This is a genomic window from Asanoa siamensis (genome assembly GCF_016862555.1).
GTDB lineage: Bacteria > Actinomycetota > Actinomycetes > Mycobacteriales > Micromonosporaceae > Asanoa > Asanoa siamensis.
Genome location: NZ_BONE01000021.1, coordinates 1 through 56005, shown reverse-complemented (window position 1 = coordinate 56005; position 56005 = coordinate 1). Strand labels below are relative to the sequence as shown.

Genomic DNA, 56005 nt, shown 5'->3' with positions numbered 1-56005 from the left:
GTCTCGGCGCGGTTGCACGTCGACACCCTGGTGCTGGAGGTACGCGACGACGGCGTCGGCGGGGCCGACCTCGCCGGCGGCACGGGGCTGGCGGGGCTGGCCGACCGGGTCGCGGTGGCCGGCGGCCGGCTGCTGCTGTCGAGCCCACCCGGTGGGCCGACCCTGATCCGGGCGGAGCTGCCGTGCTCCGCATAGTCGTCGCCGAGGACGCGGTGCTGCTCCGCGAGGGCATCGTCGGGATCGTCGAGCGGTTCGGCCACCGGGTGATCGCCTCGGTCGGCGACGCCGCGGCGCTGACCACGGCCGTCGACCACGAGCGGCCGGACGTCGTGGTGACCGACGTGCGGATGCCCCCTGGCTTCACCGACGAGGGCCTGCGCGCGGCGGTGGCGCTGCGGGCCGCCCACCCGGGCCTGCCGGTGCTGGTGCTGAGCCAGTACGTGCAGCCGACGTACGCCGCGGAACTGCTCGACAGCGGCGGCGGGCGCGGGGTCGGCTACCTGCTCAAGCACCGGGTGGGGCGGGTCGAGGAGTTCATGGACGCGCTGGTCCGGGTCGCGGCCGGCGGCGCCGCGGTGGACCCGGAGGTGGTCGCCCAGCTCCTCGGCCGGCGCCGCGACCCGTTGACCCGGCTCACGCCCCGGGAGCGCGAGGTGCTCGCCCTGATCGCCGAGGGCCGCTCGAACGCGGCGATCGCCCGCGCCCTGGTGGTCTCGGAAGCCGCGGTGGCCAAGCACATCGCGAGCATCCTGGTGAAGCTCGACCTGCCGCCCGCACCCGACGACCACCGCCGGGTGCTGGCGGTGCTCGCCTTCCTACGCGGCTGACACCTCGAGCACGATCGCCTGCTCGGGGCGCAGCCAGGGCAGCTCGAGGCCGACCGTGCCCAGGGCGCGGCCGGTGAGCGTGACGCCGTCCGGGGGCAGCGCCGCGTCGGCGCCCCAGCAGCGGGTCACCCGGTAGCGGCGGTCAGGTGCGAGGCCCGGCAGCCGGACCCGGCGCGGGCGCAGCTCGGGGGCGTTGTCGAGCTGGGTGTGCACGAACACCGCGGCGTCGTCGGTGACGACGCCGTAGACGTCGCCGTCCACCGTCCGGCCACTGTGGAGGATCGGGCGGAGTCGTTTGTAGAGGGTCGCCCACTCGCGCAGCGTGTCGAGCTCCTCGGGCGTGCAGGTGCTGATGTCCCACTCGATGCCGGCGTGCCCGACCAGCGCGGTGGCGGTGCGGAAGGGCAACCCCGCGCTGCGCCAGGTGGTGTGGGCCGGGCTCGGCCCGACGTGGCTGCCCATCAGCTCGGGCGGCAGCAGCAGGCCCGTCCAGCGCTGGATCTGCTGGCGGTCGAGCGCGTCGTTGGAGTCCGAGGTCCAGACCCGGTCGGTACGGGCGAGGATGCCGAGGTCGACCCGGCCGCCGCCGGACGCGCACGACTCGATCTCCAGGCCGGGGTGCCGGGCCCTGATCCGGTCGAGCAACCCGTAGACCGCGGCGGTCTGCCGGTGCACCCCGGCGACGCCGTCGGGGGCGGCCTCGAGCAGGTCGCGGTTGTGGTCCCACTTGAGGTAGTCGAGCGCGTACTCGGTGACCAGTGCGTCGATCGCCGTGAACAGGTAGTCGGCGACCTCGGGCCGGGCGACGTCGAGCACGTGCTGGTGCCGGTGCTCCCGGGGAAGCCGGCCCGGGCTCGCCAGGATCCACTCCGGATGCTCGCGGGCGAGGCGCGAGTCGGGGTTGACCATCTCGGGCTCGAACCAGAGGCCGAACCGCATGCCGAGGCCCCGGACGTGGTCGACCAGCGGGTGCAGCCCGTCGGGCCAGACCGTCGGGTCGACGACCCAGTCACCGAGCCCGGCGGTGTCGTCGCGACGGCCGGGGAACCAGCCGTCGTCGAGCACGAACCGCTCGACGCCGACGGTGGCCGCCAGGTCGGCCAGCCTGGTCAGCCGGTCGAGGTCGTGGTCGAAGTAGACGGCCTCCCAGACGTTGAGGGTCAACGGCCGCGGCGTGCGCGGGTGGCCGGCCCGGTCGCGGATCATGCGGTGGAACCGGTCGCGCACACCGTCGAGACCGTCGCCGGACCAGGCGAAGAAGCCCACCGGGGTCGTGTAGCTCGCGCCCGGCTCCAGCCGCACCTCGCCGGGCTCGAGCAACTCGCCGCCGCCGAGCACGGCGGTGGAGCCGGAGATGCGCTCCGCGTACTCCTCGTGGCCCCCGCTCCATCCGATGTGGACGGCCCAGACCTCGCCCCGGGCGAACTCGAACCCGGGGGTCCCGGCGATCAGCAACGGCGTCGCGTCGTGGCCTGTGCGGCCGCGGCGGCTCTCGCGGGCGTGGGTGCCGTTGCCCAGCGGCCGGCGCTGGGGCACCCGCTCCAGCCCCCAGCGGCCGGTGAAGTCGAGGATCTCGGTGGCCTGCTCGGGGATCGGCAGCAGGGTGCGCAGCGCGGCGACGGTCCACGCGTCGGTGCAGCCGACGTTGGTGAGCGTGTGCTGGACGTGCAGGACCCCGTGGGCGTCGAGCCGCAGCTCGCAGCGCACCCGCACGCCGGCGGTCTCGTCGACCGCTTCCGCGACGACCGTGTTGTCCGCGACCGTCACCGCACCGGCGCGGGCGAGGCGCAGGAACGGCCAGCGGCCCGCGCGGTCGCCGGTGACGCCCGGGCGGCCGGCGTAGCCGTCCCACTGCGTCGGGAGCAACGGCATGCTGCCGACGGGCTGGATCGGGCCGCCGGTCGTGGACGGGACCGCACCGCCGGCGGCGGTCACCAGCGCGCGGAGGTCGACCTCGTCGAGTGGGCCGGGGTCGGCGCCCCAGTGCACCACCCGGGGGAGCCCGGGGCCGGCGACATCGAGGACCACGGCCGCACCCGCGGCGGCCAGCACGACGGGCTCGATCATCGGGTCAGCGTACGGCGCGCACCCGTCATCGACCACGGCCGCAGCGCGGGGAAGCCGTCAGGCGAAGCCGAGCTGGCGCGCCATGTCGTGGTGCACCGATACGAGTTCGGCGAGCGGGATCGGCTTGCGCGACACCGTGGCGAGGTCCTTGCCCTCCCTGGTGAACGGCGGTGGCAACAGGCTGATGCCCTGGTCGAGCGGGACGGCGGCGACCTCGGCTTGCCAACCCGGCCAGCGCAGGCTCTCGTAGAAGTCCGTCAGCCCGCCGGTGAGGACGGCCTCCAGCCAGTCGCCGTAGCCCGTTTCGAGGTCGTCCCAGGCCAGCCTGTCGGGACCGAAGTAGGCAATGGACGGCCGGGCGCCCGCCGTCCAGGCGAACTGGCCGCCCAGCACGTCGAGGGCGACGACCAGGCGGCCGTCGGCGGGCGGGCCCACCTCCGGCAGCCGGGCGTGGCCGCCGCCGCGCACGCGCAGCCAGCCGTGGTCGACCACCAGGCCGCCGGTCTCGGCGACCACCGCGCCGAGCCACGACCGGGTCGTGATCTCCAGCCCGGCCAGCGCGGCCGCCGCCCGCCCCGGGTCGGCCGGCAGCACCTCCACCGGATAGGGGGCGCCGGCCACCAGCTCCGCGATCTCGGGCCAGGCCGTCACCGGGCGACCGTTTCGGCGGCGACGTCGTCCGCCGCGGACGGCTGCGCCGGGATCGCCGGGTCGGCGGTGGTCACGGCCGTGTCGGCCGGGGCGCGTTGGGCCCGCGCCAGAGCCAGGAACGGCAGGGCGAAGGCGGAGATGACGCCGCTGACGACGTAGGACGCCGGGTAGCTCCAGACGTCGGCCACCCGGCCCAGGATCGGCTGGGCGACCACACCGCCGGTCGAGCTCATCAGGGAGTCGAACGACAGGATGGTGGCCCGCTGCTGCGACGGGATCAGGGCGTTGAGGAACGCCTGCCGGACCGGCATGGTGGCCGCCGAGAGCAGGCCCCACAGCATGATCAGCACCAGTACGACCCAGAAGTTGGCGACCAGGCCGATCACCAGGATCGCCGCCACGCTGAGCAGTTGACCCGCGATCAGCACCGAGGTGCGGCTGCGGAAGCGGGCGCGGATCCGGGCGGTGAGGAAGCCGCCGGCGATCTGCGCTCCGGCGAGCAGCGCCGCCACCAGGCCGGCCACGCCGTAGGCCTGGGGGTCGCCGTAGAGCTCCAGCAGGTAGGGCTGCAGCGCGTAGAAGATGTAGACGCCGACGCCGCCGACGAACGGTGCCGCGAGCATCAGGTAGCGGACCGTGGGCACGCGCAGGCCGTAGTCGATCGAGTTGGTCATGATGCGGCGGATCTCGGCCACCGGGCGGCCCTGCCGGTTGGGGGTGAAGCCCAGGTCGCGCATCACCACGGCCGCCACCACGAACATCACCACGAGCACCGCGGCCCGCACCACGAACGGGACGCCGAGGTTGGTGAGCTGGGCGATGTAGCCACCGCCGACGGAGCCGGCCAGCATCGCCGCGCCCGAGGCGATCTGGGCGCGGGCGAAGACCGTGTCGAGCTGGCCGTCGTAGCCGGTCGCGTGCAGCGCGTCGACCAGCCAGGCCTCGGTGGCGCCGGAGAAGAACGTGAAGCCGAGGCCGAGCAGCGCCGAGACCACCGCCCACTGCCAGAACGGCGCATGGAGGTGCCAGAGCAGCACGTAGAGCGCCGTGGTGACGGCCAAGGTGATGGTGCCGAGCAGGAACGAGGCCACCCGACCGCGCAGGTCGGCGACGATGCCGGTGGGCACCTCGAAGAGCACCATGCCGGCGGTGAAGAACGCGTTGGCGGCGAACGCCTCGAGGTTGTTGAGCCCGGCGTCGAGCAGGAAGATCGTGTTGATGCCCCAGATCAGCGACGCGGCGAGCGTGTTGCCGACGGTGAGGACGTAGTAGATCCGCTTGATGGAAGCCGGCGTGGCGGTCATGCGGCCGGCCTTTCAGCTCGCACGACGGTGTCGATCGCGTCGCGTTGGCCCGCGACCGGGCGGCGGGCCCGCTCGGCGCGCCGCACGACCAGGTCGTCGAGCGTGGCCAGCACGCCGTCGAGCGACCAGAGGCGCTCCAGGTCCTGTGGGCCGCCGGTGCCCTCGGTGAGGTTGGTCTCGTCGTGCCCGACCAGCAGCAGTGTGCCGCCCGGAGCGACCGCGGCCACGGCCCGGCGCAGCACCGGCTGCCACAGCGCCGGCGGCACGTGCAGGTAGGCGATCAGCACCAGGTCGGCTGTCGGCGGCTGGTAGTCGGCGAGGTCGGCGTGCACCCACTCGATGGCGAGGTCACGCGCCCGCGCGATGCGGCGGCCCTTGTCGAGCGCCACGGCGGAGAAGTCGACGGCGGTGACCCGCCAGCCCAGGTCGGCGAGCCAGAGCGCGTTGCGGCCCTCACCCGCGGCCAGGTCGACCGCGCTGCCCGGCGGCAGGGCGGCCAACTCCTGCGCGACGAAGCGGTTGGGGTCGGCGCTCCAGACCAGGTCGGTCTCGGCGTATCTGCGGTCCCACGAGTCGGCGTCCATCGCCGCCAAAGCTATCCCCTGCCACCGACAATGAGGACATGATCAGACGTCGGGTGGTCGTGACGGGTCGGGTACAGGGCGTGTTCTTCCGCGACAGTTGCCGCCGCCAGGCGGTCGCGGCCGGCGTCACGGGGTGGGTCCGCAACCTGCCCGACGGCACCGTCGAAGCCGCGTTCGAGGGGACGTCCGACGCGGTCGATCGCATGGTGAAATGGACTCGCGAAGGGCCGCCCGACGCGGTGGTCTACGGCACCACGGTGTCCGACGAGCCGCCGGAGGGCGACGACACGTTCGCCGTGCTGCCGACGCCACGCTGACGAAAGGGCAGACATGGGAGTGCTCGACCAGTTCCGGCTCGACGGCAAGGTGGCCATCGTCACCGGCGCCTCCTCCGGCCTCGGCGTCGCCACGGCCGTCGGGCTCGCGGAGGCGGGTGCCGACGTGGTGCTCGCCGGCCGCCGGGCCGACCGGCTCGCGCAGACGGTCGCGCTGGTCGAGCAGGCCGGCGGCAAGGCGCACGCGGTGCCCACCGACGTGTCCGACCCCGACGCCTGCCGTGCGCTGGCCGCGGCGGCGGTCGAGCGGTTCGGCCGGCTCGACGTCCTGGTCAACAACGCCGGCGTCGGCACCGCCGTGCCCGCCTCCCGGGAGCAGCCCGACGAGTTCCGGCAGGTGCTCGACATCAACCTGATGGGCTCCTACTGGATGGCCCAGGCGGCGGCCCGGCACATGGCCGACGGCGGCTCGATCATCAACATCTCCAGCGTGCTCGGCCTCGTCTCGGCCGGTCTGCCGCAGGCCGCCTACTCCAGCGCCAAGGCGGGCCTGCTCGGCCTGACCCGCGACCTGGCCGCGCAGTGGACGGGCCGCAAGGGCATCCGGGTCAACGCGATCTGCCCGGGCTTCTTCCCGTCGGAGATGACCGACCAATACCCCGACGGCTACTACGAGCGCCGGATCGCCCAGGTGCCGGCGGGCCGCGCCGGCGACCCGATCGAGCTCGCCGCGACGGTCGTGTTCCTGGCGTCGCCGGGCGCCGGCTACATCACCGGCGCCACGATCGTCGTCGACGGCGGCGGCACTATCGTGTGAGGCTGAGCCGCTTGCGGAAGACCCAGTAGGTCCAGCCCTGGTAGAGCAGCACCAGCGGCAGGAAGACGCCGGCCACGACGGTCATGATCTTCAAGGAGTACGCGCTGGCGGCGGCGTTGGCCACCGTCAGCGTGCCGGCGGGGTCGCCGGTCGACGGCAGCAGGGCCGGGTGCAGCGCGGCGAACAGCGCGACCACGGTCAGCCCGATCGCCGCCGCCGTGCCCGCGAACGCCCAGCCCTCGCGGCGCACCCGGTTGGCACCCAGCGCGGCGACGGCGGCCACAGCCGCGGCGCTGCCCACCCCGATCGCGGCCGGGTCGCGGCGCACGCCGACCAGCATCCAGGCGAGGAAGCCGAGCAGCAGCGCGACCGCGACCGGGCCGAACCGGGCCGCCAGCCTGTTGGCCCGGTCGCGCACCTCGCCGGTCGTCTTGAGCGCCACGAAGACCGCGCCGTGCAGCACGAAGACCGCGGCGAAAGTGGCCGCGCCCAGCAGGGCGAACGGGTTGAGCAGGTCGGCCAGGCCGCCCGCGTACTCGTGGTCGGCGGCGAGCGGCACACCGCGTACGACGTTGGCGAAGATCAGGCCCCAGAGCAGGGCGGGCAGCAACGATCCACACAGGATCGCCCAGTCCCAGCGGGCCCGCCAGGCGGCGTCGTCGCGCTTGCCCCGGAACTCGAACGCCACCCCGCGCACGATCAGCGCCAGCAGGATCAGCAGCATCGGCAGGTAGAAACCGGAGAAGACGCTGGCGTACCAGTGCGGGAAGGCGGCGAACATCGAGCCGGCCGCGGTGATCAGCCAGACCTCGTTGCCGTCCCAGACGGGGCCGATGGTGTTGAGCAGCAGCCGGCGCTCGGCCTGGTCGCGGCCGAACGTGCGCATCAGCACGCCCACGCCGAAGTCGAAGCCCTCCAGCACGAAGTAGCCGACGAACAGGAAGGCGATCGCGAGGAACCAGAAGGTGGGCAGGTCCACTGTGGTCTCCCGTTCAGTAGGCGCCGGCGAGCGCGGGCACGTCGTCGTCTTCCTCGCCGGACTCCTCGTCCGGATCCGGCTTCGGCGGTGGCAGCCCGGCCTTCGCATACCGGAGCAGGAGTCTGCCCTCGATCAGCGCGAGGATCGCGTAGATCAGCGTGAAGGCGAGGAACGAGGTGAGCATCTCGGTCAGCGAGACGCTGCGGGAGACACCGTTGCGGGTGAGCAACTCGCCGAAGACGATCCACGGCTGCCGGCCCATCTCGGTGAAGATCCAGCCCGCCGTGCTCGCGCCGAGCGGCAGCAGCGGCAGGATCAGGCCGGCCCGCAGCAACCAGCGGTTGGTCGGGGTCCGGCCGCGCCGCTGCGACCAGAGCACCAGCAGCGCGATGGCGGCCGCGGCCAGGCCCAGCGTGATCATCACCCGGAAGCTCCAGTAGGTCACCGGGACGATCGGCGAGTAGCTGCCCGGACCGTACTCGGCCGCGTACCGGGCCTGCAGGTCGTTGATGCCCTCGACCGCGCCCTTCGGGTTGCCGGTGGCCAGGAACGAGAGCAGGTACGGCAGCTTGAGCGCGAACACCTCGCGGCTGCCGTCGAGGGTGCCGATGGTCAGCACGGAGAACGACGCCGGCTGTTCGGACTGGTAGAGCGCCTCGGCCGCCGCCATCTTCATCGGCTGCACCTCGGTCATGATCTTGCCCTGGATGTCGCCGGTGAAGACGAGGGCGGCGCTGGACACCAGCGTGACCCAGGCGCCGAGCTTGAGGGCGAACCGGTGCTCGCTCTCGTCCTTCGCCGGCCGCCGGACGACGTGCCAGAGCGAGACCGCGACCAGCAGCGCGCCCGCGACGAGGAACGCGGCGGCCAGCGTGTGCGGGAAGGTGATCAGCGCGACCTTGTTGGTCAGCACGGCCCAGATGTCGGTGAGTTGGGGACGGCCGGTCTCGGGGTTCATCTCGAAGCCGACCGGGTTCTGCATCCAGGAGTTCGCGGCCAGGATGAAGAACATCGACAGCACGCTGCCGAGCGCGGCGGTCCAGATCGTCGCGAGGTGGATCCGTTTCGGCAGCTTCTCCCAGCCGAAGATCCACAGGCCGAGGAACGTCGACTCGAGGAAGAACGCGAGCAGCGCCTCCATCGCCAGCGGCGCGCCGAACACGTCGCCGACGAAGCGCGAGTAGTCGCTCCAGTTCATGCCGAACTGGAACTCCTGGACGATGCCGGTGACCACGCCCATCGCGAAGTTGATCAGGAAGAGCTTCCCGTAGAAGTGGGTCAGGCGCAGGTAGCGCGGGTTGCCGGTGCGGTACCAGAGCGTCTGCAAGGTGGCCACCAGCGGGCCGAGCCCGATGGTCAGCGGCACGAAGAGGAAGTGGTAGACGGTGGTGACACCGAACTGCCAGCGGGCGACGTCGAGCGCGTCCATGCGAACCCCCATTTACTACGGCCAGTAGTAATACTACGGGACGTCGTAGACGCGGAAGTTGTCGGATGTATCACGCCCGCCTCGCCGGACAATGCCGCGCCGGCCCGAGCTGTCCGCCGTTGACATCGGATGTATCGATAACTATGGTCGCGTTCGTGCCGGAGGGCGTGCCATCGATCGATCGTGTCGCGGGGCAGTGGGACGGTCCGCGGGACCGTTGGCCGGCCGCGTTCACGCCCGGCAACGACACGTTCTCGGGGCACCTGCCGGCGCTGGTCGGCGCGCCCGACGCGCTCGCCCGCACCTACTACCGCGCGGCCTGGGCGGTGGTCAGCGGCGAAGCGGCCGGCCCCCGCGCGGCCGCCCTGCTCGACCCGGCCGCCACCCGGGCGCGGCTGCTCGCCGAGTTGGCCGGTGACGCCGACGAGTTCCGGGCCGTCCACGCCTACCTGGCGCTCACCGGCGATCTGGACCTGCTGGCCGAGAAGGCCGGTGGCGCCACCGTGCTCGACCGGATCCGCGCGCTGGTCGCGGCGCCGGTGCCGGGCGGCGAGGTCGCGGCCGACGCCGTGCGGGCCGGCCGGGGCCGGGTGTTCGCGGCACTGCTGCGCCGCCTCGGTGAGGCCGACGAGGCGGCGGTGGTGGAGATCGAGGCGGCCGATCGGGCGCGGGCGGTGCTGGCCCGGTACGCGGGAGCGGGGCGCTGGCGGTCGGCGGAGACATCCGATGACGTGTGCCTCACGGTGGCGACGGAGATCCCGGAGTTCCTCGACCTCCGCCAGCGCGCCGATCTGGCCGACGTGGTTGGGAAGCGGGCCGGCGACGCGTACGCCCTGTGCCGGTTGGGTCGCCACGACCGGGCGGCGGCCGTGCTGGCCGAGGTGGCCCGCCCGGGCGCCGCGGAACTGGAGGCGATCCTGGGCGGCCTGTTCGGGCTTGTCGGCAGCCGGCCGTTCACCGCGCGCGGCTGCGGGCGGCTCGACAACCTGCCCGCAGCGCTCACATCGGATGTATCACAGCCGGACACCCTCCCATGAGGCCGACATCGGTGGTTATCCTCCCTCACACCTCCGATGTATGGGATGGCTTGATGCCTCAGTTCGTGTCGCTGGACACCTATGACGTGCGGTTCCCGACCTCGCTCGAGCTCGACGGGTCGGACGCGATGAACCCCGACCCCGACTACTCCACGGCGTACGTGGTGCTGCGCACCGACGAGCCCGACGCCGCCGAGGGCCATGGCTTCGCGTTCACCATCGGGCGCGGCAACGACGTGCAGACCGCGGCGATCACCGCGCTGCGGCCGTGGCTGGTCGGGCGGGACGTCGAGGAGGTGCTCGGCGACCTGGGCGGGTTCTGGCGCGAGCTCGTGCACGACTCGCAGCTCCGCTGGCTCGGCCCGGAGAAGGGCGTCATGCACATGGCCATCTCGGCCGTGGTCAACGCGCTCTGGGACCTCAAGGCCAAGCGGGCCGGCCTGCCGCTCTGGCGGCTGCTGGCGGAGCTGACCCCGGAGCAGCTCGTCGACCTCGTCGACTTCCGCTACCTGACCGACGCGCTCACCCGCGACGAGGCCCTGGAGATCCTGCGGGCCGCGGAGAAGGGCCGCGCCGAGCGGATCGACACGATCCTGGCCACTGGCTACCCGGCGTACACGACGACCCCCGGCTGGCTCGGGTACGACGACGCGAAGCTGCGCCGGCTCTGCCAGGAGGCGTTGGACCAGGGGTTCACCCAGATCAAGCTCAAGGTCGGCGCGGACCTGGCCGACGACGTCCGCCGGTTGCGGATCGCCCGCGAGGTGTGCGGGCCCGACTTCCGGATCGCGGTCGACGCCAACCAGCGGTGGGACGTGGCCGACGCGATCGAGTGGGTGTCGGCGCTGGCCGAGTTCGACCCGTGGTGGGTCGAGGAACCGACGAGCCCGGACGACGTGGTCGGGCACGCGGCGATCGCCCGCGGGATCGCGCCGATCCCGGTGGCTACCGGTGAGCACGTGCAGAACCGGGTGGTCTTCAAGCAGCTCCTGCAGCTCGGCGGGCTGTCCTACCTGCAGCTCGACGCCACCCGGGTGGCCGGCGTCAACGAGAACGTCGCGATCCTGTTGCTGGCGGCCAAGTTCGGCGTGCCGGTCTGCCCGCACGCCGGCGGCGTCGGCCTCTGCGAGCTGGTGCGGCACCTCTCGATGTTCGACTACGTCGCGGTGTCCGGGACGATGGAGAACCGGGTCGTCGAGTTCGCCGACCACCTGCACGAGCACTTCGTCGACCCGGCCGTGGTCCGGGACGGGCACTACGTGGCCCCGACGATGCCGGGGTTCAGCACGACCATGCGCCCCGAGACACTCTCCGACTACACGTACCCTGATGGGCCGATCTGGAGCGGGAGGCAGTGATGGGTGAGTTCGACGGCCTTTCGGCCGTGGTCACCGGCGGTGGTTCGGGCATCGGCCTGGCGACGGCCCGGTTCCTGGCCGCCCGCGGCGCCACGGTGGCCTGCTTCGACCTCAAGGTCGACGGCATCGACCCCGGCATGGTCGGTGTGGTGGCCGACGTGTCCGACGACGCGGCGGTACGAGCGGGTGTCGCGAGCGCGGCGGAGCGGCTCGGTGGCATCGACATCCTGGTCAACAACGCCGGCATCGGCGCGGCCGGCACCGTCGCCGACAACGACGACGACGAGTGGCACCGGGTGCTCGACGTCAACGTGCTCGGCATGGTCCGGGTCACCCGGGCGGCCCTGCCGCACCTGCGCGCCTCGGCGCACGCCGCGATCGTCAACACCTGCTCGATCGCCGCGACGGCCGGGCTGCCCAACCGCGCGCTCTACAGCGCCAGCAAGGGCGCGGTGCTCTCGCTGACGCTGGCGATGGCGGCCGACCACATCCGCGAGGGCATCCGGGTCAACTGCGTCACGCCGGGCACCGCGGACACCCCCTGGGTGCGCCGGTTGCTCTCGGCGGCGCAGGACCCCGACGCCGAGTTGGCCGCGCTGAAGGCCCGGCAACCCAGCGGGCGGCTGGTCTCGGCCGAGGAGGTCGCCGCCGCGATCGGTTATCTGGCCAGTCCGTCGGCCAGTGCCACCACCGGCACGGTGCTGGACGTCGACGGCGGCATGCACGGGCTCCGGCTGCGGCCGCTCTCGTGACCGCCGCGCTGGCCCTGGGCTGCGCCCAGCTCGGCAACCTCTACCGGGCGATCGACGACGCGCACGCGGCCGCCATCGTCGAGGCGGCCTGGGACGCCGGGATCCGGTACTTCGACACGGCGCCGCACTACGGTCTCGGCCTGTCCGAGCGCCGGCTCGGCGCCTGCCTGGCCGGGCGCCCACGGGCGGAGTTCACGGTCAGCACCAAGGTCGGCCGCAGGCTGGAGCCCGTGCCGGGCGGCGCCGACGGGCTCGACGACGCCGGTTTCGTGGTGCCCGCCACCCACCGGCGCGTCTGGGACTTCAGCCGCGACGGTGTGCGCCGCTCGATCGAGGAGAGCCTCGACCGGCTCGGCCTGGACCGGATCGACCTGGCGCTGCTGCACGATCCCGAGCACAAGCCCGACGAGGCGATCGCGACGGGCTATCCGGCGCTGCGCGAGTTGCGGGCCGAGGGCGTCGTCGGCGCGATCGGAATCGGCTCGATGGACCCGGCCGTCCTGGCCCGGTTCGTCGCGGAGTGTGCGCCGGACGCCGTCATCGTGGCCGGCCGCTACACGCTGCTGGAGCAGCCCGCGCTCGACGCCGTCCTGCCGGCCTGCGAAGCGGCGGGCACGGTGGTGCACAACGCGGGCATCTTCAACAGCGGCCTGCTCGCCGTGGAGCGGCCGCACGCCGGGCTGCCCTACGAGTACGGCCCGGCGCCGGCGGCGTTGGTGGCCCGGGCGGGCGCGATCGCCGACGTCTGCGCGGCGCACGGCAGCACGCTCCCGGCCGCGGCGCTCGCCTTCGCGGGCCGCCATCCGACCGTCCGCTCGGTCATCGTCGGCGCGGACTCGCCCGAGCAGGTTCGGCGCAACGCCGCGCTGTTCGACACCCCGCCGCCGGACGCGCTCTGGCCGGCCCTCGTCGAGGCCGGGTTGCTGGACCCGCGGGCCGTCGCGTGATCGTCGACGCGCACCACCACCTGTGGGCCGCCGGTGCCGGCTACACCTGGCTCGACGAGCCCGGGCTCGAGCCGATCAACCGGACGTTCACGCCGGCCATGGTGACCGCCGAACTCGCCGCCGCGGGTGTCGCGCGCTCGGTGCTGGTCGAGGGCGGCCGGTGCGACACCGCCGAGGCGGCCGTGCTGCTCGGCCACGCCGCGGCCACACCGGAGATCGCCGGCGTCGTCGCCTGGGCCGATCCCTGCGACCCGCACCTCGCCGCGACGCTCGCCGGCTATCGGGCGCTGCCGGGTGGCGAGCGGCTCGTCGGCATCCGATCCCAGGTGCAGGGGGAGTCGGCCGACTACCTTGATCGCGCGGAGGTGCGGGAAGGCCTGGCCACGATCGGGGCCGCGGGCCTCGCGTTCGACCTCGTGGTGCGGGTCGACCAGTTGCCGTCGGCGGCCCGGGTGGCGGCCGCGTTGCCCGACGTGCGGTTCGTCCTCGACCACCTGGGCAAGCCGCGGATCACGGCGGGTGCCGAGGGGCTTGCCGAGTGGCGTGCGGCGATCGCGCCGCTGGCCGACTGCCCCAACGCCACCGCCAAGGTCTCCGGCCTGGCCACCGAGGCCGACTGGACCGCGTGGACGGTCGACGACCTGCGTCCGTACGTGGCCGGCGCGGTCGAGTTGTTCGGCCCGCGGCGGCTGATGCTCGGCTCGGACTGGCCGGTCTGCCTGCTCGCCGGTGACTACGGCACCGTCCGGGCGGCGCTCCTCGACGCCCTCGGTGAGCTGCCGGCGACCGAACGGGCGGCGATCCTGGGCGACACGGCGACCCGCACATACCGCCTGTCCGCGTAGATTTCATCGCGAAGGGTGGGCGGACATGGCACTGACCGACGAGGCGATCGACAAGATCAAGGGCATGATCATGTCCGGGGAGCTGGGCCCGGGTGCCCGGCTGCCGAAGGAGGCCGATCTCGCCGAGCGGCTGGGCCTGTCCCGCAACTCGTTGCGTGAGGCCGTCCGGGCGCTCTCCATGATCCGCGTGCTCGACGTGCGCCAGGGCGACGGCACCTACGTGACGAGCCTCGAACCCACCCTGCTGCTCGACGCGCTCAGCTTCGTCGTCGACTTCCACCGCGACGACACGGTGCTGCAGTTCCTCGAGGTGCGCCGGGTGCTGGAGCCGGCGGCGGCCGCGTTCGCCGCGGAGCGGATGCTCGACGACGACATCGACAAGCTCCAGCTCATCCTCGACGACCTGGGCGACGACCCGACGATCGAGGCGCTGGTGGCCAACGACATCGAGTTCCACCGGCAGATCGCGGTCGGCACCGGCAACACGGTGCTCGCCTCGCTGGTCGAGGGGCTCTCCGGCCCGACCATGCGGGCGCGCATCTGGCGCGGCCTGACCCAGGAGGGCGCCGCCGCCCGCACGCGCGAGCAGCACCAGGCCATCGTCGACGCGATCTCCGGCCGCGAGCCCGACCTGGCCCGCTCCTGGGCGACCGTGCACATCGCCGGCGTCGAGGAGTGGCTGCGCCGCGTGCTGTAGGAAAAGGCGTTGCCCCCGCTGGTACGTTCGACGCATGGGTATGGGCACGTTGTTCATCCGGATCCGCATCGCCTAGCGGCGAGCTGATCCGACTTTCCCTGTTCAGCTCCGCCGCGACCGGTCCGCTGCCGGTGCGGCCCCTCGTGCTGCCCGGCTCCGTCACCAACCTCGCGGAGCACCCTCATGTCTCGCCATCACGGCGGCCGCCACGAGCTGGGCCAGAACTTCCTCGTCGACGCGACGGTCATCGCCGACATCGCGCGCCTCGTCGACGCCACCGACGGGCCGATCCTGGAGATCGGGCCGGGCGACGGCGCGCTCACCCGGCCGTTGAGCCGGTCGGGCCGGCCGCTCACCGCCGTCGAGATCGACCCGCGCCGGGCCAAGCGCCTCGCCGATCAGCTGCCCTCGCACGTCACCGTCCTCAACGAGGACGTGCTGTTCCACCGGCTGCGCGGCCGGCCGGGTGTCGTGGTCGGCAACGTGCCGTTCCACATCACCACCGCGACGCTGCGCTGGTTGCTCGCGGCGCCCCACTGGCGCACCGCCGTGCTGCTGGTGCAGTGGGAGGTGGCCCGGCGCCGCGCGGCGATCGGCGGCGCCAGCCTGCTCACCGCGCGGATGTGGCCCTGGTTCGACTTCAGTGTCCACTCGCGAGTGTCCAAACGCGCCTTCCGGCCGGTGCCGACGGTCGACGGCGGCCTACTGGTGATCCGCCGCAGACCGACGCCGCTGGTCGCCGAACGCGAGCCGTACCAGCGTTTCGTGCACACGGTCTTCACCGGCCGCGGCTACGGCCTGCGCGAGATCCTGACCCGCGCGGCGGGCGTGCCGGCGCCCCTGGCCCGCGACTGGCTGCGCGCGGAGAACCTGCCCACGAACACGCTGCCCCGCGACCTCACCGCGGAGCAGTGGGCAACCCTGTGGGCAACAGTTCGGCGCTCTGGACGTAGTCCATCGCGGCGCTGAACCGGGGATCCGCCAGCCGCTCCTCGGCCAGTTCCGGCGTCAGGTCCAGGAGGTGCTGGTGGATCCAGTAGAGGTTGCCGAACGGGTCCCGGAACCGGCTGACGCGGTCGCCGAAGAACAGCTCGGTCGGCTCGGTGACGACGGTGGCGCCGCGGGCGACCGCGCGGCGCAGCACCTCGGCGTCGTCGGCCACGTAGAACCGGAGGAAGCCGGGTGTCGCCGGCCAGTGTGGACGGCTGTCGAAGAGCATCACGACGGAGTCGCCGATGCGGACCTCCGCGTGCCCGATCGCGCCGTCGACCTCCATGCGGCCGATCTCGTCGCCATCGAAGACCGCGACGAGGAAATCGATGAGTTTTCCAGCCTCACGGTTGATGAGCCACGGGGTGATGGTGTGGTAACCCTCAGGAACGACGTTGGTCATGCGATTGACCGTACGGGCAAACTAGGTCAGCACCGGTCCTACTTGGTAGGGCATGATGAGTGCCGTGACGGACACGCCAGGTCGACTACTCCGCCTGTTGTCCCTGCTCCAGATGCCGCGCGAGTGGCCCGGGAGCGAGCTCGCCGAGCGGCTGCGCGTCAGCCAGCGCACCGTGCGCCGCGACATCGAGCGGCTGCGCGAGCTCGGCTATCCCGTCGAGGCGACGATGGGCGCCGGCGGCGGCTACCGGCTCGCGGCGGGTGCCGCGATGCCCCCGCTGCTGCTCGACGACGAGGAGGCCGTGGCGATCGCCGTCGGGTTGCGCACCACCGCGCGCCAACCGGTCGCCGGCATCGCCGACGCCTCGGTGCGCGCGCTGGCCAAGCTCCAGCAGGTGCTGCCCACCCGGTTGCGGCAACGCGTGGGCGTGCTCACCACAGCCACCGCGCCGGCCGAGACCGCGCTGGTCGACCCCGAGCAGCTCACCGCGCTCGCCGCCGCGGCCGCCGGCAACGAGCGGGTCAACTTCGACTACCGCGACCAGGACGGCATCCCGACGCAGCGGCTGGCCGAGCCGCACCGGCTGGTGATGACTGGGCGCCGCTGGTACCTGGTCGCCTACGACAACGAGCGGCACGACTGGCGCACGTTCCGCGCCGACCGGATCGAGAACACCAAGTCGACCGGCGTCCGGGTGCCGCCCCGCGAGTTGCCGCTCGACGACGCCGCCGCGTTCGTCACCAGCCAACTGCACGACCTGGCGCCGGTGTACGCGGCCGTCGCGACCCTGCGGCTGCCCGCGGCGCAGGCGGCCGCCCGGCTCGGCGACGCCGCCGGCACGCTGGAGCCGTTCGGCGCCGACGAGTGCCGCTGGACCAGCGCGACCGACACCGTCGACTGGCTGGCGTTCCGGCTGGTCTCGCTCGGCTGCGACTTCACCGTGCACGAGCCGCCCGAACTGGTCGACCACCTCCGCCGGGTCGGCGCCAGGGTCGCCCGGGCGACGGCGGGCTAGAATTTTGGATCATGACGGCGTGGGACGTGGCGATCGTCGGCGGCGGCCCGGCCGGGCTCTCCGCCGCCTACGAGTCGGCGCGGGCCGGCGCGCGCACCGTGGTCCTGGAGAAGGCGGTGCATCCGCGCTACAAGACCTGCGGCGGCGGCCTGATCGGCACCACGATCGGCCAGGTCGACGGCCGCATCGCGATCCCGGTCGCCGACCACACCGACACGATGGTGGTCACCCTCGACGGGCGGCGCGAGTTCGTCCGGCGTACGACTGACGGTCCGGTGCTGTCGATGGTGCGGCGCACCGAGTTCGACGACCGGCTGCGGGCGGCGGCGGCCGAGGCGGGCGCGGAGGTGCGCCAGAGCGTCGCGGTGCGCGGCGTCGAGCAGGACCCGTCGGGCGTACGCCTGCGGCTGTCCGACGGCAGCGAGGTGCGCGCGGCGACCGTGGTGGGCGCCGACGGCTCGTCCGGCGTCACCGCGCGGCACGTCGGCGTCGAATACAGCCAGGTCGACCTCGGCCTCGAGGTCGAGGTGCCGATCCCGGCGGCGCAGCGCCCGCGGTGGCGCGGCCGGGTGCTGCTCGACTGGGGCCCGATTCCCGGCTCGTACGGCTGGGTCTTCCCGAAGGACGACGTGCTGACCGTCGGCGTCATCGCCGCGCGCGGCAGCGGCGACCTGACGAAGGCCTACCTGAAGGCGTACGTCGAGCGGATGGGCCTCGCGGGCATCACGCCGGTCGAGGACTCCGGGCACCTGACCCGGGTACGCGCGCTGGACTCGCCGCTGCGCCGCGACCGTGTCCTCGTCGCGGGCGACGCCGCCGGTCTGCTCGAACCGTGGACCCGTGAGGGGATCAGTTTCGCGACACGGTCGGGCGCGATCGCCGGCCGGCACGCCGGAAACGGGGATCTAGCGGGCTATCCGGCCGCGATCGACGCGGCGCTTGGTGCCGAAATGCGGGCCGGGCGCCGGTTGATGGCGACTTTTACCAAGCGCCCCTGGGCGTTCCATGCGGTCTTGGCGAGCCCGCTCGGTTGGCGTATGTTCCGGCGGTGGTGCCGTGGCGAGACCACCTTCGATGCACTCATCGAGAAGCTACCCGTGAAGGTCGCGCTGGCCCTGCTGAGTTGACGTGCCGCCGATGCGGAGGTGACCGTGGAGCCCGACTGGTCGGCGTTGCGCGACAACATCCGGGGTGAGGTGGTGCTGCCCGCGGATCCCGGCTACGAGACGGTCCACCGGCCGGCGATCGCCCGGTTCCAGCACCTGCGCCCGATGGCCGTGGTGCAGTGCGCCGTCGACGCCGACGTGGCCGTCGCGCTGGCCTTCGCGCGGGCGACCGGGGTGCCGTTCGCGGTGCGCGGCGGCGGGCACTCCTTCGAGGGCACCTCGTCGACCGAGGGCATGGTGCTCGACCTGAGCCGGATGGGCGGAGTGTCCTTCCTGGACGCGGGCGCGGCCGCCAACGGTGCCGCGACCGACCGGCTCGTGCGGGTCGGCGCCGGTGCCCGGCTCGGCCACGTCTACGACGCGCTGGCGCCGGCCGGCGTGACGATCCCGGCCGGGTGCGGCCCGGCCGTGGGCATCGGTGGGCTGACACTGGGCGGTGGGCTCGGTGTGCTGGGTCGGGCGTACGGGCTGACGAGTGACGCGCTGCGCGCCGCCCGGGTGGTGCTCGGCGACGGCCGGATCGTCGACTGCGACGACGAGTTGGAGCCCGAGCTGTTCTGGGCCCTGCGCGGCGGTGGCAACGGCACGATCGGCGTCGTCACCTCGCTGGTGTTCGCCTCGGTGCCCGCGCCACCGATGACCTCCTTCCACTTCACCTGGGAGCCCGAGCACCTCCCGGCCGTGCTGGCCGCCTGGCAGACCTGGGCGCCGGCCGCGCCCGACACGATGGCCGCCAGCCTCGTGGTGTCGACCCCGGCCGACCCGGCGCTGATGCCGGTCACCAGCGTCTTCGGCGCGGCGCACGGCACCGAGGAGGCCGACGTCGCCCTGCTGGAGCAGTTCGTCGACCGGGTCGGCGAGCCGGCCGCGACCCAGACCCACCAGCGCGCACCGCACCGCGACACCAAGCGGCTGCTGGCCGACATCGACGTGCACGGCGTGCCGCGCCGCGCCGACGCGCACGCGCACAGCCGCTCCGAGTTCTTCGCGCAGCCGCTCGGCGCCGACATCCTCACCGGGCTGGTCGAGCTGCTGGCCACCGACCGCCGGGCGGGCGAGGAGCGCGAGCTCGATTTCACGCCGTGGGCCGGCGCCTACAACCGGATCCCGACACCGGCCACCGCGTTCCCGCACCGCACGGCGCGGTTCCTGCTCAAGCAGGCCGTGGCGGTGGAGGCCGACGCGAGCGCCGACGAGCGGGTCGCGGCGCGCGACTGGCTCGACCGGTCCTGGCAGCTCACGCACCCGGCCGGCACGGGCGGTGTCTACCCGAACTTCCCGGACCCGGTGCTCGACAACCCGGCCCGCGCCTACTACGGCGTCAACGCCGACCGGCTGCGCGACGCCGTCCGGGCCTACGACCCGGACGGCGTCTTCGGCTTCCTCGCGGGGATGGGCGCGGCTACTTAGCCCCGAGGTCGCCCAGGGCCTTGTCGGCGCCGCGGTGCAGCGGGACCGGATCGGTCTGGCGGGCGGTCTCCAGGCTGATCTCCTTGGCGGCCGCGTTCGCCTGCTCCAGCTGGGTCTTGCGGTCGAACAGGGCCTTGGTCAGCGTGCAGGCCACGTTGGCGTCCAGGTCGTCCTTCACCAGCAGCAGGTTCGGCACCACGATGGTCTTCGCGTCGGCCGGCAGGCCGTAGGTGTTGGCCGGGACCGTGCCCTCCTCGTACGCCGGACTGATCTTGTTCATCTCCGGCAGCAGCGGCGCGATGTCGATGAACGTCACCTGGTCCTTGGCCGTGGTGAACAGGTCGGTGACGCCCGGGGTGGGCAGGCCGCCCGACCAGAACATCGCGTCGATCGAGCCGTCCTTCATGCCGTCGACGGTCTTCTGGAGGTCGAGGCGCTGGGCGCTGACGTCCTTGGCCGGGTCGAGGCCCGCCGACTGGAGCAGCCGGTTGGCGATGACCTCGGTGCCGGACCGGGGTGAGCCGGTGGAGACCCGCTTGCCGCGCATGTCGGCGACCGTGGTGATGTTGGCGCCCTTGCGCGCGATCACCTGCGTGTAGTTGGTGTAGATGCGGGCCAGCGCCGCGATCGGCTGCGGCGCAGTGAAGCTGCCCTTGCCCTGCGTCGCGTCGGACGCCGTGTCGGCGAGCGAGAACGCCACCTGGTAGGTGCCGGCGACGAGTTGCTGGATGTTCTGCACGGACGCGCCGGTCTCGGCCGCGGTGCCCTTGACCTTGCCGCCGGTCGCGGCCGAGAGTTGCTCCGCGTACGCGTTGCCGAGCGCGAAGTAGACCCCCGTGGCGTTGCCGGTCGCGATGCCGATCCGGGTCTCGGTGGCCACCTCGCAGGTCACCTCGTCGCCGGTGTCGGTGCCGGCGACGTCCTGCCGCCCACCGCAGCCGGCGAGGGCGACACCGAGACCGACGACGAGGGCGGCGGACCAGACTCTGCTGACACGTCTCATGTGGACTCCTTCTCGAGGGACGACGGTGCGGAGGTCGATGGCGCCGGGTCCGCGGCGGGCGACGGGTCCGGGGCGGGCGCCCGGTCCGGGGCGGGTGTGTCCGGTCCCGACCGGCGGCGCCACCAGACGAGGGCCGCGGCGGCCAGCAGGAGCACGGTCGCCGCCCCGATGCTCACCGGGTGCAGGTAGAGCAGGAGCAGCCCGGCCAGCCCGGCGAGCGCCCGGGCGGCGGGGCCGGCCGGGCCGACGCCGAGTAGCCAGCCGCCGCTGGCCACCGCCAGTGCCGCCACCGCGGCGCAGGCCGCCATCGTCGTCCAGACGACGCCGAGCCACGGGCCGCGCGCCAGCAGGTATTCGCCCGGCTCGGTCAGCACGAAGGCGATCGGCACCAGGAACGCCGGCAGCGCGTACTTCAGCGCCTGCCACATCGTCGGCACGGTGCGCCCGCCGGTGATGGCCGACGCGCCCACCGCGGCCAGTGCCGTCGGTGGGGTCACCTCGGAGAGCACCGAGTAGTAGAAGACGAACATCGCCGCGGCTGGTGCCGGCACGTCGAGCGCCAGCAGGGCCGGGCCGATGATGACCCAGCCGATGATGAACGAGGCCGTGACCGGCACCGCGAGGCCGAGCAGGGAGAGCGCCACGGCGGCGAGCACCACGGTCAGCGCGAGCACGACCGTCCGGTTGTCGGCCATGGCCTCGGCGGCCCGCACGAGCAGCGACGCGAGTTGCGCGCCCAGGCCGGTCTTCGTGGTGATCGCGGTGATGATGCCGGCCGCCGCACAGACGGCCGCCACCGGCAGCACGCCCCGCACGCCGGCGGAGAGGGCCTCGAACAACCGCCGCGGTGTCAGCCACGCCCGGCGGTCCAAGAAGGACAGTGCGAAGGCCAGGATGGTCGCGTACACGACGGCTTTCGTCGCACTGACCCCGACGGCGAGCAGCACGACGATGGCGACCAGCGACGAGAAGTGGTAGCCGAACCGGGCCAGCAGCTTCCACACCGACGGCACCGAGAGGTCCACCGGGCGCACCTTGAACCGGCGCGCGTCGATCTCGACGGCGAGCAGGATGCCCAGGTAGTAGAGGACCGTCGGGATCATCGCCCAGCCGAGCACGACGAGGTAGGAGACCTCGAGGTATTCGGCGACGATGAACGCGGCCGCGCCCAGCGTCGGCGGCGAGAGGATCGCGCCTACGCCGGCCGCCGCCAGCATGCCGCCGGCCTGCTCGGGCGGATAGCCCGCGCGGCGCAGGATCGGCCAGGTGACCGCGCCGACACTCACCGCGGTCGCCGTGCCCGAACCCGAGACGGTGCCGAGCAGGAAGCCGGAGGCCACCGCGGTGCGCCCGGCGGCGCTGCGCGAGCGGCGGAACGCGGCCACCGACAGGTCGACGAAGAACCGGCCCGCGCCGGAGAGGTCGAGCACGGCGCCGTAGATGGTGAACAGCACGACGTACGACGCGGCGACGTCGAGCGGCGTGCCGTAGAAGCCGCTGCCGGAGTTGTAGAGCGCGTCGACGATCTGGTCGAAGTCGAGGCCCGCGTGTGCGATCGACCAACTCTGCGGCAACAGCCCGCCGTAGTAGCCGTAGCCCAGGAAGAGCAGGCAGACCAGCGGCAGGACCCAGCCCGTGGTGCGCCGGCAGGCCTCGACGACCAGCACCAGCAGCACCGCGCCCATCGCGATGTCGGCGGGCTCGAGCAGTCCCTGCCGGTCGAGGAACGCGTTGTAGCCGCCCAGCACGGGATAGAGGCAGACGCCGACGGTCAGCACGGCGAGGACCCAGTCGACCACGGTCGGCCGGTCGCGGTCGGCGGGACGCCAGCGCGCGGGCACCGGCACGCCGCTGCGGTAGGCGAGGAAGACCAGTGGCAGCGTGCCGGCCAGGAAGACGATCAGGTAGTACTGGCTGCCCTGCGGCAACGGGCGGAAGACCTGGACCAGCACGAGTACGGCGACGGCGAAGGCGACGATCGCGACGCCCCACCCGATGCGCCCGGAGAGGACCCGGGCCGGACGCTCCTCGTCGTCGAACTCCGGCAGGTCGGCCGGCGCATCCACAGTGGACGTGATAGTCGGTCGGTTGATCGGCGGTTGTGCATCCGACATGTCCGGACCCTACTACGACATCGAACCATGCTCAGCTTTCGATGCGCGTCCGTAAGGTGCTGACCAGGGCGCATGATGTGAGGATGATCCGCTTTATTCTGAACGTCCTCTGGCTGATCTTCGGTAGCGGAATCGTGCTGGCGCTGGTCTACGGATTCGCGGCGCTGATCTGTTTCGCACTGATCGTCACCATTCCATTTGGTATCGCCGCGCTCCGCCTGGCCAACTACGCACTCTGGCCGTTCGGTCGCACTCTGGTCACCCGGCCCACGTCGGGCGTCGCGAGCGACGTCGGCAACGTGGTCTGGGCGATCGTCGCCGGCTGGTGGCTCGCGCTCACGCACATCGTCCAGGGCATCGCGCTCTGCGTGACGATCATCGGCATCCCGTTCGGCATCGCCAACTTCAAGCTGGTGCCGGCCGCCTTCTGGCCACTCGGCCGGGAGATCGTCGAGATCGACGACCAGGCGCCGGCGTGGACCACGCCGCGGGTGTCGCCTGCCTGAGTGGAAGCTGAGAGCGACTACAAGTTGACATGCCCTCGAATGTAGGAGTTACTCTCACTTGAGATTAGCTACTACGTTCGGGGGTGGTCGGCTGTGCCGACGTCTCGTTCCCGTCGCTGGCTGGCGCTCGGCGCGCTGGCCGTCGCGATGCTCACCATCGGCCTCGACACCACGGTGCTCACCGTCGCGGTGCCGACCCTGGCCGTCGACCTCGACGCGTCCAACGCGCAACTCCAGTGGTTCGCGTCCGCGTACACGCTGGTCCTGGCCGCGGTCCTGCTGCCGGCCGGCTCGCTGGGCGACCGCTTCGGCCGCAAGCGGTTCCTGCTCGCGGCCCTGCTGCTGTTCGGCGCGGCCTCGGTCTTCTGCGCCTACGCGGGCAGTGCCGGCACGCTGATCGCGGCCCGCGCCGCGCTCGGCCTCGGCGCCGCGATCATGATGCCGCTCTCGATGGCGGTCGTCCCGGTGCTCTTCCCCGACAGCCGGGAGCGCGGCCGGGCACTGACCATCTGGGTCACCTCGACCGCCGTCGGCCTGCCCCTCGGCCCGATCGTCGGCGGCTGGCTCCTCGAGCACTTCTGGTGGGGTTCGATCTTCCTGATCAACGTGCCGCTCGTGGTGGTCGGCGTCGTCGCGGTGGCGCTCTTCGTGCCCGAGTCCCGCGGCAGCGGGACGCGCCCGATCGACGTGCTCGGCATCCTGCTCTCCTCGGCGGGGCTGCTCGGGCTCACCTACGGCTTCATCCGGATCGGCGCGGACGGCTGGTCCTCCGTCGCCGACTGGGCGCTGATCGCCGCCGGCGTCGCGGTGCTGGCGCTGTTCGTCGTCCGCCAGCGCCGCGCGGCGTACCCGCTGATCGATCTGGATCTGTTCCGCAGCCGTGGCTTCACGCTCGGGTCCGCGCTGGCCACGGTGATCAACTTCGCGATGTTCGGCCTGCTCTTCCTGGTGCCGCAGTTCCTGCAGGCGGTCGGCGGGGCCAGTTCGCTGTCGACCGGCGTGCGGCTGCTGCCGATGATCGGCGGTCTGCTGGTGGGCACCCGGCTCGGTGGCCGCCTCGCCCGCGCGTTCGGCCCTGGCACGCTGATCGGCGCCGGGTTCGTGCTGCTCACGATCGCGCTGGGGCTCGGCGCGACGACCACGATCGACACCGGGTACGGCTGGACGGCCACGTGGATCGCCCTGCTGGGTGCCGGGATGGGGCTCGCGATGCCGGCGACCATGGGTGTGGCGATGGACGCGCTCGCGGTCGAGCGGGCCGGCTCCGGCTCGGCGGTGATCCAGGCGTTGCGCCAGGCCGGCGGCACGATCGGCGTGGCGGTGCTGGGCACGGTGGTGTCCGCGGGCTACCAGTCGGGCCTCGGTGACGCGGCGGTGCGCCCGGTCTCCGACAGCGTCGCGGCCGGCGTCGCGGTGGCGCGGGCGCGCGGCGACGGGACGTTGCTGGACACCGTGCGCGCCGCCTTCGTCGACGGGATGAACCAGACGCTCTGGGTCTGCGTCGCGATGTGCGCCCTGGCCGCGGTGGTCGCGTTCGCGCTGCTGCCCCGCCGGCTCGCCGTCCCGGCCGAGACCGGGCCGCGGCCGGCGCCGGTGGCAGAATCGGCACATGCCGGCTGAACCAGAGATGGGGCTCGGGCTCCGCGAGCGCAAGAAGCTGCGGACCCGGGCCACCATCCGCGCGCAGGCGTTGCGCCTGTTCGCCGAGAAGGGCTACGGGGAGACGACCGTCGAGCAGATCGCCGAGGCGGCCGACATCTCGCCGAGCACGTTCTTCCGGTACTTCCCGTCGAAGGAACAGCTCGTCCTGGTCGACGACTACGACCCGATCATGATTCGGGCGTTCCAGGAGCAGCCGGCCGACGTGCCCGTGCTGACCGCGTTGCGCCGCTCGATGGAGCGGGTCTTCGGGGAGATGAGCCCGGAGCAGCTCGATCGGGAGATGGCGCGGCAGAAGCTGATCCGGTCGGTGCCGGAGCTGCGCGCCGCCCAGCTCGACGAGCTGCAGCGCACGATCGAGCTGCTGGCGGAAGGGGTGGCCGCGCGGATGGGCCGCCCGCCCGGCGACCTGGAGTCCCGTGCCTTCGCGGGCGCCGTCGTCGGGTCCATCATGGGCGCGCTCGGCGACGACCTGCTGTCGCTGGACCGTATCGGCCTGGCCCTCGACTTCCTCGCCGCCGGCTTCCCGTTCGACGACCGTGAGGTCGGTTAGATCGGTTCCTCGGTACCGATGATCTCGGCCACCTCGTCGACGCTGTACTCGCCTTCAGGCAGGTGGTCGAAGGCGATCAGCACGTCGGCCGGCGGGTCGAGCGCGACCATGCGCCGGTGGATCTCGTCGCTGGACAGCCGCTCCTCGCCGACGAAGACGCGGTCGAGCAGTTCGGTGGCAATCATGCCTGCTGCCCTACCCGGCGCCGCACGGCCGAAACCAGCCGTCAGCACGATCCGCCCGGGCACATCGCCAGTGGCCTGGCGGTGCCAGGCGTCGGTCGCCGCTTCGAGCGGCAGGTGCTCGTACGCGACCGTGAGCCGGCCCGCCGCGGCGTGCCTGGCGATCTCGCTGATCGTGCGGGCGGTGCGCTCCGGGCTCAACTCGGCGTTGGTGTAGCCGAGCACCCGCAGCGAGCGGCTGCGCAGCGTGGCCGAGTCGAGCGGCGCGGTGTCCGCCGCCGCGCTGCCCAGGTTGACCAGCCGGCCACCGACGCCGAGGGTGCGCAGCGCGGCCGCGCCGGGCAGGCCGAAGACCGGGTCGAGCACCAGGTCGACCGGCCCGCCGGCGGCGTCGCCGAACCGGCGGGCCAGCGCGGTGACGTCGTCCCGCGGGTGGACGGCGACGACCACGTCCGCGCCGGCCCGGTGGGCCCGTTCCCGCGCGGCGACCGAGCGGGCGGCGGCCACCACCCGGCGCGCGCCGTGCAGCTTGGCGATCTGGATCGCCGCCTGACCGACCACGCCGCCCGCGCCGAGCACCAGCACCTGCTCGCCGGCGGCCAGCCCGCCGCGGTCGGTCAGCGCGTGCCAGGCCGCGACCGCCGAGAGGCCCAGCGCGGCCACCAGCCGGTGGTCGACGTCCGCCGGGAGCCGGGCCACGGCGGCCGCGGGCACCACGGCCTGCTCGGCCATGCTGCCGTCGCCCGGCTTCATGCCGGCGTCGGTGGGGAACCAGACCGGGGTGCCGTCGGCGAGCCGGCCGACACCCTGGACGCCGGGCACGTAGGGGAACGCCGGCAGACCGAAATACGAGGTGCCGGACGCGCAGAGCAGGTCGAGCGGGGTGATCGGCACCGCGGTGACCGTGACCCGCAGCTCGCCGTCGCCGGTCAGCGGGACGGCGCGGTCGACCACCCGCGGTGGCTCGCCGGCCCGCTCGACGACGGCCGCCCGCATGACGCTCACGTCGCGATGTCGGGGTAGGGCAGGTCGAAGTGGGCCAGCCGGGCCGCGTACTCCCGCTGGAAGCCGAGCGGCTCGGCGTGGTCGCGCTCGAACATCGCGATGAACAGCGTCAGCGTGAGGAACGGGTGCGCGCCCAGCTCGAACAGCTTCACGTAGTCGTGAGTGGACAGTGCGGCCCGCTCGGCCTCGTCGAACCGCAGCCAGGTGCTGGCCTCACCGGTGTGCGCGTCGAGGATCGCGTTGGCGCGCTCGGCCTCCCACCAGGTGACCGTGCCGACCGGGTCCGCCCGGTAGCGCTCGACCAGTGCCGGGTCGCGGTCGACGGTGTAGAGGAACTTGTCCACCAGGTATCTGCTCATGCCGCCGGCGCTCCGTTCGGGTACCAGGTGAAGTAGGCCTCCATCGTGTGGAACAGGTCGAGCGAGTCGACGTAGTCGGCCTTCACGCCCGCCCCGGCCACGCCCATCACCAGCATGAAGTCCATGAAGCCGTGCGTCGCGTTGCCGGGCGCGTGCAGGCTGTCCAGGGTGACCTCGGCCAGCGCGCCGTCCAGGTCACCGTTGGCGATCCAGCCGACCGCGCGCTCGTCGAACGCCGGGTCGGGGCCGTGCGGGCCGAACTGGCGCGGGCCGCCCAGCTCCAGCGAGAGGTGCCCGGTGCCGATGATCGCCACTCGCAGGTCGCTCGGCCACGACTCGACCAGCTCGCGGATCGTCGCTCCGAGTTGGACGAAGCGCTTCGGCTGCGGGAGCGGTGGCGCGAAGATGTTGGTGTAGATCGGCACGATCGGCAGGTCGGCCTCGGGCCGCAGGGTGATGATCGGGCAGGTGATGCTGTGGTCGATCCGCAACTCGTTGCTGAACGCGAGGTCGAAGCCCGCGTCGAGGCCGTCGCGCAGGATGTGGCCGGAGAGGTCCTCCTGCCCGCGCAGCAGCATCCGCGGCAGCCCGAACTCGCGCTCCTCGTTGTGCCAGTTCGCGTCGTAGAACGGGGCCTTGCCGACCAGGAACTGCGGCATGTTGTCGAGCCAGAGCTGGTGGAAGTGGTCGGAGCCGACCATCACCAGCACGTCCGGCGCGGCCCGCGTCAGCGTCTCGCGGAAGGCCAGGATCTTCCGGGTCCACTCGTCGGCGAAGGGCGGCCGGTCCGCGCCCGTCGCGGTGCTCGCGCGGTAGTAGAACGGATGGTGGGTGGAAGCGATGACCGCGACGACGGTGGCCATGCCCGCTCCTTTCGGTTTACGGGCCCGGTGGGAGGTACCGGGCGTGACGGTCCACTGTGGTGTAGATGTCGGTGCCGATCGGGGTGCGCCGCTCCTCGGCGAGGTGGCCGAGCAGGCCGGCGGCCCGGGCCAGCAGCGCGAAGCCGCGCAGCAGGTCGACCGGCAGCCCGAGGTCGGCGAGCGCGGCACCGGCGACGCCGGCCCCGTTGAGCGGCAGTGTGCGACCCAGGATCTCCGGGTGCACGCGGCCGATCGCCTGGAACAGCCGCAGGTGCGGGCCTTCCAGCCCTTCGGCGCGGGCGATGCCGATCAGCACGGGCGTACGCGGGTCCTCGACCTTGTGCACGGGGTGCCCGAGACCGGGCACGAACCGCTGGGCCGCGCGGGCCTCGGTCACGGTGGCCCGGGCCAACTCGTCGAACCCGGCGTCGTCGGCGGGTGTGGCGCCGCGCAGGGCGTCGCTCAGAAACCGCCCGCAGTCCTCGGTCACGCCGAGAAACCGGGAGCCGCCGCCGAGCAGCCCGGCCGCCAGCGCGCCCTGCAGCGACTCGGGCGCGCTGAGATAGGTGAGCCGCGCCGCGATCGCGGTCGGCGTGAAGCCGTGGTCGGCCAGCGCGACCAGCACCGTCTCGAACACCCGCGTCTCGGCGGGCGTCGGCCGGCGCTGGGCGACCAGCCAGAACGCCAGTTCCCCGAAGCCGACCTTGCCCATCAGGTCGGCGGCCAGGTCCTGGCCCAGCAGCGAGATGCGGGTCGCGTCGGACGTGCCGATCGCGGTGTCGAAGCTCAGCCGTTCGTCAGCCATGCGCGGATCTCCTCACCGTGTTCGTCGAGCCCGGGCGGCGGCAGTTCGTAGCGCGGCGGCGTCGCCGAGAACGTGATCGGGTTGCGCACGCTCGGCATCCCGTCGACCTCCACCACCGGGTCGAGCCCGAGTTCCCGGGCGTACGCGACCCCGCGGTCGAGGGTGTTGATCGGCGCGCACGGCACCCCGGCGGCGATCAGGTCGCCGAACCACTCGTCCTTGGTGCGGGTGCGCAACGCCGCGACGAGCAGCGGGCGCAGCGCGTCGCGGTTGGCCGTGCGGTCCTGGTTGCGGGTGAACCGCGGGTCGTCGACGAGCCCGGGGACGCCCAGCACCTGGCAGAGCTTGCGGAACTGCCCGTCGTTGCCCGCGATCACGATCAGGTCGCCGTCGGCGGTGGGCAGCGGCTCGTACGGGAAGAGGCTCGGGTGCGCGTTGCCCATCCGGAAGGGCACAGTGTCGCCGGCGACCGCCGCGCTGCTGTGGTTGACCAGACCGGAGAGCGCGCTCGACAGCAGGTTGACCTCGATGTGCTGGCCCCGCCCGGACGCGGCCCGGTGATGCAGCGCGGCCAGGATGCCGATGTTGGCGTGCAGCCCGGCCATCACGTCGAAGACCGAGATCCCCGCCCGGTACGGCGGCCCGTCGGGCTCGCCCGTCAGGCTCATCAGGCCGGAGATCGCCTGCACCATCAGGTCGTACCCGGGGATGGCCGCCCCCGCGCCGGACCCGAAGCCGCTGATCGACGCGTAGACGATGCCCGCGTTGCCGGCCGCCACGGTGTCGTAGTCGAGCCCGAACCGGGCGAGCCCACCGGGTCGGAAGTTCTCGATCATGACGTCGGCCCGCCGGGCCAGTTCCCGTGCGGCTGCGAGGTCACCCGGGTCGCGCAGGTCCAGCGCGATCGACCGCTTGTTGCGGTTGATGCCGAGGTAGTAGGTGGCCACGCCGTCGCGCACCGGCGGCATCCACGTGCGGGTGTCGTCGCCACCGGGACCCTCCACCTTGACCACGTCGGCGCCCAGGTCGGCCAGCAGCATGGTCGCGTACGGGCCGGCGAGGATCCGGGAGAAGTCGGCCACCAGGACGCCCTTCAGCGGCCCGTTCTGCTCCGCCACCTGTCACCCCTCTCTGGCTGTCCGCCAGGCGGACATCTGTCCGCTTCTCTTATCCTGGTCATCACGAGGCTTGATGCGCAATAGGTCGGACCTTGACGGGCGCATGTGTCGCGGCTCACAATCGCCACGTTCGGGTGACTGGCCGCCTGGCGGACTCATGTCCGATTGGAGTGACGCATGAGCATCCTGTTTCGCAACGGCCTCGTACTGACTATGGACGACAACCACACTGTCCTGCGCGACGCGGACGTGCTGGTGATAGACGACAAGATCGCTGAGATAGGCGTCGGGCTGACCGCGCCCGAGGGCACCGTCGAGATCGACGCGACCGGCGGCATCGTCATGCCCGGCATGATCGACACACACCGGCACATGTGGCAGACCGCGATGCGCGGCTACGGTGCCGACTGGACCCTGACCCAGTACTTCGTCTGGTACTACCTCGAGTCGGGCCGGCTGTTCCGACCGCAGGACATCTACGCCGGCAACCTGCTCGGCGCGCTCGAGGCGGTGGACGCCGGCGTGACCACCACCGTCGACTGGTCGCACGGGCTGCAGACCGTCGAGCACGCCGAGGCCGCGGTCGACGCGCTGGAGGCGGTGCCGGCGCGGTTCGTGCTCGCGTACGGCAACCTCCAGCAGGGGCCGTGGCAGTGGTCGGCGATGCCGGAGTTCCGCGACTTCGTCAGCCGCCGGATCCACGGCAAGGGCGGCATGCTCGGCTTCCAGATGGCCTTCGACGTGACCGGCGACCCGGCCTTCCCGGAGAAGGCGGCCTTCGAGGTGGCCCGCGACTTCGGCGTGCCGGTGACGACCCACGCCGGCGTCTGGGGCGCCACCAACGACGACGGCATCCGGCTGATGCACGAGCACGGCTTCATGACCCCCGAGACGGTGTACGTGCACGCGGCGACGCTGAGCGCCGACTCGTACCACCGGATCGCCGCGACCGGCGGCTCGGTCTCCGTCGCGACGGAGAGCGAGCAGAGTGCCGGCCAGGGCTACCCGCCCACCTGGCAGCTCCGCCACCACGGCATCCCGGTGTCGCTGTCGATGGACACCAGCGTCTGGTGGAGCGGCGACCTGTTCTCGGCGATGCGCACGACCCTCGGCGCCGACCGCTCCCGGGAGCACCTGGAGGCACACGGCAACCAGGAGACGGTCACCCACTGCCACCTGCGGGCCGAACACGTCGTCGAGTGGGCGACGATGGGCGGGGCGCGGGCGCTCGGGCTCGACTCGCTCGTCGGCAGCCTGGTGCCCGGCAAGAAGGCCGACGTCGTGCTGATCAAGAACGACCGCTCGCCGGTGATGTTCCCGGTGCTCAACGCGTACGGGCATGTGGCGTTCCAGGCGCAGCGCGGCGACGTCGACACGGTCGTGGTCGACGGGCGGATCGTGAAGCGCGACGGCGCGCTCGTCGACGCCGACCTGGCGGGTGCCCGCGCGAAGATCACCGAGACGATCGACTACCTCGTCGGTGAGATGGGCGAGGAGGCCTGGCTCAAGGGCATGAACCCGGACGTGCCGAAGACGAAGGCCATCGAGAACCCCTACCAGTACTCCGACTACGACAAGAGCGCGGCGCAGTGAAAGCATTGCGGGATGGCGCGCGAGACCGGACCTGACTTCATCGAAGCGCTGGCCCGTGGGCTCGACGTGCTCCGTTCGTTCCAGCCCGGCCAGCCCGTGCGTACGCTCAGCGACCTCGCGGGCGCGACCGGGCTGGCCCGGCCGACGGTCCGGCGGATCCTGCTCACCCTCGAGGAGCTGGGCTACGTGCGGGCCGCCGACCGCGGCTACGCGCTGACGCCGCGGGTGCTCGAGCTCGGCATGGCGTACGTCAACTCGCTGAGCATGTGGGACGTGGCCCGGCCGCACATGGAGCGGCTGGTCGCGCAGACCAACGAGTCGACCTCGATGGCCCAGCTCGACGGCGCCGACATCGTCTACGTGGCCCGGGTGGCGGTGCCCAAGATCGTGACCCTCGCGGTCTCGATCGGCACCCGCTTCCCGGCACCGGCGACCTCGATGGGCAAGGTCCTGCTGGCGGCGCTGGCGCCGGGCGAGCTGGACGCGGCGCTGGCCGAGCCCTCGCGCTCCGGCATCACACCGCGGGCGCGGGCGGGGCGGGACGACCTCGACTTGACCCTGCGCGAGGTGCGGGCCAAGGGTTGGGCGCTGGCCGACCAGGACCTGGCGCCGGGCATCCGCTCGGTGGCGGCCCCGGTCCGCGACGGCGACGGCACGGTGGTCGCGGCGGTCAACGTGACGGTGCACGCCGCCGAGACGTCGGTGGAGCGCCTGACGGAAGAACATTTGCCGCGGCTGCTGCGCTGCGCGGCCGACATCAGCCACGACTGGGCGCGCAAGGGCGCGGTCCCGTTGGCGGTGGCGGCGCCCTGACCGGGCCTTTTCGGGAATCTGACAGTTAGGGGTGCCAGCGGCTGCCGAGCCACATGCGGTCGGCCCAGTCCGCGTACGGGAGGAAGTCGCCGACGAAGAGTGCGTGGAAGTAGGCGAAGCAGAGCACGACCAGCACCAGGTACGCGCCGGCGGAGACGGCGCCGATCAGGCGGCGGTCGGCGTGTTCCGGGCCTGGTGGACCGATCACCACGCCCAGCACGTAGACGACCGCGAGCACCATGAACGGCAGGATCGGGGCCGTGTAGAAGTTGAACATGACGCGGTGGGCGTCGACGGCGTAGTAGAACCAGGGCAGCAGGCCGGCCGCGACGACCAGCAGGATGGCGGCGGGGCGCCAGTCGCGGCGGGCGACGGCGAGCCAGCCGCTGGCGACCAGGGTTGGCAGGAACGACCACCAGAGCAGCGGGGTGCCGAGCAGCACGATCTCGGAGACGGGCGCGGTGCCCCAGGGGGCGCCCGGGTAGGCCAGGTGCACGGTGACCGGTTTGCCGAGCAGCAGCCACTGCCAGGGCCAGGACTGGCTCGGATGCTTGTCCTGCAGCGTGGAGTGGAAGCCGAACGCCTGCTGGTGGTAGTGCACGAGGTTCTGCAGGGCACCGATGACCGGCAGTTCGGAGCGGCCTGTGTCGGCCCGGTAGTGCCGGTAGTAGCCGTGGTCGGTGAGCAGCCAGCCGGACCACGACGCGAGGTAGACGGCGGCGATCACGACGGCGCACGCGGCCAGCCAGCCGGACTCGCGGCGCAGCGTTTCGCGCCAGGGCCGGGCGACCCCGGCGGAGCGCCGGGCGCCGGCGTCCCACCAGAGGATCAGGAGGGCGAAGACGGGGAGGAAGAAGAGCGCGCTCCACTTGGTGGCTACGGCGCAGCCGAACAGCAGGGCCGCGAGCAGCCGCAGCCACGGGATGCCGGTGGCGGGCTCGGCGCCGTCCGCGGCGCGGTCTGCGGGGCGGTCCGTAGGGCCGTTCGCAGCGCCGTCTGCGGGATCGATCGCGGCGCCGTCTGCGAGGCGGTCTGGGCCGTCCGCGCCGTTTGTGGGGCCGCTTGCGGGCCGGTCTGCTGGGCCGTAGCCCAGGGCCCGTAGCCAGGCCGCCCGGCGGTGGTCGCGGTCGACGAGCAGGACGCCGAAGGTGGCCAGCACGAAGAGCAGCAGGAAGATGTCGAGCATCGCGACCCGGGACAGCACCAGGTGGAAGCCGTCGAGGGCCAGCAGGAGGCCGGCCGCGCAGCCGAGCAGGGTGGAGCCGAACAGGCGCCGGCCGATCCGGACGATCAGCAGCACCGAGATCGTGCCGGCGACGGCGGCCGAGAAGCGCCAGCCGAACTCGGGCGGCATGTTGGCGAGGTGCCCGGTCAGCCGCTGGTCGCCGTCGATGTCGTAGTAGCCGAACGCCCACTCGCCGAGCGCGATCAACCACTTGCCGAGCGGCGGGTGCACGACGTAGGCCGGGCCGTCGTCGCGGTAGTTCCACTCGACGCCCTTGGTGAGCAGACCCCAGCCGTCCTTGGCGTAGTAGGTCTCGTCGAACAACTTGCCCTGCGGCTGTGCCAGCCCGTGGAACCGCAGGACCGCGGCGACGAGCACCACGAAGCCGGTCGCGTACCACGAAGCGGCGCTGCCGCGCGGGTCGACGGACGCGAGACGGCGCTGGGTGACTTCGACCGTCGCGCGCACCGCGCGATCATAGTGCTCGAGCCTGCCTTACGGGCCAACGCGGCCCGCGACGGGCGTAGCCGCGGCCCGCGACGGGCCTACCCGCGGCTCGCGACGGGCGTAGCCGCCGGCCCGTGCCGGGCCTGCCCGCGGCTCGCGACGGGCGTAGCCGCCGGCTCGCGCCGGGCCTGGCCGCGGCCCGCGGCCCGCGGCGGCCCAGCCGCGGTCTGCTGGCGTCCCTGGTGCGGCTCACGTTGACCGCGAGACAAGGGCCCTACACCCGTGACGACCACCCGCCCTCCGGTGGTTTGCGGACGACCTTGGTCAGGTCTTTCCAGATCACCCGGCCCCCGGTGGAGGCGGCCATCAAACGGTCGACCCAGGCGCGGGCCGCCCACTCCTCGTGGAACGCGGGCCACGTGACGTCGCGGTCCTTGTCGCCCGCCCGGGCCCGCACCAGCCACCCACCGGCATCAGCGTCGCGGTGCAGCCAGATGTCGCGCCGCGTGCGGCTGTTGCGGTCACCGTTCCACCATCGCCCCACGATCTCCACGAGCGAAAGGCTATCGAACACCTGTACGACTAATCAAGGCGATCCCCCCATCCTGTGGGTGGCGAGCGCGTCGGTGGCCTGTCGGCCCGCCAGGGTCGCCCGGCGGACGAAGTCGGCGACCAGCGCCAGGTCGTCCTCGCCGTACCCGGCGCACAGCTCGTCGATGCCGCGGGCCAGGCCCGCGTACAGCCGGACCAGTTCGGCGGCCCGGCCCCGGACCGCCTGCACCGTGACCGCCCGGCGGTCGGCGAAGTCCCGTTCGCGGGTCACCCAGCCGCCGCGTTCGAGGCGGTCCAGGACGCCCGTCATGGTCGCCGGATGTAACCCGGCCCGGCGGGCGAGCGCGGTCGGGCTCATCGGTCCCTCGCGGTTGACCAGCTCGAAGCAGTCCACGTCGACGTCCTTGAGTTCGGCGTGCGCGCCGACCTGACGATTGAGCAGCGACAGCTGGACCCGCAGCTCGCGCAGCGCGGTCATGATCGTGTGCGCGTGCTGGCGCCGCGAAGCGCGGGCGGAGGGACCGTCGACGGTGCTCACCTCGCCAGCCTACGGAGCGTCACCGTCCCGTGTGCGCTGCTGGCGGCTGTGCTGGGTCAGCAACCGCAGTGGCTCCGGCTCCGGCAGCGGCGGCGCGTCCGGGTTGGCGCGGGTGCGGGCGAGCAGCCCGGCGAGCCCGGCCCGGGTGGCCACGACGATCAGCGAGTCGGTGCGGGCGAGCCGGCGCCGCTGCGGCACGGTCCACAGTGTCTGCCCGATCCGGCCGGTGCGCACGGCGATCAGCCGTACCTCCTGGGGTCTGTTGACCTCGGGACAGAGCCGGCCCTCCAGGTCGGAGCCAGCCCCGACCGGCAGTTCGGCGACCAGCAGCACCCGGCGGCCGACCGGGATCGCGTCGATCACCTCGCGGCCGAACAGGGCGGCCGCGAAGGCCGGCGCGGCCAGGTAGGAGACGCTGCGGGAGAGGGTGAGCTTGAAGCTGCCCTTGACCCGGCGGGCGAAGCCCTCGTCGTAGAGGCGGAGCACGACCCGCAGCCCGGGGCCGTGCAGCGCCCGCCCGAGCAGCGCGGTCTCCAGGTTGGACACGTCGTCGGTGGAGAGCACGAGCAGCGCCCGGGCGGTGTCCACCGAGGCGGCCCGCAGCGTCTCGGCGCTGTTGCCGTTGCCGATGATCACCGGGACGCCCAGCTCACGGGCCACCGCGACGCCGCGGGCGTCGGCCGAGCGGTCGACGCAGACCAGGTCGACGCCGAAGCTGTGCAGTTCGCGCAGCACCCGCGTACCGACGTTGCCGAGCCCCACGATGACGACGTGGTCGGCCACCGGCCGGGTGAGCGCGCCCGAGTTGAGGGCCAGGCGGGCGGTGACGACCGCCTCGACGATCAGCACCGTGATGAACGGGACCAGCGCCACGCCGGCCAGCGCGAGGGTCGCCAGCACCACGTGCTCGACCGCGCTGCCGGTGACCTCGCCCTCGATGCCGCCGAGCGCCGTGACCACCGCCAGGTAGGCGGCCTCCCACGGGTTGAGGCCGCGCACGATCGCCAGCAGGACCGTGCTGATCCCGAGGAGGCCGGCGACGCCCGCCAGCCCGTAGCGCAGCCGGCGCCGGCCGAGCACGAGCCGGGTGACCCGCAGCGGTTGGCGGCGCGGTCGCGGCGCCGGTTTGGGCGGCTCGCCGTAGCGGCGGACCAGCAGCAGGTCGGCGGCCGCGTCGTCGTCCGGCAGCGTCTCCGGCTCCGTCCGGCCGTCGAGGACCGCCAAGCCGCAGACGACCTCCTCCGGGTCGGGGTTCTCGTCGCGGTGGGCGGTGACCAGGAACTCGTCGGTGAGCCGGACGTACGTCGGCACGTCGTCACCGAGCGCGGCCGCGACGAACGCCGGCGCCGCGATCTCCGAGCCGGAGAGCACGCCGCAGTCGCCGAGCATCTCCTTCACGGCCTCGGCGAGGATCGGGTTGAACACCCGGACCACGATCCGCGCGGTCTTGTTGAGCTCGCGGACCATCATGGCAGCGTCCACATTGGCCACGTCGTCGCGCTCGACCAGGGCGACCGCGGTCGCGTCGGCGACGCCGGCCCGGCTGAGCACGTCCGGGGTGAGCCGCGCCGCCTCGACCAGCACCGGGCGCAGGTCGGGATCGCCGGTCCGTGGCTCCAGGTCGGCGATGTCGGGCGCCTGGTCCGCGTCGGCGGACCGGACGATCACGGTGACGGGTACGCCGTAGGAGTTGATCAGTTCGCTGGCGAGCCGGCGCGCGAGGGTGTTGTCGCCCCACACCAGGAACCGGCCGTCCGTGGACACGCCCGGATCGTAGCCACCCGGGTCACGCGCCCGGCCGCTCCGGGTCGAGCCGGCGGATGAACGTCGGCGGAACGTGCGCCGTCAGCCAGACGCCGTTGGCGCTGCACTGGAAGCGATGCCCGGCGGCGGCCATAGCGGCCGCGTCGACCTCGAGGATCGCGACGGGGCCGGCCCGCCGGGCGCCGACGACGCGGGCCGTGCGGGTGTCGACGGACAGGTGCACGGCGTGCCGGCGACCCTTGACCAGGCCGCTTTCCAGGATCGACGGCACGGCGCCGGCCGACGTGCCGTGAAAGAGCACCGCCGGCGGCGGCGTGTCGGGCAGGGCGAGATCGACGGGTACGGAGTGGCCCTGACTCGCGCGGATCCGGTCGCGCCCGTCGGCGCCAGGGCTGATCGCGAACCGGCGCTTGTCGTTGCCGGCCACCACCGCGTCGAGCATGTCGCGGGTGACGGGCCGGCCGTGCGCGTTCATTGCGGCGAGCAGCGTGTCGACCTCGACCCAGCCCTGCTCGTCGAGGGTCAGGCCGACGCTGCCCGGCCGGTGCCGGAGCACGGCGGAGAGGCGCTTGCTGACGCGTACGAGATCCCCGTTCACACGCCCATTGTCGCCCCACCGCCGCGACGCCAAGGGTCCCGACCGAACGGATGATCATTTACGGGCGCGAGGGACGTAGCGTGTCGGGTCGTGGCATACGGGGATATCGATCCGAACGAGACCGGCGACACGACGCCGGTCCCACCGCCGACGGCGCACCCACCGGTCGACGCGCGGCCCGCACCGGAGCAGCCGGTCCCGGACCAGCCGGTCGTCCGGCCCGAGGCACCGACCCCGGACAAGCCAACCCCGGACCAGCCCACCGCAAGCGAGCCCGTCCCCGGCCAGCCCGCGCCGGCAGGGGTTGCGGTGGGGCAGCCCGCGGACCTGCCTCCCGGGCTTCTGCCCGCGCCCAAGCGCAAGCGGGGCCTGCTCGTCGGCCTGGTGGTGACGTTCGTCGTCCTGCTGCTCGCCGTACCCGCCCTCGTCGTGCTCACCTCCGGCTCCCCCGACGAGCCCGCCACCGCCGCCGCCCCGTCCCCGACCGCCAGTGCGACCCCCACCGGACCGCCCGCCTCGCCCCAGCCCGGCGACCCGCCGTTCGTCAAGCACGCCTGGGCCAAGGCGCGGATCACCGACTCCCTCGCCGCCATGAACAAGGCCATGCGCGACGGCAACCTCGGCGCCTTCGTGAAGCCCGCCGCCGACAAGAAGATCCGCGCCGAGCTCGAGCGCCGCTTCCGCTCCCTGCGCGCCATGAAGGCCAGCGCCTTCACCATCGCGCTCGACAGCGGGCCCACCGACGACAAGCCCGTCGGCGGGTTCGACCAGTGGGGTGTCGGCCTGTCGATCAGCCACTGCTACGTCGTCACGAGCTGCGAGAACCAGAAGCTCCTGGTCGACACCGTCTGGCGGGACTCGGCCAAGGGCTACCAACTGGTCACGTTCTCCAACGTCACCAACGCCAACGGGCCGCAGCCGTGGGAGGTCTCCACGTTGACCGCCGCCGTCGGGTCGCGGGCCATCGTGGCCGCGCCCGCCGCGCTCTCGAGCCGCGCCCGGTCGTTCCTGCCCGCCGCCGAGCGCGCCGCGAAGATCGCCGACCGGTACGTGCTCGGCGAGAAGCCCGACCGCTACGTCGTCTACCTCGCCGGTGCGAGCGACTGGAAGAAGTGGTTCGGCGGCACCGAGGACTGGGCGATCGGCTTCGCCATCCCGTCCTCCGACGAGCGCTCCGACATCGTGCTGCGGGCCGACGAGCTCTCCCGCGGGTACGCCGAGTCGGTGATGAAGCACGAGATGGGCCACGTGGCGACGCTCGCCGGCCGGGACTACCGCGACTACAACGGCGAGAACTGGTGGCTCACGGAGGGCATCGCCGAGTACGTCGAGTGGGACGGCCGCCCCGTCAACGCGTACGACCGGGAGCTCAACTCGCGACGGATGGTGCGCGAGAAGAAGTTCAAGGGCGACCTGGAGAAGCTGGTCCCCAAGGACAACGCGCCGGACTGGCAGATCGACGGCGCCTACGGCCTCGGCTACTACGCCACCCGGTGCATCGCCGACCAGTACGGCCACGACAAGCTGATGCGCTTCGCCGACGCGGTGCTGCGCGGCGGCCGCCCGTCCGCCGCCGAGGCCGAGCCCATCCTCGGCGTCGACTGGCCGACCGTCACCAAGCGCTGCTTCACCTACACGAAGCAGAAAGTCGGCTAACCCACGTGCACGTGCGGCCGCTTCAAGCGGTCCGGCTCGTGCTCGCGGAGGATCTCCCGGGTCACCGGCGCCACCTCGCCCTGCCCGAAGGCGAGGTAGCGCAGGAAGTTCGACGCCGGGTTGCCCTCGGTCCACTCGAAGTAGATGTGGGGCCGCTGGCCGGTCGTCCGCTGGATCTCCAGCAGCAAACCGGCCAGCGCCGTCGCCACGTTCGGGCTCGCCATCGCGAACACCCGGTAGCGGCCGTGCCGGATCTCGCCGCGGACGCGGAGGTCCGACTCGAACTCGGACGGGTCCGTGATGGTCACCTCGGCGAACATCACGTCGTGCACGTCCGGCAGCACGTCCTCGTCGACGATCCGCCGCAGCTTGGCCTGGTATTCCTGCGCGTCGCCGGCGTCCGGGTGGTTGGCGATGATCCGGACGACCGTGCCCTTGCAGTCCTCCAGGAGCTGCTGGCCGGTCTCGTCGAACTGGACGCTGGTGAAGCGGAGCTCGAACGCCCGCCGGATGCGGCTCAGCACCGAAATAATGATCATGGCTCCGATGAAGCTCCCCGCGATCTTCACACCGTCCGGGCGTTCGACGATGTTGTCGATGGTCGTGTAGACGAACACCAGCGAGATCACGCCGAACGCGATCGTCTGCTTGCGCTGCCGGCGCCGCCGGCTCGACAGGGTCACGGCTATCGCCGCGGAAGTGATCAACACCAGCACCCCGGTCGCGTACGCGCCGCCCTGCGCGGTCACGTCGGCGTCGAAGAGCCAGGTGATGAAGAACGCGACGGCGGTGAACACCACGACCAGCGGGCGTACGGCGGTGGCCCAGTTCGGTGCCATGCCGAACCGCGGCAGGTAGCGCGGCACCAGGTTGAGCAGCCCGGCCATCGCGGACGCGCCGGCGAACCAGAGGATGAAGATCGTCGAGAGGTCGTACGCGGTGCCGAAGCTCGCGCCGAGGTTCTCGTGCGCCAGGAACGCCAGCGCCCGCCCGTTGGCCGCTCCGCCCGGGTCGAACGCGTCCGCCGGGATCAGCACGGTGGTGATGATGCTGCTGGTGATCAGGAAGACGCTCATGGTCACGGCGGCCGTGGTGAGCAGCTTGTGCGCACCGCGGATCCGGCCCACCGGGCGCCGCTCGGTGTCGCCGCGCGCGCCCTTGATGTGCGGCATCACCGCGACGCCGGTCTCGAAGCCGGACAGCCCCAGCGCCAGCCGCGGGAAGACGATCAGGGCTATGCCGACCAGCGCGAACGGACTGCCGTGCATCGTGGTCAGCGCCGTCCACCAGTCGCTGGTCAGCGTCGGGTGGGTGGCGACCCGGATCAGGCCGTCGACGACCACCACCACGTTGAGCGTGAGGTAGACACCGACCACCACCACGGCGATCCCGATCGCCTCCGCGAATCCCTTGAGGAACACGGCGCCGAGCAGCGCCAGCAGCACCAGGGTGATCAGCACGTCGTGGCCGCGTAAGGCGTCGGGCCAGAACGGGTTCTCGTCGATGTGGGCCGTGGCGTCGGCGGCCGACAGGGTCATCGTGATGATGAAGTCGGTCGCCGCGAACCCGAGCAGGACGAGCACGACGAGCTTGCCCTGCCAGTACGAGAGCAGCTTCGACAGCATCGCCAGCGACCCGGCGCCGTGCGGGCTCTCCCGGGCCACCCGGCGATAGACGGGCAGCGCGCCCAGCAGCGTGACCAGCACCAGCACGATCGTCGCCAGCGGTGCCAGCACGCCGGCCGCGAGCGCGGCGATGCCCGGCTGGTAGCCCAGGGTGGAGAAGTAGTCGAGACCGGTCAGGCACATCACCCGCCACCAACTGTGCTTCCTCTCCTCCTCGCGGGGCGGTGGCAGCGGGCCCGGCGCGGGCAACACGCGACGCTGCGCGCCACGCAGGAACCACTCCGAGAAGCGGCTCCTGCGGTTCAGGTCGGCAGCCGGTTCGGGTGCCACGGTTCAGGGACGCTTCTTGGCGGTGTCGGAGAGCGGCCGGCGGCGTACACCTCGCCAGATGTCCTTCCAGACCGGCACACCGGGCCGGTCGTCGATCTGGCGGAACGACAGGATGCCCACGGCGATGCCGGCGAGGCCGATGACGAACAGCAGCAGGCGGGTGGTGGACAGGTCGAAGTCGATCGGGCCGACGTGGATCTCCCGGGCCGAGCCGAGGCCGACGATCAGGCTGGACAGCGCGATCGCGAGCAGCAGGGTGATCCGGACGGCCGACTGGATGAACGCGACGACCCGGCCGCGTACGTCGTCGGCGACGTCACCGCCGATCAGCGTGAGGCCGGAGAGGAAGGCCATGCCCGCCGCGGCGCCCGTGATGACGGCGCCGAGCACGGCCAGGGACAGCCGGGGCGCGAGCGACAGGCCGATCACCGCGATGCCGGCGAGCACGATGGACAGCGCGAACCAGCGGCGCCGGGACAGGGTGCCCACCAGCGCGGGGCCGCCGGCGATGCCGACGCCGAAGCCTGCGAAGATCGCGGCGAACAGGATGCCGAACGTGGCGTCGCCGCCGCCGAGCGACCGGGCGTAGAAGTTCGCGGTGCCGATCACCACACCGGCACCGGCGAACGCGCCGAGCACGCCCACCACGATGCCGCGCACGAGTCGCGTGCGGACGATGAACCGGCCGCCGTCCAGCAGGTCCCGCATGACCTGCCGGCCCGGCACCGCGTGATGGGCGGAGTCGTCCGCCTGGACATGGTTGGGCCGGGCGGTGCGCCCGGACATCTCCTTGGCGAAGAAGAGCACGACGAACGCCGACGCGAGGAACGTGAGGGCGTCGAAGAGCAGCGCGTAGTCGGCGGGGCCGACCCCGCCCGGCCGGGGCAGCCGGGCCATGGCGCTGAACAGCAGCGCGGCGATGATCGGCGTGATGCCGTAGGTGGTCGCCAGGGTGAGTTGGTTGGCCGCCTCCAACCGCGACCGGGGCAGCAGGTTGGGCACCGCCGCCTCCTTGGCCGGCGTCCAGATCTGCGCCGCGCACTGGGCCAGGAACAGCGCGATGGCGGTCCAGGTGACCACCCGCACCGGACTGTCCACGATGAAGCCGACGACGGGGATCGAGGCGAACAGCACGAACCGCGCGACATCGGAAATGATCATCGTGTAGCGCCGGTCGAACCGGTCCGCGATGACGCCCGAGAGCGGCCCCAGGATGAACGCCGGCAGCAGTTGCACCGCGATCACGGAGCCGAACGCGGCGCCCTTGGCGGTCGAACCGGACACCTGCGACGACGCGAACGCCGCGCCGGCCAGCAGGCCCAGCCAGTCGCCGAGTGCCGACAGGCTGAGCACCAGGAACAGCCGCCGGAACGGCCTCACCCGCAGGGCGTCGGTGATCTCCGCCAGGCCGGAGCCCTGCACCGTCCCTGATTTCTGTGTCTCGCCGACCCTGCTCGCACCCATCCGATCAGTGCCGTCCCCCCGCGTGATCACCTCGTGACCCAACGTACTCCCGGGCGGGCACCCACGACCGGACTACGATCTGTGATCGTCATGCCAGTCGCGATCGTCGGCCTCTCGACCGTTTCGGCCGCCGTGTCCCCGCTGTCCGAGCTGGGCTCGGCGTTGCACGCCGTCGGAGCGCCGGACCACCACCCGGTCGACCTGCCGCCGCTGCCGGCCGGGCTGCGCCGCCGGGCCGGCCGCTGGGCGTTCACCACCCGGGCGATCCGGGCGACCCCGTTCGTCAGCGTCTGGGCGGCCGACGAGACCATCGAGGCGCAACTCGACCACCTCCGCGCGCTCCCCGCCCGCCGCCTGGCCGCCCAGCTGCTCCGGCCGATCGGCGACGCCGCCGCCGCGCTCCGCTACGCCCGGGCCCGCGGCGTCGACGACCAGGTCGCGGCGCTGGTGGAGCGGCCGGGGCCGGCGGTGGCGGAGTTCCTGGAGTTCCTCGCCGAGGCGTGGGACGGCTGGTTCGCCGCACGGTGGCCGGCGGTGCGGCCGGTGCTGGCCGCCCGCGCCCGCAGGTTCGCGCTCGACGTCACCGCGGGCGGGCCGGCCGCCGCGCTCGCCGGCCTCGATCCGTCGATCACCGTCGCGGGCGGAGGCGTCTCGATCGCCAAGGTGCGCAGCGGGCGGCACGACGTGGCCCGGCGCGGGCTGGTCGTCGTGCCGAGCACGCTGATCCGGCCGCACGTCTACGTCGCCGACGTGACCGGGCGGCCGCTGGTGCTGATCCACCCGGCCGCGCCCGGCCCACCCGTGCCGCCCGCCCGGGACCTGCTGCGCCGGTTGACCGCGCTGGCCAACCCGGGCCGGTTGGAGGTGGCCCGGGCGATCGCCACGGAACCGCGCACCGCCGGCGAGATCGCCGCGCGCTGGCAGGTCGACGCGACGCTGGTCAACCGCCACCTGCGGGAGCTGGCCGCGGCCGGGCTGGCGCGGCCGACCCGGCGGGGCCGGTTCGTCCAGTACGAGCTGGACGCGGCCGCCGTCGACGCGCTCGGCGGCGACCTGCTCGGCCTGCTGCTGCGGTGAGCTGACCAGATCCGTCAGCCCGCTGCGCCCCGGCCCGCCCGGGTGGTTGCCTGGCCGCCATGACCGAATCCCTCTCGGTGGGCGCGGCGGCCGACCGCCTGCGCGCCGACCACGCCCACCTGCTCGCCGCGGTCGACGGGCTCTCCGGACCGGAGCTGGCCCGCGACTACACGACCGCCGCCGGCCCGCTCGGCGACTTCTGCGCGTCGCTGCACGACCTGGTCGCGCACGTGCTCATGTGGAACGAGATCAACCTGGCCGTGCTGAACGACCCGGGCCACTGGAGCCTCCGGCCCGAGTTCGAGACCGTCGAGGCCGGCCGGGCGCTGAACCGGGCCGGGGTCGCCGCCGGCCGCGAACTCCCCGCCGACCTGCTGCTGGACCGGCTCGCCGCCGGGCACGCCTCGCTGCTCGACCAGCTCGCCGGCTACACCGACGAGGACTGGCGCGCGCACGTCGGTCCACTCGCGACCCGGGTTTTCACCGTGCCCGGCCGGCCCGCGTTCTGGCACGCCGCCCTGCACCTGGGCGCGGTGACCGCGTGAACCGGCGGACCGTGGCCGAGCCGCGGTTCACCGCCGAGGCCGACGCGTTCACCGTCGTCGGCGCGGCGGACGGGCTCGAGGACCTCGCCACCCTGCTGGCCGGCCGGGCCGAGCCGGTGGACCCGGCGCTGTCCGGGCGACTCGACCCCGCCGTGCGGGTCGCCGACCTCTATCTGCCGCTGGGCGGTGGGCCGACGCTCGTGCGCGTCTACCAAACGGGCCCAGGACCGTTGCTGCTCTGGCTGCACGGTGGCGGGTTCGTCGGCGGCTCGGTGCGCGACCTCGACCACGTCTGCTCCCGGCTCGCCCGGCTCGCCGGTCGCACGGTGGTGTCGCTCGAATACCGGCTGGCGCCCGAGCACCCGTACCCGGCGGCCCTCGACGACACCTACGACGCGATGTGCTGGCTGGCCGCGCACGGCGCGGTGCTGGGCGGCGACGGCCGGCTCGCCGCGGGTGGCCAGAGCGCGGGCGGCGCGCTGGTCGCCGGGGCCACGCTGCGCGCCCGGGACGAGGGCGGCCCGCGGCTCGACCGGCAGGTGCTCTGCTATCCGGTGCTCGACGTGCCGGCCGAGCCGTCCTGGGCCGACCGGCAGTACCTGCCGGGTGCGACGGCGCCGGTCCACGCGGCGCCGCTGCGGGCCGGCTCCCTGGCGGGGCTGCCGCCGACGCTGCTGGTGGCGGCCGGCCGCGACCCGCTGCGGCACGACGCCGCCGCCTACGCGGAGCGGCTGGAGGACGCACGGTACGTGGAGTACGCGGACACCCCGCACGCGTTCCTCAACTTCTGCGCGGTGCTCTCCGCCGGCGACCACGCCATCGGCGTGATCAGCGAGTTCCTTACCTGACCACGCCGATCGTCAGGATGATGTTGGCGTACAGGCGGGTGTCACCGCTGGCGATGGCGAGCGCGAGGTCGGGCTCACGGGCCTTGTCGTAGAAGGCGAACCGGTCCAGGGTGGTCAGTTCCACCGAGTCCAGTTGCTGGCGGAAGATCGGGAAGATCTCGGGTTCCGGACCTTCGTCCGGACGCATGACAAAAGCCGATTCCACCGGAATGGCCGTGCACACCGCGGCGAGGATGTCGTCGACCGCCACCAGCCCCGGCCGCAGATTCAGGAAAACAAGGTCCGCCCCGGGCTTCGTACTCGTTGAATGGGGGTAGTTTCCGTCTGAAATGAGAACGGTCGATCCGTGGCCCGCGCGGCCGAGAGCGGAGCTGATGCCCGGATGGATGAGGGTCGTTTTGAGCATGGCCGGATCATGAAGCGCGGGCGCCGCCGCCGTCTAGTGAGGACACCCTAACCTGCGGCTTCACGTCCGCGGTTCACATTCCGGTTTTTCCATGTTTACCTGCTCTGATTAGCGTGCGGCTGTCCCACGGAGAGATGTGTCGACGGTTCTAGGAGAGCCCGAATGACGGACCAGATCCGCCGCCAGTTGCCAATCGTCGGCGTGGCGAAGGTTTCGCACGGCCGCGACCGCATGACCTGCCTGTACCGCTGTGGAAACGCGTGCGACCACCCGGTGCCCAACGCTTCCGATAACGAGTACTTCGGCGACATGGTGAAGAGCGAGGTCAGCCGCCGCGGCGTCATGCGCGCCGGTGCGATCGGCGCGGCCGCGCTCGGCCTCGGCGGCGCGGGCGTGCTCAGCGCGACCCCGGCGCTGGCCGCCGCCGAGCCCACCCCGGCCCTGCCCCAGGTCACCGACTTCGGCACCGCCGAGGCCGCGACGACCGACCTCACGTTCAAGGCCGTCGCGCCGAACCGGGTCGACGCCCTCGTGGTGCCCAACGGCTACGACCACCACGTCGTGATCCGCTGGGGCGACCCGGTGGTGCCGGGCGCCAAGAAGTTCGACGTTCGCAACCAGACCCTCGAGGCGCAGCTCAAGCAGTTCGGCTACAACAACGACTTCGTCGCCGTGCTGCCGCTGGACAAGAAGGGCACCCGCGCCCTGCTCGTCTGCAACCACGAGTACACCAACGAAGACCTGATGTTCCCGAACTTCGTCAGCCAGGACGCGCTGACCGTCGAGCAGGTCAAGATCGCGATCGCCGCGCACGGCATGTCCTGCGTCGAGATCGAGCGGGTCGGCAAGACCGGGCAATACGTGCTCGTCGACAGCGGCTCCCGCCCGTACAACCGGCGGATCACCGGCCTGACCACGCACTTCAAGCTGACCGGCCCGGCCGCGGGCAGCGATCTGCTGAAGACCGCCGCCGACCCGACCGGCACCGACGTGATCGGCACGCTCAACAACTGCGCCGGCGGCGTCACCCCGTGGGGCACGATCCTGTCCGGCGAGGAGAACTTCAACCAGTACTTCGTCGGCGCCGAGACCTCGACCGGCGACGCCAAGGCCCGGTTCAACCGGTACGGCATCGACACCGTCAACCGCTACCCGTCGGGCAGCCGCAAGTGGGAGCGGGTCGACGAGCGGTTCGACCTCACCAAGACCCCGAACGAGGCCAACCGGTTCGGCTGGATCGTCGAGTTCGACCCGTTCACCCCCGGCTCGACCCCGCGCAAGCACACCGCGCTGGGCCGGTTCAAGCACGAGGGCGCCAACATCATCAAGTCGCGGGACGGCAAGGCCGTCGCGTACATGGGCGACGACGAGCGCTTCGACTACATGTACAAGTTCGTCTCGGACAAGAAGATCGACGGCCGCAACACCCCCGAGGCGCGCAAGCACAACCTGACCCTGCTGGAGTCGGGCACGCTCTACGTGGCCAAGCTCGGCTACACCTCGGCCACCGAGATCGACGGCTCCGGCAAGCTGCCGACCGACGGCGCCTTCAACGGCACCGGCCAGTGGATCCCGCTGGTCAAGGACGGCACGTCGATGGTCGACGGCATGACCGTCGAGGAGGTGCTGCTCTTCACCCGGCTCGCCGGTGACAAGGTCGGCGCCACCAAGATGGACCGCCCCGAGGACGTCGAGCCGAACCCGGTCAATCGCAAGATCTACGTCGCGCTGACCAACAACACCAACCGGGGCGTGGGCAGCAACCCGGCGGCCGACGAGGCCAACCCGCGCAACGCCAACAAGCACGGGCACATCCTCGAGATCACCGAGGAGGACGACGACGACCACACCGGCACGACGTTCACCTGGACCGTGCCGATCGTCTGCGGCGACCCGACGGACCCGTCGACCTACTTCATGGGGTACGACAAGACCAAGGTCTCGCCGATCTCCTGCCCCGACAACGTGGCGTTCGACGGTGCCGGCAACCTCTGGATCTCCACCGACGGCAACGCGCTGGGCAGCAACGACGGCCTGTTCGCGGTGCCGCTGGAGGGTCCCGAGAAGGGCCGCCTGAAGCAGTTCCTCAGCGTGCCGTTCGGCGCCGAGACGTGCGGCCCGTGGATCTCCGACGACAACAAGAGCGTGTTCGTCGCGGTCCAGCACCCGGGTGAGATCTCCGGTGCCTCGGTGGCCAACCCGGCCTCCAACTGGCCCGACGGTGACTTCGCCAAGCCCGGCATCGCGGTCACCTGGAACGTCTGGAACAAGAACATCGGCGCCTGATCCGCGTCGTCCTGAAGGGCCGTCCCGCGCCGGGGCGGCCCTTCAGCCTGTCTGGCGCAGGGCGTGCACGGCGTTGGTGAGCTGCACCCGGGAGTTCACGTCCAGCTTCGCGAAGACCGACCGCAGGTGGGTGCTCACCGTGTTCGGTGAGAGGTTGAGCAGGTGGGCGGCGGCCTTGTTGGTGTGCCCGGCGCTGATCAGCTCGGCCACCTTGACCTCGGCATCGGTCAGCGCCGCCCAGCCCTGCCGCGGGCGGGCCGCGTCGGTCTCCCACTTGGCCCGGCGCGCGCCGGCCCGGCGCATCACCCGCTGCACGGCGGCCATCGCCGCCCGGGCGCCGGTGCCGCGGTAGATGCTCCACGCCCGGTCCAGCTCGGCGAGCCCCTCCGCCCGCCGGCCGTGCGCGAGCAGCACCCGGCCCCGGTCCTCGGCGGCGTTGCCCCGCAGCAGCGGCCGGGGGCAACGGTCCAGCACCACGTTCGCCTCCGTCAGCGCGTCCAGGTCGAGGTGGGCCAGGCCGCGCAGGGCCAGCGCCACGCCCTGGAAGCTGGCCACGCCGCGGTTGCGCGCGGCGCCCTCCGCGGCGATCGACACCGCCTCGCGCACCAGCCGCTGGTCGCCGGTCGCCCGGCCGACCCGCACGAAGACCCGCATCCAGCCCGGCCACCACGGCCAGTCGGCGCTGGAGTCGCGGGCGCCGAACAGCAGCGGACCCAGGATCTTCCGCGCGTCCTCCGCCCGCCCGTCGCTGGCGGCCAGCCAGCCCTCCATCAGCCGCAGGCCGGGCAGCCGCACCGCCTCGTCGGCCGCGCCGCCGCTGGTCGCCGGCGCCAGCCGCTCCGCGGCCTCGGCGAACTCGCCGCGCAGCAGCGCCGAGGCGCTGAACACCAGCACGGCGTCGAGCTCGTGCAGGTGATCGCCGACCTCGCGGCCGATCGTGACCAGCGTGCGCGCGCCGGCCTCGGCGTCGTCGAGGTGGCCCAGGCTGAAGTCCTGCCACATCCGCGCGGCGGTCAGCGACGGCAGGATCGCCTCGATGCCGCCGCGGTCGTCGCGGTGCGCGGCCTCCAGCAACGCCCCCGCGTCGCTGAACCGGTCGAGCAGCTGCAACTGGATGATCTCCTCGGCCAGATAGCTGGTGCCGCTGACCGCGCGCAGCTCGCGGAAGTAGGCCAGCGACTCCGCGTGGTGGCCGCTGTTGCGGGCCAGCTCGCCCATGGCCTGCAGGGCCAGCATCGTGGCGTCGTGGTCGCGCACCGCGCGGGCGTCGACCAGCGCCGGTTCGACGGCCCGCCGGGACTGCGACGCGGGCGCCATCCGGGTCAGCGCCAGCGCGCGGGCGGCGTGGAGCCGGGCCCGCAGCGCGACCGAGATCCCGGGCGCCGTCAGGGCGTCGTCGATCCGGGCGACCGACTCCGCCGGGCGGCCGATCCGCCAGAGCGCCCGCGCCGCGAGCACCTGGATCCGGGCGGAGGTCTCGGCGTCGGTGGCCCTGGCCAGCACGGCGTCGGCGACCCGCACCGCGTCGGCGTCGCGCTGCACCCGGCCCAGCACGTCGACGCAGCGCTCGCCGGTCGGCTGCCAGGACTCCTGCGCGGGCCGGACCAGCTCGAACGCCTCGACGACCAACTCGCCGGCGGTCTCCGGCAGCGAGCCGGCCGCCTGGTGGGCCGCCTCGCAGAGGATCGCCGCGCTCTCCTCGTCACCGGGGGTCGCCGCGGCACGGGCGTGCGGCGCCGCGGCCAAGGCGTCGTGCCCGGAGGCGAGCAGATGGCGGGCGCACCGCCGGTGCAGGTCCTGCCGGGCCGACGGGGAGAGTCCGGCGTAGACGGTCTCGCGGACCAGGTCGTGCCGGAAGCTGAGCAGGTGACCGGCGCGGCAGAGCAGCCCGGCGGCCACGGCCCGGTCGACGTCGGCGCTGCCGACCGACGGCACGATCCGCTGCGCCTCGTCGAGCGCGAACGGCCGACCGAGGACGGCGGCGAGCAGCACGACGGTCCGGTCCGGCAGCCCGTCCAGCGCCGCCTCCACCGCGCGGACGAAGCTGCCCGGCGGCACGCCGTCCGGGGCGCCACCGGCCAGCCCGTCGAGGATCTGGGTGACGAGGAACGGATTGCCGCCGACACCGTCGAGCATGCGCTGGGTCGCCGCGCTGGCCGGCCGGCCCAGCCTGTCCCGGGCGATCGCGGCGACGTCGCCGGCGGCCAGCGGGCCGAGCGCGATGATCTCCAGGCGGACGGCCGGCCCGGGCGGAGCGGTCAGCTCGTCGGCCGGGTCGCGGGTGGCGAACAGCCAGACCACGGGGTGGCCGGCCAGGCGGTCCGGGAGCACCCGCAGCGCGAGCCGGCTGAGCTGGTCGGCCCACTGCGCGTCGTCGACGACGACCAGCACCGGTGCGGTGCCGGCCACCCGTTCCAGGTGGGCGCCGACCCGGTCCAGCAGCACCAGCGGATGCTCGGTCAGGTCGTCGAGGTCGGCCAGCGCCGCGGCGTCGAGCAACGGGCTCGACCCGCTGCGCAGCGCCAGCAGCACCGGGGCACCGGGCGAGATCCGGCCGATCTCGTCGGCCTTGCCGACGCCGGTGCGAAAGCCCATGCCGGCGGCCTGGGCGGCGATCGCGTCGAGGACGGCGGTCTTGCCGATCCCGGCCTCGCCGGTGACCACCACGATCCCGCTCTGGCCGTGTCGCGCCGCCCGGCGCAGCGCCGGCATCGCCGCCGACATCGCCGCCGAGCGCCCGCGCAGAACCACCCGTGCCACCTTCCACAACCTAGCGAGCGGCACTCACGTATTCAGGTGATTCGGTGGAAGCGCCGACGCGTTGAGCTGGCGGGATGGACGAGGAGCGGTTCGACGTCATCGACGATCTGGGCATCCGGTACATGGCGAGCCCGGTGGGACGCGACGACCGGGAAGCGGACACCCTGCTCCTGCTCAGTCCCTGGCCGGAGAGCCTGTACGCGTACGCGCCGACCTGGTCCGCGCTGAGCGCCGAGCGCCCGGTGGTCGCCGTCGACCTGCCGGGGTTCGGGCGGTCCGAGGGGCGCGCGGAGCTGATGTCGCCCCGCGTGATGGGTGAGTTCGTCACCCACCTCGTCGACCACTTCGGCCTCGAGCAGCCACACGCGGTCGGCCCCGACGTCGGCACCGCGGCGCTGCTGTTCGCCGCGGCCGCCCAGCCCGACCTGTTCCGCAGCGTCGTGGTCGGCGGCGGCGCGGCGACCCACCCGATGGCCCTCGCGGGCGAGTTGCGGACGCTGGTCACGGAGGACCTGGGGCAGCCCGACGGGCAGCGGCTGGTGGCCACCTTCGTCGGCGACCGGGTGTCGCCGGAGATCCGGGCGGACTACGCCGCCGCGTACGCCGGTGACCGGATCGCGCGCTCCCTCGCCTATCTGCGGTCGTACCCGGAGGATCTCGCCGCCCTCGACCCGCTGCTGGCGACGATCCGGACGCCGGTGCAGATCATCGCCGGCCGGGACGACCCGTACGGGCTGGCCCGCGACGCCGAGGTGCTCAACGAGAAGCTGCCGGCCAGCCGGCTCGACGTGCTCGACTGCGGGCACGCCGCGTGGGAGGAGCAGCCGGGCAGCTACGCCGGCATCGTCACCGACTGGGTGGACGGTTCGTACCTCGGCGTCGTCGGCGGCCGATGAGCCGCGGCGCGTCGTTCGTCGGGATGGCGGCGGCGTTCGCGGCCCTCTTCGTCGCCTCCGGCGCGCCGACCCCGCTGCTGGTCGACCTGGAGCAGCGCTGGGGCTTCGCGCCGTGGCTGGTCACCTTCGCGTTCGGCGTGTACGCGTTCGCGGTCCTGGCCACCCTGCTGCTGGTCGGCTCGCTCGCCGACCGCCTGGGTCGCCGGCCGGTGCTGACCGGCGCGCTGACCGTGCAACTCGCCGCGATGCTGATGTTCGCGTTCGCGCCGGACATCTGGTGGGTGTGCGCGGCCCGGGTGGTGCAGGGCGTCGCCATGGGCGCGGCGACGAGCGCGTTCACGGCGTCCATCGTGGAGCTCGCCCCCGCCCGCCGGCGCGGCCTCGGTGCCGTCGTCGGCGCGGTGGCGCCGTCGGTCGGGCTCGGCGTGGGCGCGCTGCTGACCGGCGTGGCGGTCGAGTTCCGCGGTGATCCCGGCCGGCTGGTCTTCCTGGTGCTGGCGGGCGTCACGGTGGCGTCGATGGTGGTGGTTCGGCGCTCCGTCGAGACCGTGCCGCGCCGCCCCGGCCCGCTCGTGCCGCACGTGCACGTCCCGGCCCGGGTGCGGCCCGAGTTCCGCGCGGTCGTGCCGGTGCTCGTCTCGTCCTGGATGCTGGCCGCGCTCTTCCTCGGGTTGGCGCCGACGATCGTGCGCGGCGTCTTCGGCACGGGCGACGGGGTGGTGCACGGGGCGTACGTCTTCGTCGCGCTCGTGGCGGCCGGGATCTCCGCTTTCGCGTTGCGCCTGCGGCCCGCCCGAGTGGCCGCGACGCTCGGCGCCGGGCTGGTGCTGGCCGGCGCGGTGCTCCTGGCGGCGGCCGTCTGGACCGGGCTCGAGCCGGTGCTCTGGAGCGGCGGCGTGGTGAGCGGCGTCGGTCTCGGCGCGGCGTTCTCGGGCGCGCTGCGCGCGCTGACCCCGCTGGTCGCCGACCGCGAACGGGCCGGGTTGTTCGCCGCCGTCTACCTCGTCTCGTACGTGTCCTTCGGCCTGCCGGCCATCCTCGCCGGCGAGCTGATCGGCCCGGTCGGCCTCGTCCCGGTCGTCGGCGGGTACGCCGTGCTCGTCGCCGCCGTCGGACTCGCGGCCCTGGTCGCGCGGTGCCGGCTGGCGAATAGCGGAGCACCGCGTACCCGTTGGCGGGTTCAGGGTGAATTCATCATTTCGCGTTAAATGTCCAATCTGGCCGTAACCTGCCGGTAAGGGCTGGCACCGTGGCGAAAACAAGCCCCTTTCGCTTCGGGAGATGTTCATGCACAAACCCGCCATCGCCGCGGCCGCCGCGGTGGTCGGCGTCGCGGTGAGCGTCGCCGGGATAGCCGTCGCGGTCGACCGGCCGGTCACCCGGGCCGCCGCGCCGACCGTCGACTTCGTCAACCCCACCACGGCCGCGAGCAACCTGCGGGTGCCGTGGGGGTTGACCTACCTGCCCGACGGAACCGCGCTGGTGGCGGAGCGCGATCGGGCCCAGATCCTGCGGGTACGCCCCGGCGAGCCGACCCAGATCGTCGGGCGGGTGCCGAACGTGGTGCCGGCGGGCGAGGGCGGGTTGCTCGGTCTCGCCGTCTCGCCGGCCTACGCGACCGACAACCTGGTGTACGCGTACTACACGTCGGCGACCGACAACCGGATCGTGCGTTTCCGGCTGGCCGACATGAACGACCAGACGACGATCGTCACCGGCATCAGCAAGGCCGACTACCACAACGGCGGACGGATCGCGTTCGGCCCGGACGGCATGCTCTACGCCGGTGTGGGCGACGCCGGCGTGACCAGCCGCGCGCAGAACCCAGCCAGCCTCAACGGCAAGATCCTGCGGATCCGGCCGGACGGCGGCGTGCCGGGCGACAACCCGACCGCGGGATCGCTGGTCTACAGCCTGGGCCACCGCAACGTGCAGGGCCTGGCCTGGGACTCGGCCGGGCGCCTCTACGCGACGGAGTTCGGGCAGAACTCGTTCGACGAGGTCAACCGGATCGTGGCGGGCGGCAACTACGGCTGGCCGGCGGTGGAGGGCAACGCCGACAACCCGCTCTACCGGAACCCGATCGTCACCTGGACCCCGGCACAGGCCTCGCCCAGCGGCGCGACCGTCATCGACGACACGCTGTTCGTCGCCGCGCTGCGCGGCAACCGCCTGTGGACGGTCCCGCTCGACGGCGCCGGCGGGGCGGGCACGCCGGTGGCGGCGCTGAACGGGCGGTTCGGCCGGCTGCGCACGGTGGAGAAGGCGCCGGACGGGTCGCTCTGGGTCGCCACCAGCAACCAGGACGGGCGCGGCAACCCGGCGCCGAGCGACGACCGCGTCTTCCGCTTCACGGTGACGTCCCCGAGCCCGTCGCCGACGGTCGACCCGACGGCGACGCCGACCACGGACCCGACCGCGACGCCGACCACGGACCCGACGCCGACCGTGGATCCGACCGTCTCTCCGAGCCCGACGCCGTCCGACCCCGAACCCGAGGCGGAGTGCGCGGTCAGCTACGGCGCCACCGGCCTGCCCGGCCTGCTCCTCGGCAACGTCCGGGTGACCAACCGCGGCCCGTCGCTCAGCTCGTGGACACTGACCTGGACCTTCGGCGGCAGCCAACGGATCAGCAGCGCGTGGGGCGCCCGGGTCAGCCAGTCCGGCCGCACTGTCACGGCCCGCAACGAGAGCTGGAACGGCGGCCTGCCCAGCGGCGCCAGCGCCAACTTCGGTTTCCTGGCGAGCGGCAGCGGCACGGGCCGCCCGAGCACCTTCCGCCTGAACGGCACCGCCTGCGACTGATCCTCTGGTGACGACGACCGCCCGGGCCCACGATGGACCCGGGCGGTCGCGCGTGTAACGCCTTCCCGCGCCGGAGCCAAGGAAGGGGTGAAAGGCGGGAGGGCCGATGACGTACGACGTGACCACGATCGGGCACGACCCGGATGCGTTCGAGCTGTTCTATCGGGCGCACATAGAAGTGGTAGGGCGGTTCGTGGCCCGCCGGGTCGACGATCCGCACACCGCGGCCGACCTCACCGCCGAGGTGTTCCTCGCGGCGATCGAGTCCGCCGCGGGCTACCGCGCCGATCGCGGCAGCGAGGTCGGCTGGCTGTTCGGCGTCGCCCGCAACGTGATCGCCGCCGAGCAGCGGCGCTCGCACCGGCGCCGGCGGGTGACCGCGGAGGTGGCCGGCCGGCGCGTGCTCGAGCCCGACGACCTCGCCCGGATCGAGGAACGGATCGACGCGGAAGCCTCCGCGCGCCGCACCTACGCGGCGATCCGCGATCTGCCCGAGGACACCCGGGCCCTGCTGGAGTTGGTCGCGGTCGACGGGCTCAGCACCGCCGAGGCCGCCGCCGCCCTCGGCATCACCGCCGTCGCCGCCCGCGTCCGGTTGCACCGGGCCCGCCGGGCCGTCCGCCTCTCGCTCGCCGCCACCCGTTGAGGAGTCCTGTCATGACGTCCCCGCTTTCCGGTTTCGAGGAGCGCCTGCTCACCGAACTCCGTGCTCACGTCGCCACCCGGCCCGCACCGGCGACCCGCTGGTCGCGGCGGCGGGTGGTGCTGACCGCCGCGGCTGTCACGCTCACCGGCGGCGCGCTCACGGTGCCGCTGGTCGGCGTCGGTGAACAGCCGGCCGCCGCGAGTGCCCAGCGCGTCCTGCGTGACGCGGCCCGCGCGGCGCGCCGGGAGCCCACCCTGACGGCCCGGCCCGACCAGTGGGTCTTCACGGAGTTGCGGGTGGTGTCCCGGCCCGATCCGGGGGTCGACCGGTACGTCGCGCGCGGGCTCCGGCGCTGGGTGACGGCCGGCACCGGCGACGAGTGGGAGCAGCGGTTCCAGGACGAGACCAGCGGCGAGTGGCGCACCGTGCCCCCGGCCCCAGGCCAGGGCCGGCCCGCCGGCTATCTGGCCGGACTGCCGACCGACCCCGAGGGGATGCTGCGCTACCTGCGCGCGGACGAGGGCAGCCCGTTTCTCACCGCGCTCCTGCTGCTGCACGGCTACCTGCCGCCCGCGTCCCGGGCGGCGATCTTCGAGGCGATGGCCGACGACGAAGGCGTGCGGATGCTCCCGGGCGATGTCGTCGACGCGGCCGGCCGGCCCGGCGTCGGGCTGCGCCTGCCCGGCCTCATCGGTGCCACGTACGACGTCATCTTCGACCGCGCCGACTACGCCTACCTCGGCAACCGCGCCGCGCAACTGAGCGGCGGCCGGGAGGTGCTGGACCACAGCACCGCCCGGCTGCGCACGACGATCGTCGACCGCCTCGGCGACGTACCTAACCCTTGATCTCCTTGAGGACGTCGCGGGCCGCCTCCAGGGTGCGGTCCACCTCGTCCTGGGTGTGCGCGCCCGAGATGTGGTTGCGCTTCAGGGACATCGGGAGCATCAGGAAGCCGCGGTCGGTCATGCCGCGGTGGAAGGCGACGTAGGCCGCGTTGTCGTTGCGGAGCAGGTCGCGGTAACCGAGGGCCGGGCCGGCCAGGAAGTAGACCGCGAACACGCCGCCGAAGCCGACGACCGTCGCGTCCAGGCCGAGTTCCGCCACGATCCCGCGCAGGCCGGCGCGCATCCGCTCGCCGAGGGCGTGCGTACGCGTGTAGAAGTCCGGGTTCGCGGCCAGGTAGTCGATGGTCGCCAGGGCGGCGGCGCAGCCGAGCGGGTTGCCGTTGAACGTGCCCGCCATCAGCACGTCGCCGGTCTGGCCGTTGAAGCGCTCCATCAGATCCCGGCGCCCGGCGACGCCGCCCGCCGGGAAGCCGTTGGCCATCCCCTTGCCGAACGTCGTCAGGTCCGGGGTCACGCCGATCACCTGCTGGTAGCCGCCCAGCGCGTGCCGGAAGCCGGTGATC

The 56005-nt window shown here is 72.9% G+C and carries 53 protein-coding genes (1 of these 53 cut by a window edge); 29 read left to right on the top strand and 24 right to left on the bottom strand.

Features of this window, described 5'->3' with window-relative positions; all coding sequences use genetic code 11:
* Together Asi02nite_RS15035 and Asi02nite_RS15030 are read left to right on the top strand one after the other, a co-directional pair.
* On the top strand, positions 1 to 195 hold the end of the coding sequence (locus Asi02nite_RS15035) for a sensor histidine kinase (protein ID WP_239126728.1). Its footprint begins 1044 nt before the window's first position; the window shows 195 of its 1239 coding nt (coding positions 1045-1239); the start codon falls outside the window, past its left edge; its stop codon occupies positions 193 to 195.
* Positions 183 to 827, top strand: coding sequence for a response regulator (locus tag Asi02nite_RS15030; protein ID WP_203713424.1), 645 nt, complete (start codon positions 183 to 185; stop codon positions 825 to 827). Before Asi02nite_RS15035 ends, Asi02nite_RS15030 begins: the two co-directional genes overlap by 13 nt.
* On the opposite strand, the gene Asi02nite_RS15025 is transcribed toward Asi02nite_RS15030, so the two are convergent.
* The 4 genes from Asi02nite_RS15025 to Asi02nite_RS15010 are packed head-to-tail and all read right to left on the bottom strand — an operon-like array spanning position 816 to position 5433.
* Positions 816 to 2894, bottom strand: coding sequence for an alpha-galactosidase (locus Asi02nite_RS15025; RefSeq protein ID WP_203713422.1), 2079 nt, complete (start codon positions 2892 to 2894; stop codon positions 816 to 818). The genes Asi02nite_RS15030 and Asi02nite_RS15025 overlap by 12 nt on opposite strands.
* 57 nt (positions 2895 to 2951) lie before the next feature.
* Positions 2952 to 3545 carry a DUF2625 family protein gene (locus tag Asi02nite_RS15020; RefSeq protein WP_203713421.1) on the bottom strand — a complete coding sequence of 198 codons (594 nt, stop codon included), beginning with the start codon at positions 3543 to 3545 and terminating at the stop codon, positions 2952 to 2954.
* The gene (locus Asi02nite_RS15015) at positions 3542 to 4849 is read right to left on the bottom strand and encodes an MFS transporter (RefSeq protein WP_203713419.1); all 1308 of its coding nucleotides are present in this window, start codon (positions 4847 to 4849) and stop codon (positions 3542 to 3544) included. The genes Asi02nite_RS15020 and Asi02nite_RS15015 overlap by 4 nt, the downstream gene beginning before the upstream one ends.
* The gene (locus Asi02nite_RS15010) at positions 4846 to 5433 is read right to left on the bottom strand and encodes a class I SAM-dependent methyltransferase (RefSeq protein WP_203713417.1); all 588 of its coding nucleotides are present in this window, start codon (positions 5431 to 5433) and stop codon (positions 4846 to 4848) included. The genes Asi02nite_RS15015 and Asi02nite_RS15010 overlap by 4 nt, the downstream gene beginning before the upstream one ends.
* A 38-nt stretch (positions 5434 to 5471) precedes the next feature.
* Between Asi02nite_RS15010 and Asi02nite_RS15005 the strand changes: the two genes are divergently transcribed.
* Positions 5472 to 5750: an acylphosphatase gene (locus Asi02nite_RS15005; RefSeq protein ID WP_203713416.1), complete on the top strand. Its 279-nt coding sequence runs from the start codon at positions 5472 to 5474 to the stop codon at positions 5748 to 5750.
* 13 nt (positions 5751 to 5763) lie between these two features.
* Positions 5764 to 6525 carry an SDR family NAD(P)-dependent oxidoreductase gene (locus tag Asi02nite_RS15000; protein ID WP_203713415.1) on the top strand — a complete coding sequence of 254 codons (762 nt, stop codon included), beginning with the start codon at positions 5764 to 5766 and terminating at the stop codon, positions 6523 to 6525.
* Here Asi02nite_RS15000 and cydB read toward each other — a convergent pair.
* Together cydB and Asi02nite_RS14990 are read right to left on the bottom strand one after the other, a co-directional pair.
* Positions 6515 to 7504, bottom strand: coding sequence for a cytochrome d ubiquinol oxidase subunit II (gene cydB, locus Asi02nite_RS14995; protein ID WP_203713414.1), 990 nt, complete (start codon positions 7502 to 7504; stop codon positions 6515 to 6517). The two genes, Asi02nite_RS15000 and cydB, sit on opposite strands and share 11 nt — an antisense overlap.
* A 13-nt stretch (positions 7505 to 7517) precedes the next feature.
* Positions 7518 to 8933 (bottom strand): cytochrome ubiquinol oxidase subunit I, encoded by a 1416-nt coding sequence (locus Asi02nite_RS14990; RefSeq protein WP_203713413.1) that lies wholly within the window; start codon positions 8931 to 8933, stop codon positions 7518 to 7520.
* A gap of 155 nt (positions 8934 to 9088) precedes the next feature.
* Between Asi02nite_RS14990 and Asi02nite_RS14985 the strand changes: the two genes are divergently transcribed.
* The 7 genes from Asi02nite_RS14985 (at position 9089) to erm (ending at position 15538) form a co-directional block, all read left to right on the top strand.
* Positions 9089 to 9970, top strand: a complete 882-nt coding sequence (locus Asi02nite_RS14985; RefSeq protein WP_203713412.1) for a hypothetical protein — start codon at positions 9089 to 9091, stop codon at positions 9968 to 9970.
* 53 nt (positions 9971 to 10023) lie between these two features.
* Complete coding sequence (locus Asi02nite_RS14980) at positions 10024 to 11328, top strand: L-fuconate dehydratase (protein WP_203713411.1); 1305 nt, start codon at positions 10024 to 10026, stop codon at positions 11326 to 11328.
* Entirely contained in the window at positions 11328 to 12080 is a 753-nt protein-coding gene (locus Asi02nite_RS14975) for an SDR family NAD(P)-dependent oxidoreductase (protein WP_203713409.1), read from the top strand. Before Asi02nite_RS14980 ends, Asi02nite_RS14975 begins: the two co-directional genes overlap by 1 nt.
* Complete coding sequence (locus Asi02nite_RS14970; protein WP_203713408.1) at positions 12077 to 13027, top strand: aldo/keto reductase; 951 nt, start codon at positions 12077 to 12079, stop codon at positions 13025 to 13027. The genes Asi02nite_RS14975 and Asi02nite_RS14970 overlap by 4 nt, the downstream gene beginning before the upstream one ends.
* Positions 13024 to 13872: an amidohydrolase family protein gene (locus Asi02nite_RS14965; RefSeq protein WP_203713407.1), complete on the top strand. Its 849-nt coding sequence runs from the start codon at positions 13024 to 13026 to the stop codon at positions 13870 to 13872. Before Asi02nite_RS14970 ends, Asi02nite_RS14965 begins: the two co-directional genes overlap by 4 nt.
* 25 nt (positions 13873 to 13897) lie before the next feature.
* Positions 13898 to 14569 (top strand): FadR/GntR family transcriptional regulator, encoded by a 672-nt coding sequence (locus tag Asi02nite_RS14960; protein ID WP_203713406.1) that lies wholly within the window; start codon positions 13898 to 13900, stop codon positions 14567 to 14569.
* A 183-nt stretch (positions 14570 to 14752) separates the two neighbouring features.
* Complete coding sequence (gene erm, locus Asi02nite_RS14955) at positions 14753 to 15538, top strand: 23S ribosomal RNA methyltransferase Erm (RefSeq protein ID WP_203713405.1); 786 nt, start codon at positions 14753 to 14755, stop codon at positions 15536 to 15538.
* On the opposite strand, the gene Asi02nite_RS14950 is transcribed toward erm, so the two are convergent.
* Complete coding sequence (locus Asi02nite_RS14950; protein ID WP_203713404.1) at positions 15468 to 15962, bottom strand: VOC family protein; 495 nt, start codon at positions 15960 to 15962, stop codon at positions 15468 to 15470. The two genes, erm and Asi02nite_RS14950, sit on opposite strands and share 71 nt — an antisense overlap.
* A gap of 64 nt (positions 15963 to 16026) precedes the next feature.
* Here Asi02nite_RS14950 and Asi02nite_RS14945 point away from each other — a divergent pair, with 64 nt between their 5' ends.
* The 3 genes from Asi02nite_RS14945 to Asi02nite_RS14935 are packed head-to-tail and all read left to right on the top strand — an operon-like array spanning position 16027 to position 19553.
* On the top strand, positions 16027 to 16977 hold the full coding sequence (locus Asi02nite_RS14945; RefSeq protein ID WP_203713403.1) for a helix-turn-helix transcriptional regulator: 951 nt from the start codon (positions 16027 to 16029) through the stop codon (positions 16975 to 16977).
* 11 nt (positions 16978 to 16988) lie between these two features.
* Entirely contained in the window at positions 16989 to 18104 is a 1116-nt protein-coding gene (locus tag Asi02nite_RS14940) for a geranylgeranyl reductase family protein (RefSeq protein ID WP_203713402.1), read from the top strand.
* Positions 18105 to 18122: 18 nt separating this feature from the next.
* Positions 18123 to 19553, top strand: a complete 1431-nt coding sequence (locus Asi02nite_RS14935) for an FAD-binding oxidoreductase (RefSeq protein ID WP_203713401.1) — start codon at positions 18123 to 18125, stop codon at positions 19551 to 19553.
* Here the strand turns inward: Asi02nite_RS14935 and Asi02nite_RS14930 are convergent.
* Together Asi02nite_RS14930 and Asi02nite_RS14925 are read right to left on the bottom strand one after the other, a co-directional pair.
* Positions 19546 to 20556 carry a TAXI family TRAP transporter solute-binding subunit gene (locus tag Asi02nite_RS14930; protein WP_203713400.1) on the bottom strand — a complete coding sequence of 337 codons (1011 nt, stop codon included), beginning with the start codon at positions 20554 to 20556 and terminating at the stop codon, positions 19546 to 19548. The genes Asi02nite_RS14935 and Asi02nite_RS14930 overlap by 8 nt on opposite strands.
* A complete protein-coding gene (locus Asi02nite_RS14925) occupies positions 20553 to 22670 on the bottom strand; it encodes a TRAP transporter permease (protein WP_203713399.1) in 2118 nt (705 codons plus the stop codon). Before Asi02nite_RS14925 ends, Asi02nite_RS14930 begins: the two co-directional genes overlap by 4 nt.
* 83 nt (positions 22671 to 22753) lie before the next feature.
* Between Asi02nite_RS14925 and Asi02nite_RS14920 the strand changes: the two genes are divergently transcribed.
* The 3 genes from Asi02nite_RS14920 to Asi02nite_RS14910 all read left to right on the top strand — a co-directional run bounded on the left by Asi02nite_RS14920 (position 22754) and on the right by Asi02nite_RS14910 (position 25388).
* Positions 22754 to 23176, top strand: coding sequence for a YccF domain-containing protein (locus Asi02nite_RS14920; RefSeq protein WP_203713512.1), 423 nt, complete (start codon positions 22754 to 22756; stop codon positions 23174 to 23176).
* Between the two features lie 93 nt (positions 23177 to 23269).
* Entirely contained in the window at positions 23270 to 24796 is a 1527-nt protein-coding gene (locus tag Asi02nite_RS14915) for an MFS transporter (protein WP_203713398.1), read from the top strand.
* Positions 24786 to 25388: an acyl-CoA-like ligand-binding transcription factor gene (locus Asi02nite_RS14910; protein ID WP_239126727.1), complete on the top strand. Its 603-nt coding sequence runs from the start codon at positions 24786 to 24788 to the stop codon at positions 25386 to 25388. The genes Asi02nite_RS14915 and Asi02nite_RS14910 overlap by 11 nt, the downstream gene beginning before the upstream one ends.
* Here Asi02nite_RS14910 and Asi02nite_RS14905 read toward each other — a convergent pair.
* The 5 genes from Asi02nite_RS14905 to Asi02nite_RS14885 are packed head-to-tail and all read right to left on the bottom strand — an operon-like array spanning position 25385 to position 29720.
* Entirely contained in the window at positions 25385 to 26566 is a 1182-nt protein-coding gene (locus Asi02nite_RS14905) for a quinone oxidoreductase family protein (RefSeq protein WP_203713397.1), read from the bottom strand. The two genes, Asi02nite_RS14910 and Asi02nite_RS14905, sit on opposite strands and share 4 nt — an antisense overlap.
* 5 nt (positions 26567 to 26571) lie before the next feature.
* Complete coding sequence (locus Asi02nite_RS14900) at positions 26572 to 26934, bottom strand: hypothetical protein (protein ID WP_203713396.1); 363 nt, start codon at positions 26932 to 26934, stop codon at positions 26572 to 26574.
* On the bottom strand, positions 26931 to 27797 hold the full coding sequence (locus Asi02nite_RS14895; RefSeq protein ID WP_203713394.1) for a DODA-type extradiol aromatic ring-opening family dioxygenase: 867 nt from the start codon (positions 27795 to 27797) through the stop codon (positions 26931 to 26933). Before Asi02nite_RS14895 ends, Asi02nite_RS14900 begins: the two co-directional genes overlap by 4 nt.
* 16 nt (positions 27798 to 27813) lie before the next feature.
* Entirely contained in the window at positions 27814 to 28602 is a 789-nt protein-coding gene (locus Asi02nite_RS14890; protein ID WP_203713392.1) for a citryl-CoA lyase, read from the bottom strand.
* Positions 28584 to 29720, bottom strand: a complete 1137-nt coding sequence (locus Asi02nite_RS14885) for a CaiB/BaiF CoA transferase family protein (RefSeq protein ID WP_239126726.1) — start codon at positions 29718 to 29720, stop codon at positions 28584 to 28586. Before Asi02nite_RS14885 ends, Asi02nite_RS14890 begins: the two co-directional genes overlap by 19 nt.
* 177 nt (positions 29721 to 29897) lie before the next feature.
* Between Asi02nite_RS14885 and Asi02nite_RS14880 the strand changes: the two genes are divergently transcribed.
* Complete coding sequence (locus Asi02nite_RS14880) at positions 29898 to 31313, top strand: amidohydrolase family protein (protein WP_203713390.1); 1416 nt, start codon at positions 29898 to 29900, stop codon at positions 31311 to 31313.
* A 12-nt stretch (positions 31314 to 31325) separates the two neighbouring features.
* Positions 31326 to 32126: an IclR family transcriptional regulator domain-containing protein gene (locus tag Asi02nite_RS14875; protein WP_203713388.1), complete on the top strand. Its 801-nt coding sequence runs from the start codon at positions 31326 to 31328 to the stop codon at positions 32124 to 32126.
* Between the two features lie 25 nt (positions 32127 to 32151).
* Here the strand turns inward: Asi02nite_RS14875 and Asi02nite_RS14870 are convergent, their stop codons facing one another.
* The 5 genes from Asi02nite_RS14870 to Asi02nite_RS14850 form a co-directional block, all read right to left on the bottom strand.
* On the bottom strand, positions 32152 to 33819 hold the full coding sequence (locus Asi02nite_RS14870) for a dolichyl-phosphate-mannose--protein mannosyltransferase (protein ID WP_203713386.1): 1668 nt from the start codon (positions 33817 to 33819) through the stop codon (positions 32152 to 32154).
* Between the two features lie 253 nt (positions 33820 to 34072).
* The gene (locus tag Asi02nite_RS14865) at positions 34073 to 34351 is read right to left on the bottom strand and encodes a hypothetical protein (RefSeq protein WP_203713385.1); all 279 of its coding nucleotides are present in this window, start codon (positions 34349 to 34351) and stop codon (positions 34073 to 34075) included.
* Between the two features lie 33 nt (positions 34352 to 34384).
* Positions 34385 to 34888 (bottom strand): MarR family transcriptional regulator, encoded by a 504-nt coding sequence (locus Asi02nite_RS14860; protein ID WP_239126725.1) that lies wholly within the window; start codon positions 34886 to 34888, stop codon positions 34385 to 34387.
* A 9-nt stretch (positions 34889 to 34897) separates the two neighbouring features.
* Positions 34898 to 36652, bottom strand: coding sequence for an NAD-binding protein (locus Asi02nite_RS14855; protein WP_203713384.1), 1755 nt, complete (start codon positions 36650 to 36652; stop codon positions 34898 to 34900).
* Positions 36653 to 36674: 22 nt separating this feature from the next.
* Positions 36675 to 37250: an RNA 2'-phosphotransferase gene (locus tag Asi02nite_RS14850; RefSeq protein WP_203713383.1), complete on the bottom strand. Its 576-nt coding sequence runs from the start codon at positions 37248 to 37250 to the stop codon at positions 36675 to 36677.
* Positions 37251 to 37340: 90 nt separating this feature from the next.
* Between Asi02nite_RS14850 and Asi02nite_RS14845 the strand changes: the two genes are divergently transcribed.
* The gene (locus Asi02nite_RS14845) at positions 37341 to 38906 is read left to right on the top strand and encodes a hypothetical protein (protein ID WP_203713382.1); all 1566 of its coding nucleotides are present in this window, start codon (positions 37341 to 37343) and stop codon (positions 38904 to 38906) included.
* Here the strand turns inward: Asi02nite_RS14845 and Asi02nite_RS14840 are convergent.
* Both Asi02nite_RS14840 and Asi02nite_RS14835 read right to left on the bottom strand, forming a co-directional pair.
* On the bottom strand, positions 38903 to 40861 hold the full coding sequence (locus Asi02nite_RS14840) for an APC family permease (RefSeq protein ID WP_308440155.1): 1959 nt from the start codon (positions 40859 to 40861) through the stop codon (positions 38903 to 38905). The genes Asi02nite_RS14845 and Asi02nite_RS14840 overlap by 4 nt on opposite strands.
* Before the next feature lie 3 nt (positions 40862 to 40864).
* A complete protein-coding gene (locus Asi02nite_RS14835) occupies positions 40865 to 42355 on the bottom strand; it encodes an MFS transporter (protein WP_203713381.1) in 1491 nt (496 codons plus the stop codon).
* 60 nt (positions 42356 to 42415) lie between these two features.
* Here Asi02nite_RS14835 and Asi02nite_RS14830 point away from each other — a divergent pair, with 60 nt between their 5' ends.
* The 3 genes from Asi02nite_RS14830 to Asi02nite_RS14820 are packed head-to-tail and all read left to right on the top strand — an operon-like array spanning position 42416 to position 44795.
* A complete protein-coding gene (locus Asi02nite_RS14830) occupies positions 42416 to 43402 on the top strand; it encodes an ArsR/SmtB family transcription factor (protein ID WP_203713380.1) in 987 nt (328 codons plus the stop codon).
* Between the two features lie 59 nt (positions 43403 to 43461).
* On the top strand, positions 43462 to 43947 hold the full coding sequence (locus tag Asi02nite_RS14825) for a maleylpyruvate isomerase N-terminal domain-containing protein (protein WP_203713378.1): 486 nt from the start codon (positions 43462 to 43464) through the stop codon (positions 43945 to 43947).
* Positions 43944 to 44795, top strand: coding sequence for an alpha/beta hydrolase (locus Asi02nite_RS14820; protein ID WP_203713377.1), 852 nt, complete (start codon positions 43944 to 43946; stop codon positions 44793 to 44795). The genes Asi02nite_RS14825 and Asi02nite_RS14820 overlap by 4 nt, the downstream gene beginning before the upstream one ends.
* Here Asi02nite_RS14820 and Asi02nite_RS14815 read toward each other — a convergent pair.
* Positions 44788 to 45201, bottom strand: a complete 414-nt coding sequence (locus Asi02nite_RS14815; RefSeq protein WP_203713376.1) for an RbsD/FucU family protein — start codon at positions 45199 to 45201, stop codon at positions 44788 to 44790. The genes Asi02nite_RS14820 and Asi02nite_RS14815 overlap by 8 nt on opposite strands.
* A gap of 162 nt (positions 45202 to 45363) precedes the next feature.
* Here Asi02nite_RS14815 and Asi02nite_RS14810 point away from each other — a divergent pair, with 162 nt between their 5' ends.
* Positions 45364 to 47487, top strand: coding sequence for a PhoX family protein (locus Asi02nite_RS14810; RefSeq protein WP_203713375.1), 2124 nt, complete (start codon positions 45364 to 45366; stop codon positions 47485 to 47487).
* 42 nt (positions 47488 to 47529) lie between these two features.
* On the opposite strand, the gene Asi02nite_RS14805 is transcribed toward Asi02nite_RS14810, so the two are convergent.
* On the bottom strand, positions 47530 to 50247 hold the full coding sequence (locus tag Asi02nite_RS14805; RefSeq protein WP_203713374.1) for a helix-turn-helix transcriptional regulator: 2718 nt from the start codon (positions 50245 to 50247) through the stop codon (positions 47530 to 47532).
* A 74-nt stretch (positions 50248 to 50321) separates the two neighbouring features.
* Here Asi02nite_RS14805 and Asi02nite_RS14800 point away from each other — a divergent pair, with 74 nt between their 5' ends.
* The 5 genes from Asi02nite_RS14800 to Asi02nite_RS14780 all read left to right on the top strand — a co-directional run bounded on the left by Asi02nite_RS14800 (position 50322) and on the right by Asi02nite_RS14780 (position 55442).
* Positions 50322 to 51143: an alpha/beta fold hydrolase gene (locus Asi02nite_RS14800; RefSeq protein ID WP_203713373.1), complete on the top strand. Its 822-nt coding sequence runs from the start codon at positions 50322 to 50324 to the stop codon at positions 51141 to 51143.
* Complete coding sequence (locus tag Asi02nite_RS14795) at positions 51140 to 52351, top strand: MFS transporter (RefSeq protein ID WP_203713372.1); 1212 nt, start codon at positions 51140 to 51142, stop codon at positions 52349 to 52351. The genes Asi02nite_RS14800 and Asi02nite_RS14795 overlap by 4 nt, the downstream gene beginning before the upstream one ends.
* Before the next feature lie 79 nt (positions 52352 to 52430).
* Positions 52431 to 53948 carry a PQQ-dependent sugar dehydrogenase gene (locus Asi02nite_RS14790; RefSeq protein ID WP_239126724.1) on the top strand — a complete coding sequence of 506 codons (1518 nt, stop codon included), beginning with the start codon at positions 52431 to 52433 and terminating at the stop codon, positions 53946 to 53948.
* A 106-nt stretch (positions 53949 to 54054) separates the two neighbouring features.
* On the top strand, positions 54055 to 54594 hold the full coding sequence (locus Asi02nite_RS14785; protein WP_203713368.1) for an RNA polymerase sigma factor: 540 nt from the start codon (positions 54055 to 54057) through the stop codon (positions 54592 to 54594).
* A gap of 11 nt (positions 54595 to 54605) precedes the next feature.
* On the top strand, positions 54606 to 55442 hold the full coding sequence (locus tag Asi02nite_RS14780) for a CU044_5270 family protein (protein WP_203713366.1): 837 nt from the start codon (positions 54606 to 54608) through the stop codon (positions 55440 to 55442).
* On the opposite strand, the gene Asi02nite_RS14775 is transcribed toward Asi02nite_RS14780, so the two are convergent.
* On the bottom strand, positions 55432 to 56005 hold a 574-nt coding region (locus Asi02nite_RS14775; RefSeq protein ID WP_203713365.1), incomplete at its 5' end, for an aminotransferase class III-fold pyridoxal phosphate-dependent enzyme. The two genes, Asi02nite_RS14780 and Asi02nite_RS14775, sit on opposite strands and share 11 nt — an antisense overlap.

What these genes read in the sequence shown, in the direction of transcription:
- Asi02nite_RS14960 (WP_203713406.1), top strand. Translation starts at nt 13,898, where the DNA reads ATGGCACTGACCGACGAGGCGATCGACAAGATCAAGGGCATGATCATG.
- Asi02nite_RS14910 (WP_239126727.1), top strand. Translation starts at nt 24,786, where the DNA reads ATGCCGGCTGAACCAGAGATGGGGCTCGGGCTCCGCGAGCGCAAGAAG.
- Asi02nite_RS14780 (WP_203713366.1), top strand. Translation starts at nt 54,606, where the DNA reads ATGACGTCCCCGCTTTCCGGTTTCGAGGAGCGCCTGCTCACCGAACTC.
- Asi02nite_RS14895 (WP_203713394.1), bottom strand. Translation starts at nt 27,797, where the DNA reads ATGGCCACCGTCGTCGCGGTCATCGCTTCCACCCACCATCCGTTCTAC.
- Asi02nite_RS14975 (WP_203713409.1), top strand. Translation starts at nt 11,328, where the DNA reads ATGGGTGAGTTCGACGGCCTTTCGGCCGTGGTCACCGGCGGTGGTTCG.
- Asi02nite_RS14930 (WP_203713400.1), bottom strand. Translation starts at nt 20,556, where the DNA reads ATGAGACGTGTCAGCAGAGTCTGGTCCGCCGCCCTCGTCGTCGGTCTC.
- Asi02nite_RS14980 (WP_203713411.1), top strand. Translation starts at nt 10,024, where the DNA reads ATGCCTCAGTTCGTGTCGCTGGACACCTATGACGTGCGGTTCCCGACC.
- Asi02nite_RS14990 (WP_203713413.1), bottom strand. Translation starts at nt 8,933, where the DNA reads ATGGACGCGCTCGACGTCGCCCGCTGGCAGTTCGGTGTCACCACCGTC.
- Asi02nite_RS14950 (WP_203713404.1), bottom strand. Translation starts at nt 15,962, where the DNA reads ATGACCAACGTCGTTCCTGAGGGTTACCACACCATCACCCCGTGGCTC.
- Asi02nite_RS14815 (WP_203713376.1), bottom strand. Translation starts at nt 45,201, where the DNA reads ATGCTCAAAACGACCCTCATCCATCCGGGCATCAGCTCCGCTCTCGGC.
- Asi02nite_RS15015 (WP_203713419.1), bottom strand. Translation starts at nt 4,849, where the DNA reads ATGACCGCCACGCCGGCTTCCATCAAGCGGATCTACTACGTCCTCACC.
- Asi02nite_RS14800 (WP_203713373.1), top strand. Translation starts at nt 50,322, where the DNA reads ATGGACGAGGAGCGGTTCGACGTCATCGACGATCTGGGCATCCGGTAC.
- Asi02nite_RS14905 (WP_203713397.1), bottom strand. Translation starts at nt 26,566, where the DNA reads ATGCGGGCGGCCGTCGTCGAGCGGGCCGGCGAGCCACCGCGGGTGGTC.
- Asi02nite_RS14830 (WP_203713380.1), top strand. Translation starts at nt 42,416, where the DNA reads ATGCCAGTCGCGATCGTCGGCCTCTCGACCGTTTCGGCCGCCGTGTCC.
- Asi02nite_RS14940 (WP_203713402.1), top strand. Translation starts at nt 16,989, where the DNA reads ATGACGGCGTGGGACGTGGCGATCGTCGGCGGCGGCCCGGCCGGGCTC.
- Asi02nite_RS14875 (WP_203713388.1), top strand. Translation starts at nt 31,326, where the DNA reads ATGGCGCGCGAGACCGGACCTGACTTCATCGAAGCGCTGGCCCGTGGG.
- Asi02nite_RS14785 (WP_203713368.1), top strand. Translation starts at nt 54,055, where the DNA reads ATGACGTACGACGTGACCACGATCGGGCACGACCCGGATGCGTTCGAG.
- Asi02nite_RS15000 (WP_203713415.1), top strand. Translation starts at nt 5,764, where the DNA reads ATGGGAGTGCTCGACCAGTTCCGGCTCGACGGCAAGGTGGCCATCGTC.
- Asi02nite_RS15010 (WP_203713417.1), bottom strand. Translation starts at nt 5,433, where the DNA reads ATGGACGCCGACTCGTGGGACCGCAGATACGCCGAGACCGACCTGGTC.
- Asi02nite_RS14925 (WP_203713399.1), bottom strand. Translation starts at nt 22,670, where the DNA reads ATGTCGGATGCACAACCGCCGATCAACCGACCGACTATCACGTCCACT.
- Asi02nite_RS14890 (WP_203713392.1), bottom strand. Translation starts at nt 28,602, where the DNA reads ATGGCTGACGAACGGCTGAGCTTCGACACCGCGATCGGCACGTCCGAC.
- Asi02nite_RS14825 (WP_203713378.1), top strand. Translation starts at nt 43,462, where the DNA reads ATGACCGAATCCCTCTCGGTGGGCGCGGCGGCCGACCGCCTGCGCGCC.
- Asi02nite_RS14790 (WP_239126724.1), top strand. Translation starts at nt 52,431, where the DNA reads ATGCACAAACCCGCCATCGCCGCGGCCGCCGCGGTGGTCGGCGTCGCG.
- Asi02nite_RS14900 (WP_203713396.1), bottom strand. Translation starts at nt 26,934, where the DNA reads ATGAGCAGATACCTGGTGGACAAGTTCCTCTACACCGTCGACCGCGAC.
- erm (WP_203713405.1), top strand. Translation starts at nt 14,753, where the DNA reads ATGTCTCGCCATCACGGCGGCCGCCACGAGCTGGGCCAGAACTTCCTC.
- Asi02nite_RS14920 (WP_203713512.1), top strand. Translation starts at nt 22,754, where the DNA reads ATGATCCGCTTTATTCTGAACGTCCTCTGGCTGATCTTCGGTAGCGGA.
- Asi02nite_RS14880 (WP_203713390.1), top strand. Translation starts at nt 29,898, where the DNA reads ATGAGCATCCTGTTTCGCAACGGCCTCGTACTGACTATGGACGACAAC.
- Asi02nite_RS15005 (WP_203713416.1), top strand. Translation starts at nt 5,472, where the DNA reads ATGATCAGACGTCGGGTGGTCGTGACGGGTCGGGTACAGGGCGTGTTC.
- Asi02nite_RS15025 (WP_203713422.1), bottom strand. Translation starts at nt 2,894, where the DNA reads ATGATCGAGCCCGTCGTGCTGGCCGCCGCGGGTGCGGCCGTGGTCCTC.
- Asi02nite_RS14795 (WP_203713372.1), top strand. Translation starts at nt 51,140, where the DNA reads ATGAGCCGCGGCGCGTCGTTCGTCGGGATGGCGGCGGCGTTCGCGGCC.
- Asi02nite_RS14810 (WP_203713375.1), top strand. Translation starts at nt 45,364, where the DNA reads ATGACGGACCAGATCCGCCGCCAGTTGCCAATCGTCGGCGTGGCGAAG.